The following is a 48,454-nucleotide window of genomic DNA, read 5'->3' as shown; positions in this document are numbered from 1 at the left end:
TTTTATAATTGAGATAGTTTGTGCCGCTTAAATAAAGAGGTTTTGATAACCAAATTAAAGCAGCTCTAAAGAGTTTTGAGTTAAAAGTTAAACTTCAAGTTTTCATTCAGGACAAATGTACTGATTAACTAATTTTCCCCAAAAAATTAGTTAACCCATCATTATAACATATAATTAATTTGCAAGAGTTCTAATCAAAGACCTGCAACTGGACAGGGAAATGCTTCAGTTTTTCAATATTACCGTTATCGCATAGCACCTCAACCTGTAGAAATTGATATTTTCACTTACTTTGAATTGAGACTAAAAAAGATAGTTGCCGCTAAAAAGGAGATGAATTATTTTATTAATAAAAACACCATCAACCGGGCTAAAATTGTTAAAGGAACAGCGACAGACTTAAGTTTTATTGAAAATGAAAGCGTTGATTATATTTATACCGATCCTCCCTACGGAAAGAAAATTACCTACTTAGATTTATCAATAATGTGGAATGCTTGGTTAGATTTAGAAGTGACAGAAAAAGACTATCAATTAGAAGCTATTGAAGGTGGAACAATCCAAAAAAGTAAACAGGAATATAATCAATTAATTGCCCAAAGTATTCGAGAAATGTATCGGGTTTTGAAATTTGAGCGATGGTTATCCTTTGTCTTTGCTCACAAAGATCCTGAGTTTTGGCATTTAATTTTAGATACCGCAGAAAGTTGCGGATTTGAGTATGTGGGAGCAGTGCCACAAAAAAATGGCCAAACTAGCTTTAAAAAGCGGCAAAATCCCTTTACAGTTTTATCAGGACAGTTAATTATTAATTTTCGGAAAGTTCCCACTCCTAAAGCAGTAATGAAAGCTAACTTAGGCATGGATATAACCGAGATTGTCATGCAAACTGTTGAAGGAATTATTGCTAAAAATGATGGGGCAACCCTAGAACAAATTAACGATGAATTGATTATTAAAGGTTTGGAATTAGGGTTTTTAGATTTACTAGCAAAGGAGTATTCAGACTTGACTCCAATTTTGTTAGATAATTTTGATTATGAGGAAAAGACTGAATTATATACCATCAAAAAAGACAGTAAGTTTAAGTCAAAAATCGATGTTAAATTGAGAATTAAATACTATTTGATTAGCTATTTGAGAAGGATGGAAAGAGATAATAAAAGCTCTAGTTTTGATGATATTGTTTTTAATATATTACCTCTGTTAAAAAATGGCACAACTCCCGAAAATCAGACGATTCTAAGCGTCCTCGAAGATATTGCCCAGAGAGTTGGTGATGATAACTGGCGCTTAAAACAAGAAGGACAATTGAGTTTATTTTAAATCCAGTGGCAGCACACTTTGTTCTTTTTGTCAAAAAAACTTTCTCTTTGCAACAAAACTACACAATTAATTGATCAACGGGTTGGCTTAAAAAAGGCTCTTTAACTGCCAGTTGTTGCTGTTGCTGAATAGGTGAGTGTAGATTTAGCAAGGGTTTTCAGGATCAACAGATAGCTAAAACCCTAAAAAGCACAGAACATCCCATCATTTCATACTGCGAAATTATACCATAATCGCTGGAAGTATTGCAAACTCGTAAACAAATGAGAATTTTTTTCAATAAATCCTTAAGAAAAGATAAATATTGCGAAATGTAAATTTTAATATGCTTAACTATTAAAGCTTGTTTGATATAAAAAACTTATAATACTAAATCCGTTGAGTAACGCACAGAAAACGGGTTTCTCCGAGAAACCCGTTTTCTACTCAGGCACTCATGCAAGAGGCAAAAGAGGGAATAAATAATCAGTTTTTAATAACCGGATTTAGTATAAGTAGGGAGGCACAATTATTTGTAGGATGGGTTAGCGGTAGCGTAACATAATCGGGCGTTGGGTTTCATGCTTCAACCCAACCTACTGATCACTGATGACTGATCACTGATGACTGAATGAGGGAAACTTTACCCAGGAGTGACAACTGCTGTTAGAGCGGCAGTAACCGCGTCCATCGGTTGATTACCGTCGATATGGTTAAGAGTCCCTTTTTGACCGTAATAATCTAAAACGGGGGCAGTTTGGTCGATATAAACCTGTAGGCGACGGGCGATCGTTTCTTGAGTATCATCTTGACGACCCCGTTGCATAAGACGCTCAATTAAGACCGTATCTGGTACAGCCAAATTAAGCACAAATGTGTAACTATCGGCCAATTCTTCCAGTAATGCGTCTAAAAAGCTCGCCTGTGCCACCGTGCGGGGAAAACCATCAAGAATCCAACCCTTAGCACTGTCAGGCTGTTTTAAACGTTCCTGAATTAAACCCAATAACAACTCATCGGGGACTAATTCCCCCTTTTCCACATAAGCTTGTGCTTGCTGACCAAGTTCTGTCTTCTCTGTAATTGCTTGACGTAAAATTTCACCAGTAGAAATATGGGGAATCGTCAGAGATTCCGCTAATTTTGCCGCTTGGGTCCCTTTTCCCGATCCGGGCGGTCCCAAAAATATCACACCGATCCGTTTGCTCATGGATTAAATATAGGGTTTTAAGGGTAAAAATAACCAGTAACCGCTAAAAGGTCACTGGCTGACTATCTAACTACTTTTTAATCATGTCCTCATAGCGTTGAGACATGACATAGGTTTGAATTTGTTTCGCCGTATCGATCGCCACCCCCACCAGAATTAACAGGGAAGTTGCCCCCAAACCGCGAAAAGTGGTGACACCGGTGGCGCTTTCTACCAAAGTCGGCACGGTAGCCACCAAACTTAAAAAGAGAGCGCCCAAAACGGTGAGACGATTCAGCACCCCTTCCAGATAATTAGTAGTAGCGGTCCCGGGACGAATCCCCGGAATACTGGTTCCCATTTTTTTCAGGTTTTGGGACATATCCTTGGGATTAACGATCAGGGAAGCGTAGAAGAAACTAAAACCGAGAATTAGTAAGCTATAAAAAGCCACATAACCCCAACTATCGGGACGCAGGGCATTAACCAACTGAACTAAAACCTGACCGACGGGGTTATCCGTAGGTAAAGCTTGCACCAATTGGAAAGGTAAGACCAACACTGCCGAGGCGAAAATAATCGGCATCACGCCCCCTTGATTGAGTCGTAGGGGTAGATAACTGGTTCTTTCCCGATAGAGACGACGACCCACCTGACGACGGGCAGAAACAATCGGAATCCGACGGGTTCCCTCCTGAACAAAAACAATGCCGATAATCATCACCAAGAAAACCAGCAAGAGAATCACCACTTGAGCGATCGCTTGTCGGCCACCCTGTTGAGCAAAAGTAATCGTATCACCGAGGGTTTTCGGTAAAACGGCAACAATGTTGACAAAAATCAGCAAAGATGCTCCATTTCCCAGACCGCGTTCTGTGATCAGTTCCGAAATCCACATCACGAACATAGAACCGGCCACTAAAGCGAGAACCGTAGCGGCGATCGAGGGTAAAGTTCCGGCCACAACGCCGTTAGCCACCAATAAACCGAGAGTAATACCGATACTTTGAATAATTGCCCAACCAAAGGCAACATAACGGGTAATTTGGGCAATTTTTCGCCGTCCTGCCTCTCCTTCATTTTTCTGTAAATCTTCCAAAGAAGGAAGGGCAGCGGTGAGCAGTTGCACGATAATTGAGGCGTTGATATAGGGAAGAATGCCGAGGGCAAAAATCCCCAACGTCGATAATCCTCCCCCGGTGAACAGGTCAAGGATTCCCAAAGCGGCGTTACCTTGAATAATTTCTGCTAATCTTGCCCGATCTAAACCGGGTATCGGTACAAACATCCCAAAACGGAGCAGAATCAGTAAACCCAATGTAATCAACAAGCGACCGCGTAAACCGGCCGCCTGTGCCATTTGCATAAACGTTTCCTGTGCCGTGGGAGCCTTATCACGACTGACGACCATTAACAGTTACCTCTAGTGCAGTTTTTTTATGGGAAAAAGTAATCGAGGGGGAAAACTTTCTCGATTTTTTTAAGATTTCCCCTGTCTTTCTTATGATATAGCAATCCAGTCTTCAGTTATCAGTGATCAGTTATCAGTTATCAGTCATCAGATGTGAGTTTTCAGTTCACTGATTACTGTTTACTGCACACAGCAAAAAACTCGCTGCTGCCCGTTCCCCGCCTGCTTCTTGTAATCTCCTGGGGAAATTTATATCTCTTCCCAAGTACCTTGAGCGGCGGTAATTTTCTCTTTAGCACTATTGCTAAAAGCAGCGGCCTTCACCTTGAGGGGAACGGTAATTTCACCATCACCCAAAACTTTTAAAGGGCCGTCGTTACTGGTGAGAATTTTAGCTTTTAGGAGACTTTCCAGGGTAACTTCCGTATTAGCGGGTAAAGAAGCTAATTTTTTCAGATTAACGATTGTGTATTGACGGGGGTTAACCAAAGGAAAATGCTTTAATTTCGGCACCCGACGATAGAGGGGCATTTGTCCCCCCTCAAAACCAGGGCGAGTCCCTGTCCCAGAGCGAGATTTTTGTCCGCGCATTCCCAGACCGCAACTAGCACCCTGGCCGGCCGAGATACCCCGTCCCACACGACGACGGCGTTTAGTGGACCCCGGTTGGGGGGCGATTTCGTGGAGTTTCATGGTGATTTCTTTATGTGTACAAATGTTCTACGGATACGCCTCGATCCTTGGCCACTTCCGAGAAAGTGCGGAGAGTTTCCAGGGCGTTAACAGCGGCTCTAGCGTTATTGAGCGGGTTATCGCTACCGAGTTGTTTAGCGAGGATATTTTTCACCCCAGCTAATTCCAAAACGGTACGGACAGCACCCCCGGCAATAACCCCAGTCCCCGGAGCAGCTGGACGCATAATCACTTGAGCGCCCCCGGAAGCGCCCCGGGTGAGGTGAGTGATAGAACTAGCCTTAGTTAAGGAGACTTCAATTAGTTGTTTTTTGCCATCGGCCACACCTTTACGGACGGCCCCGATAACGTCTCCTGCTTTGCCGACTCCCACTCCCACCTGGCCGTTTTCATTACCGACCACGACGATAGCCCGGAAGCTGAGTTTTTTACCACCCTTAACCACTTTACTAACCCGGCGGATCTGGATGACCCGCTCTTGCCAAGTGGTTTCTTTTTCTTTTTCGCGGTTGCCTTTGCGACGTTTTGCCATAGTTTTATCAGTGTTGAAAGGATATTTTAGAAGTTTAAGCCGGCTGACCGAGCCGCTTCTGCTAAGGCTTTGACGCGACCGTGATAGAGATTGCCACCGCGATCAAAAACCACTTGTTCGATGCCTCTTTCTAGGGCCCGTTGGGCCACCAGTTTACCCACGGCAGCCGAGGCTTCTTGGGTAGCGGTGGACTCTAATTCCCCGCGCAAGGTGGCCTCTAGGGTAGAAGCGGCCGCGAGGGTATGTTGGGCCACGTCGTCGATAATTTGGGCGTAGATGTGGTTATTAGAACGAAATACGGATAAACGGGGCCGTTCAGCAGTGCCACTAAGTTTGCGACGCACACGCTGGTGACGACGACGGACTGATTCTTTGCGACTAAGTTTCATGGTTTATTTTTTACCTCCTTTACCGCCTTTAGCACCTTTACCGCCAGCTTTACCAACTTTGCGACGGACGACTTCACCAAGATAGCGAATCCCTTTGCCTTTATAAGGTTCGGGGGGACGAACTTCGCGGATTTTAGCGGCAATGTTACCGACCGCTTCTTTGTCGATGCCACTGACGATAACTTGGGTGTTGTTTTCTACGGCGACGGAAACACCATCGGGCATCTCCATTTCCACGGGTTTACTGTAACCAACATTAAGAACTAATTTACTACCCTGCGCCTGGGCGCGGTAGCCCACCCCTTGGATATCGAGGCGTTTTTGAAAGCCAGTAGCGACTCCTTCCACCATGTTGGCTACTAGAGTTCTACAGAGTCCGTGGCGTTCTCTGGCGGTACGGGAATCGTCTTGACGGGTAACGAGGATGGTTTCGCCATCTTTATTGATGGTGACGGCGGTGGGTAGGGTTCTCTGGAGAGTTCCTTTGGGTCCTTTCACCGTCACGGTAGCACCATCGATATCGACGGTGACTTTATTGGGAATAGGAATCGGGCGTTTGCCAATACGAGACATAACAGTTATCAGTTATCAGTGGGTCAGATATCCCGGAAGAGTTATCAGTGGGTCAGCTATCAGGTTTAAACTTGGACAGGCTGACGGCTGATAGCTTATCCTTGTTTACCAGATGTAGCAAAGGACTTCGCCGCCAACGTTTTGTTTACGCGCTTCGCGATCGGTCATAATGCCTTTAGAGGTGGAAACAATGGCGATGCCAATGCCACCGAGGACGCGCGGTAAGTCTTTACTGTTGGAATAAACTCGCAGGCCCGGTTTACTGACTCTGGTGAGGGTAGTAATGATCGGTTGACGGTTTTTGCCTTTATATTTGAGGGAAAGCACTAATTGAGATTTAATCCCCTCACCCACTTCCTCAAAGTCAGCAATAAAGCCTTCGTCCTTGAGAACTTGAGCAATACTGCGCGTCATCCGCGTGGTGGGAATTTGAGTAGTGGTCTGCCGAACCGCGCAAGCGTTACGGATGCGGGTCAGCATATCCGAGATGGTATCGTTAGCAGACATGAATTACCTGTTTTTCTCCTAAATTGGGATCAACATCAGTGGTCAGTTATCAGTTATCAGTTATCAGTTATCAGTTATCAGTAGGTCAGTTATCAGATTTGAGTATTAAGTGAGTAGTATTAAATAGCAGGTTCCTGCTGTCTTTTCACTCAATCACTGTTGACTGTTCACTCTTGACTGTTTACTGTTTGCTGTTCACTGTTCACTTATTTACTGGTCACTGTTTACTTTTCTCTTGATTGATTTATCTAAAGGGCATTCCCATCTCTTTGAGGAGGGCGCGTCCTTCTTCGTCGTTTTTAGCGGTGGTGATGATTGAGATGTCCATCCCACGAATTTGATCGATTTTGTCGTATTCAATTTCGGGGAAGATCAACTGTTCACGAATGCCTAAACTGTAGTTACCACGACCATCAAAACTGTTACCGCTGATACCGCGAAAGTCGCGAATGCGTGGTAGGGCCAGATTAATTAGACGGTCTAAAAAAGCGTACATTCGATCGCCGCGCAATGTCACCATCACACCCACGGGCATTCCTTCGCGAATTTTGAAGCCAGCGATCGCTTTTTTAGCTCTAGTCACTACCGGTTGTTGTCCGGTGATGGTGGACAGTTCCGCCTTGGAAGACTCCAAAGCTTTGGCATTTTGTGAAGCTTCCCCAAGACCGCGGTTAACAGTAATTTTGATAACTTTAGGTACTTGGTGGATATTGGTATAACCAAATTGTTCTTTCAGTTTCGGAACAATGGTTTCTTGATAGGTGGTTTTTAGTTTTTGGCTCATAGTTTTTCTGCTTACTTTTCCTGGGCTTGGTCAGGAACTAGAATTGATGGGAAACTAATCAATAATTTCGCCAGTTTTCTTCAGTATCCGCACTTTCCGACCCTCTTCGGTAAAGGTATAACCCACCCGACTGGCGATTTTTTTCTTCTCGGAATAAAGCATCACTTTGGAACTGTGAATCGGTGCTTCGTAGGTAACAATTTGACCCGATTCCCCTTCCTGTTGGGGTTTAGTATGTTTGGTGCGGATATTAACTCCCTTGACCACCACGGTACTTTCTTGGGGTAGGGAGCGTAAAATTTCGCCCACTTTGCCCTTATCGGAACCAGCGATTACTTGCACAACATCCCCTTTTTTAACGTGCATTTTTTGCCTTTGGGGTGAGGTTTGACTGTTTTTATTACTCATTTTTTTGACCTCCGATTGCCTTGATAATTTTGACTTTGATCAGAGAACTTCTGGGGCTAAGGAAACAATTTTGGTGTAGTTTTTATCGCGCAATTCCCGGGCAACTGGACCAAAAACCCTAGTACCTTTGGGATTACCGTCATTATTAATAATCACGGCGGCGTTATCATCAAAACGGATGCTCATGCCACTATCGCGACGGACGGTTTGACGGGTCCGCACAATCACCGCAGTGACCACATCGGATTTTTTCACGGGCATATTGGGGATAGCGTCCTTAACCACGGCGATAATTTTGTCACCGATGCCACCGTAGGTACAGTTACCTGTTCCCAGCACCCGCAGACACATTAGTTTCCGCGCCCCGCTATTGTCAGCGACATTTAAGTAGGTTTGTTGTTGAATCACGGTTTTTACCTAGGTGAAATTTAATTATCGGTTAATATTTCCGCCACTTCCCAACGTTTGGTTTTACTGAGGGGGCGGGTTTCACGAATACGAACTCGATCGCCTTGTTTGGCTTGATTTTCTGCGTCGTGAGCTTTAAATTTCTGGGTTTTCACGACGATTTTGCCGTATTTAGGGTGAGGAGAGCGGTTTTCAATGGCTACCACTACGGTTTTATCCATTTTATCGCTGACTACTACCCCAACTCTTTCTTTAACTGCCATAGTGGGTTATGCCTCCGGGGTGGACTGGGCTAGTTGGCGCTCCCGTTCTACGGTCAATAATTGGCCAAGACGGTGGCGGGTGTGTTTGAATTCGTGGGTTTTTTCCAAGCGGCGGGTGGCCTGTTGCAAACGCAATTCAAACAGTTTCTTTTTGGCAGCGAGGATAGCAGCGGCGATTTCCTCATCGCTCATCTTCCTCACTTCGGCGATTTTCGGTAGAGCCATTAGACAAAATCCTCCTCGCGAGTGATAAATTTGGTCTTAATTGGTAATTTTTGAGCCGCTAGGCGCATTGCTTCCCGGGCTACCGGTTCGGCTACCCCAGCAATCTCAAACATAATGAACCCCGGTTTAACCACGGCCACCCAGAATTCGGGGGAACCTTTCCCGGAACCCATCCGAGTTTCTGCAGCCCGTTGGGTCACGGGTTTATCGGGAAAAACGCGGATCCAGATTTTGCCACCCCGACGGATATAACGAGTCATTGCCCGTCTGGCCGCTTCGATTTGACGGGAAGTAATCCAACAGGGTTCGGTGGCTTGCAGGGCGAAATCGCCGAAATTAATCGTATTTCCGCCGGTGGCCAGCCCGCGCATCCGTCCGCGCTGTTGTTTGCGGAATTTTGTTCTTTTGGGACTTAACATGAGCTATTTACCACTGATAAATATTAGGGATCAGCCTTCGCTAGAGCGATCTTCAAACTGTTGACGGCGACGCTGTTGACGGCGCGGTGCTTGAGCGGGAACGGCGGCGGCAATTTCTTCTTGGCCGGGGATAATTTCGCCCTTAAAGATCCAAACTTTCACGCCTAGAATCCCGTAGATGGTGCTGGCGGTTTTATAGGAGTAATCAATATCGGCGCGCAGGGTATGCAGGGGAACTCGTCCTTCCCGCACCCATTCGGTGCGAGCGATTTCCGCCCCGTTGAGACGACCGCTAACTTGAATTTTGATCCCTTTGACTTCGGCCCTCTGCGCCCGTTGGATGGCTTGCCGGACAACACGACGGAAGGAAACCCGTCTTTCTAGTTGTTGGGCGATGTATTCGGCGATCAGGTTGGCATCGGCATCAACGCGAGCCACCTCAATGACGTTAATGCGAATTTGACGCTGGCCACCGAGGGCTTTTTGTAAACCTAGGCGCAGCTGTTCGATTCCCGTGCCACCACGACCGACGACGACCCCGGGTCGGGCGGTGTGGATGGAGATATCTACTTGATCGGCCTTACGTTCGATGCGAATATCGGCGATACCAGCATTAGCAAGGTTTTTTTCGACGTACTGACGAATGCGGCGATCTTCTTGCAGTAGTTCGGGGTAACGTTTTGCGTCGGCATACCAGCAAGATTTATGATCTTTGATAACGCCGAGACGAAAACCGAGGGGATGGATTTTTTGTCCCATTGTGTTTTTTTTAGTTAAGGTGATTAGTCTTCGTTGCTAGGAGCGACGGCGACGGTGATATGACAGGTGGGTTTGCGAATTTGGTAGGCGCGCCCTTGAGCCCGGGGTCGAAAACGTTTTAGGGTCGGTCCGCCATCGGCAAAGGCTTGGCTAACTACCAAAGTGGCGGGATCGAGTCCTTCGTTATGTTCGGCGTTGGCAACGGCGGAACGCAGGACTTTGAGGATGGGATCACAGGCCCGGTAGGGCATGAATTCGAGAATAATTAGGGCTTCCCGATAGGAGCGACCGCGGATCTGATCGAGTACCCGTCTGACTTTCAGGGGTGACATCCGAATATAGCGGGCGATCGCTTTGACTTCGTTAGAGGTATCGATGGTCATTTCAGTTATCAGTTATCAGTTATCAGTTATCAGTCATCAGTTATCAGTCATCAGTGATCAGTTATCGGTTATCAGTCTTGGTGGTTTATGATCACGACTATCTAGCTGACGACTGAGGGAGTAGCGGCTGATTTATTTCCGTCCTGCTTTTTTGTCGCTCTTGGCGTGGCCACGGAAGGTGCGGGTGGGAGCGAATTCACCGAGTTTATGACCGACCATCTGCTCGGAAACGTAGACGGGAACGTGCTGTTTGCCGTTGTGAACGGCGATCGTGTGACCGACCATATCGGGAATGATTGTCGAGGCACGGGACCAAGTTTTAATCACTTGTTTACTGCCCTGTGCGTTGAGTTTTTCGATTTTTTCCATCAGGTGGCCGGCGACAAATGGCCCCTTTTTCAGTGAACGACCCATAATTTTCAGTCAAAAGTAAAGTAATAATTTCGGCTCTTCGGTTTGTGTTATGCAATGGACGGGGGTTATAAGGGATGGAACCCTTATATAGAAAGGCATTTAGCGATTTTTGTCAATTGTTTTTGCTCTAGAGCGAACTAATCAATTAAGTCTCTTGCCAGATAAGGATTTACTCGATTTATGCCCCCCTATCGAACCATACCAAGTAACGAAGAGCCATAATTTCTAACCCTGGTTACGACGGCGCACGACGAGATCGCTACTGCGTTTTTTCTTGTTGCGAGTTTTGCGGCCGAGGGCGGGTTTACCCCAGGGAGTCATCGGGCCGGAACGTCCGATCGGAGCGCGACCCTCTCCACCTCCATGCGGGTGATCCACTGGGTTCATGACGCTACCCCGAACATGGGGGCGTTGACCGCGGTGACGGGTACGACCGGCTTTACCGAGACTGATGTTTCTCGCTTCGGCGTTACCGACTTTTCCGATGGTGGCGTAGCATTCACGCCGGATCATGCGTACTTCTTTGGAGGGGAGGCGGATGGTAACGTAATCGCCTTCTTTCGCCACCACTTGGGCGAAACCACCGGCAGCCCGCACCATTTGACCACCGCGACCGGGAACGAGTTCGATGTTATGAACTTCTGTCCCTAGGGGGATGCGACTTAAGGGTAGGGCATTACCCACCTCGAAGGGAGCGTTTTCTCCGGCGATGACGGTATCACCAACGCCTAAACCGGCGGGGGCGATGATGTAGCGTTTTTCCCCGTCTTTGTAGAAAAGCAGGGCAATGCGGGCATTACGGTTAGGATCGTACTCGATCGCCGCTACTGTGGCGGGAATATCCCGTTTATCGCGACGAAAATCGATAATCCGGTAAAGGCGCTTATGGCCGCCGCCCCGGTGACGACTGGTAACGACACCGCGATTATTACGCCCTTGTTTGCTGTGTTTGCGATGAGTTAGGGACTTTTCCGGTTCGGTTTTGGTGATCTCCTTAAAGTCGGAGATGGCCGCCTGCCTTGTCCCGGGGGTTAAAGGTCTAAAAGAACGAATACCCATAGTTTAGTTTTCCGTTATCGGGTTTCTTGGTGGTTATACGTCGGGATAGAGGGCGATCGAGTCGCCAGCTGCTAGGGTCACGATCGCGCGTTTGTATTGGGGTTTGTAACCGAGGAAACGGCCGACGCGTTTTTTCTGACGAGAGGGGCGGCTGGTGTTCACTTTCGTTACTTTTACGTCAAACAACAATTCGATCGCCGCTTGAATTTCCGGCTTAGTCGCTTTCAATGCGACATCGAAGACGTATTTATTTTGTTCTAGGAGCAGGGTGGCTTTCTCGGTGACGATCGGCTTTAGGATCAGATCGGCGAGTTGTCTGGCTTCAGTTTTAAGCACCATAGACCTCCTCAATTTTAGCTAGGGCTGCGGCGGTGGCGATAACTCGATCGGCTAGGATGACATCATAGACGTTGAGACTATCGGCGCGAATAATTTTGAGATTGCAGATATTACGTCCCGATAAATAGACATTTTCGGGAATTTCCGTCAAAATCAGCAGAATTTTTTCCTCTGGACTGGCTCCCCAGCGACCTAAAGCAGCGGTGAGTTCTTTGGTTTTGGGTTGGGAGAACTGTTCGGCGAAGCTTTCCACCACGATAAAGTTATCGGCCTGGCTGATCAAAGCGGTTCTCAGGGCTAATCTTTTCTCTTTGCGATTGACCTTAACCTCAAAATCTCTCGGTTTTGGTCCGAAGATGACACCGCCACCACGCCAGAGGGGAGAACGGATCGAACCGGCTCTGGCCCGACCGGTGCCTTTTTGCCGCCAGGGTTTGCGACCACCGCCGCGCACTTCCGAGCGGGTTTTGGTGGAGGCGTTACCTTGACGGGCCGCCGCTAGATGGCTGACGACGACACGGTGAATTAGGTGTTTGGCGGTTTCGGGTTTAGCGGTTTTCAGTTCCAGGGTGCCTGTTCCCGCTTCTTCCCCTTGCCAATTTTTGACTGTGTAGTTAACCATGGCTTTAATCTTTCCTTGCCCTATTTACCAAATTTCTTGGCGGGGGTGATGTTTAACAGGGTTCCTGGTTTGCCCGGGACGGCTCCTTTGATCAGGATTAGGTTGCGTTCGCTATCGATTTTGACTACGGACAGTTTGCGGATGGTCACTTGGGTTGATCCGTATTGTCCGGCCATTCTCTTACCCGGGAAAACGCGGCCGGGGGTGGTACCGGCACCGGTGGAACCGGGGAGACGGTGGTTTTTGGAACCGTGGGTCATGTTACCGCGTTTGAAGTTATGGCGTTTTTGATAGCCAGAGAAACCTCGTCCGATGGTGGTTCCAGCCACATCGACTAAATCGCCTTCTTGGAAGATAGCGGCGGTAATTTCTTGGCCTAAAGTGTAGGCGGATGCGTCCTCGAGGCGGTATTCGATTAAATGCCGCAGGGGGGAGACACCGGCTTTGGCTAAATGGCCGAGTAGCGGTTTGTTGAGGGCTTTTTCTTTGACGGTTTTGTATCCCACTTGAATGGATTCATAACCGTCGGTTTTTTTCGTTTTGACTTGGGTGACGGGACAGGGACCGGCTTGAACGACGGTGACGGGAATGGCGACTCCCGTTTTGTTGTCGAAGATTTGGGTCATGCCCAGTTTTGTACCGAGGATACCGATAGACACGGATTGTTCTCTTTATCTTTACTAGACGACAATCAAAAATAACGTGGCCGTGGCTATAGGAGCGAGAAAAATCTTTCCCGCTTTATCAGCCTGCCCAACTTGAATGACTTTTTTCGAGTTATTTAAGCTGGCATCCCGTTAAATTCGTAAGTAGGACTAGACAGGGTTGCTGGTTCTGCCTAGATTGTTGCTGGTCTTTGTTTCTTGGGGACTTAAAGGGTTGATCTTCAGTATCCCGGCGAAGACCGATTGACCTATGCGGTTCTGATCGGCAGTGCCTTGGACACCACCTAACACCGATTTTGGCCACGATCAAACATTATATAATATTTGTGACCTTTTAGGCAAGAGGTTTTTTTAGTCACTGGAAATGATAATATCTGATCTGGTCGAATTATTTGTACCAGTCAGCGGTCTTGAGTGGTGATGGGGGCAGACCGAGCCGAGAGATTCAATTATAGTAGTTATCTTAATGGTGAGGTACAAATTTTTCGTTTTAGGGAATTGGTCGTCGCTCGTCGATACCAAATTAGGTTACAATTCTTGATGGGAAACACTGTCAATGGGGGGGGATGACAGCATTGTACTATCATCCCTTGTCTGGAGGTTAAATCGCTTCCAGGTCTTTTTCTCCGGTACGGATGCGGACGATCTGTCCCACGGGGGAGATGAAGATTTTACCGTCTCCGATTTCACCAGTACGCGCCGCAGAAATCAGCTTATCGACGACCATATCGACTTGATTATCTTCGACGACTATCTCGATCTTGAGTTTTTGGAGAAATTCGACGGTGTACTCGGAACCGCGATAACGTTCCGGTTGACCTTTCTGACGACCGAAACCTCTAACTTCAGATACGGTCATGCCGACAATGCCCGCGTTAACTAGGGCGATTTTCACCTCTTCCAGTTTAAAGGGTCGGATAATCGCTTCTACTTTCTTCAAAATATCTATCTCCTCGTTGCGTGACGATACCTTCTTGGTGAATTACCTGTTAATTCTAAACGCAGAATCCCGACAATAGCACTTAAAGTCATAATTTCTTCAATTATTGCCCTTGGCCACAGTCTGCTGCGGTGAAAAATTCCAGGTGGGAATTAGCCCACCCGAAGCCTTAACGAAGGCAGGGGGCAGGAGGCAGGCTTCGGCCGTGATCTCAGCCGAACCGCCGAACGGAGGCCGTTTTTGTAACGGGGATTTATGCCCCGATCCAAAAACTTTTCGCCTTAAGGCGAGGTTTTCGACCCGATTTTTTCGATAAATAAACCAACTAGAGAGATAATCCTAACTGAAGACCGAAAACACCGTGAACTAGCAGTAAAATCAGGGCAATACTGCCGATATAGGCGTGAATAGTCCGGAAGAGTTCTTTTTTCTCGCCAGCGAAGCCTGTGAGGGACAATAATCCATTGAAAGCTAATAAACCGATCGCGATCGAGCCTGTCCAGAAATGGCTGCTTTCGAGGATGGGATGTTTCTGCATGACTAGGGATAAAATACCGCCGGTGTAACCGAGAACGATAAATAAAAACAGCCAAGGGGCGAGTTTGCGGTGATCAGCCCGATTTTTGGCCACTACTTCCCCATCTTGGCTTAAACGGCTTTGCCAACCGGCATAGGCAGTATAACTACCCATAACTAAAACCACAATCCCCATCATGACTGGATGTCCCCAATGAACGATCGGTTCGGGAGTTCCGAGACTGCGAAAGGCAGCGGCGATCGGCTCTAGCGCATCACTTAAACTTTGATTCATGTTTGTTACCTAACTTGACAAAACCCTCTCGCCTAAGATTTTAGCCGATCTCTGGCCTAGAAAAACTGCGGTTAGTCGAAAAAATGTCAAGCCTTCGCTAAATTTCTTAACATTTCCGCTAGAGATGAGCGGAGAAATATAGAATAAAGGCAGGGGAAAGCAAGGATCCCCACGGGGATTAGATCCCAGGAGGGCATTATGACTTATCTGCTCAAAGATCGGCGATCAGCAGGGAGACTATTAGCTAGTTACTTGACAGAATATACCAATAGTGCTGGGGTGCTAGTTTTGGCTTTGCCCCGGGGGGGGGTTCCGATCGCCTTTGAAATTGCCCAAAGGTTACATTTACCCCTAGATCTGTGTTTGGTGCGAAAATTAGGTGTGCCAGAGCGAAAAGAGTTAGCTTTTGGGGCGATCGGTCAGAATGGGGTGCGGGTAATCAATGAAAGTATCGTTGAGGACTTGCACCTATCGGAAGCGATGATGGAACGGGTAGCAAAGGAAGAAATGATCGAATTAGAGCGACGCGATCGCTTGTATCGAGGTGAGCGACCCTTTCCCAGCCTAACGGGAAAAACGATTATTCTAGTAGATGATGGTATCGCTACGGGAGCAACGATTAAAGCGGCGATTCTGACCCTTAAAGCTGGAAATCCCGCTGCTATTATTATTGCTGTTCCTATTGCCCCACTGGAAGTCTGTGAGCAATTAGAAAAATTAGTCGATCAAGTAATTTGCCTACATAAACCCTACGAATTGAGATCGATTTCTCTTTGGTACCAAGATTTTTCCCAAACCAGCGATGAGGAAGTGCAAACACTTTTAGCCACCGTCGATAGTTCTTTAATTCAAGTTTAGAGAGCGTTCGTAAATTAATCTCAAGAAGGTGGACATAATCGAAAATCAGTAATCAGTAATCAGTAGATATACATTGCAGTTATAACTATTTATTAGTACACAAGACAAAAGCAAGCTGTGATTGGGTTATAAATTTTGGCGATGTCTCTGTTTACTGATCACAGCAAAAAGCTGACGGCTTAGATGTGTAATTAATTTTGCTTAAGTACTTAACTGATCACTGATGACTGATCACTGAACGAGTACGGAGGGAGTCGAACCCCCGACACCCAGGACCGGAACCTGGTGCTCTATCCTCTGAGCTACGTACCCACGATAAAATACTATTACATTATACCACTAGCCGGCGCAGTAGAGCAGAAATTTCCTATGACTAGCGATCGCTCTTTAAAACTACTTATCAGTAACGATGACGGCATTTCCGCGCTAGGAGTCCGCATCCTTGCCAACACCCTCGCTACTGCGGGTCATCAAGTGACCGTAGTTTGTCCCGACGGCGAGCGCTCTGCTACTGGTCATGGCTTAACCTTACACCATCCCATCCGGGCCGAACAGGTGGAAGGAATTTTTCACCCCGATGTGATTGCCTGGTCCTGCTCGGGAACTCCGGCCGATTCGGTGAAATTTGCCCTTAGTGCCGTCCTCAAAGAGCGTCCCGATTTAGTTTTAGCTGGCATTAACCACGGGTCTAATCTCGGCACCGATATCCTCTATTCTGGCACGGTTTCTGCGGCCATGGAGGGATTAATCGAAGGTATTCCCAGTATTGCTGTTAGTCTCGCTAGTTTTAAAGCCTGCGATTTCCAGCCGGCCGCCGATTTTGCCCTCACTTTAGTCAGGAAAGTTGCCCTTAATCCTTTTCCTATTCCCACTTTACTCAATGTTAACGTCCCTCCGGTTAGTAGTGCCGAAATCAAGGGAGTGAAAATCACTAGGCAGGGATTGCGACGCTACGAGGAAACCTTCGAGAAAAGACTGGATCCTAGGGGTAAAAGTTATTACTGGTTAATTGGGGAAGTGGTGGAAGATATCGAACAACCGGACTACAGCCATTTACCCCCGCAAGTGCCTACGGATGTGCGCGCTATTGGCGAGAATTTTATCACCATCACGCCCCTACAATACAATTTAACTGATGTGCAGGGTTTTCAACATTTGCACTGGAATTCTTGGTTTGATTGAGGATCAACTCATGATATTCTGATTCAATCATTAGCGTTTGAGAGCCTATGTCCCCTCAATTTAATTTTCAAGAAAACGAACTCGAAGAAGCGGATGTCATAACCCTCTGGGATGAGCAAGGTCGATCGCTAGACTGTTATATTGAGAATGCCTATGAAACCGATGACCTTACCTATATGCTTCTTGTCCCCGTGGATACACCGGTGATGATACTAGCTTGGGATGAGGAATCGGAGGAAGAAGAATCTGATGCCTTCTTAATCGAAGATAGCGAGGAAATCGAGCGGATTTTCGCCGATGCTAAGGCAGTTTTAGCAGAATTAGACCTATTGCTCAAATCCACTGCCCACACCTTGACTGTTAGTGGTGAATTGCCTCCCCTAGAAGAAGATAATGTTCTCAGTTTAGAAATAGATAGCGATGAACCCTCCTCGTCATCAGAGCCGGAAGAATTGCAATTTCTCGCCAGCTTCTTTTCCGAAGACCAAAAATACTCGATTTACAGTCCCCTTGCCCCTTTGTTATTCTTAGCCGCCGGTGATGCGGAAGGGAAAGTTGAATTAGTTTCCCCCGATGATGACGGCATGAGACCGATTCTAGAGGAACTTTTGTTTGATGAACTCGATTAATTACATGATTTTACCAAATCCGCCGACCAAAATTATTGATAAATCTAGTCACAGTATATCTTTCGGGATTTCATCATCATTGCGATTAAAACGGATTTGGTATTTTTTCTTTAAATTACGGCGTTTCTCATAAAGATGAAGTATAACCTAATTTGGTATTAACGACCGGCTCCTGTCTCCCCAAAATCAAAACCTCATACCTCACTATTAAGATAACTGCTATATCACCACAACCACGGGAGAGCCTTAAAGATTAGCTATTTTTCTGGTGATAGTGAGGATGAAAGGTTGGCAAGCAAGACTGATTAAATAGCCCAATCCGGCCACTAAAATAATTGTCGCCCCTGAGGTGAGATTTAAACTATAGGATAACCATAAACCAACTAAAGTAAAGACAATTCCTAAAATAATCGCTAGGATCATCATTCCCTTCATATTTTTAACAAATTGTCCACTGATAGCGGCGGGAATAGTTAATAAAGCAATCACCATAATTAATCCTACCACCTGCATTACTGCCACAATAGTTAAAGCGGTTATTCCCATTAACCCCAAATAAATTATCTCCACCGGAATATTACGAATAATCGCAAAGGTTTCATCAAAAGATATGGCTAACAACTCTTTATAAAAGATACTAACTAAGGTTATAATTAATATATCTATGGCCGCCATTATCCATAGATCATCCCTCGGTACAGTTAAAATACTACCAAAAAGATAACTCATTAAATCAGCTTTATAACCGGGGGTTAAATCAATAAAAATTACCCCAATCGCCATACCAATCGCCCACATCACCCCGATTAAAGTATCGGCTCTCTCCCGGATGCGACGCTGTAAAAAGCCCATACCTAAAGCCGAAAAAAAGGTAAAAAATATCGCCCCCACCAGGGGATTAATCCCAAAAAAATAACCGATTCCTATCCCTCCATAGGCAGCGTGAGCGATTCCCCCACTGATAAAAACCACGCGATTAACTACTACCAAAGTACCCACAATCCCACAGGCAATACTAACTAATATTCCTGCGGTGATCGCATGGCGCATAAAATCAAATTGTAAAGCCTCTAGCATAGGTTGTTTTCAGTAATCAGTAATCAGTTATCAGTTATCAGTAATCAGTAATCAGTTATCAGTTATCAGTAATAAAGACAGTACTGTTAATGTTATTTAATAAGGACTCAGACAGAATTAATTACATATATTTTTCCTTTGCCTCGGCAAAAATAAGGATTAAATGGCATAAAATCTGTCAAGAGACCATTTAATTAATTATTATTCATTCTTAATTCTCCTGACTCCTGACGACCAGCTACTGACTCCTAACCCCACCAACAAACTTTTTGCCGCAAACCCTAATCACTGCCTAGTAATTTAGGATCATACATCCACTGGCATCAATTCCTCGACTAAATCAAAATTAGCCGTTACCGATTGCACATCATCGAGGGATTCTAGGGTGTCGATTAACTTGAATAAAAGACGGGCCTGCTCTCGATCGCTCACTTCTAGGTTATTAGTGGGAATCCAGCGTAATTCTGCTTCTTTGAGCTTAAATCCCGCTTCTTGCAGAACCTTATTCAATCTCTCCAGGTTAGACACCTCAGTAAACACCTCTGCCCCTTGACCTTCCTCCTGACTCTCAAAAAACTCGTAGGATTGGGCTTCTCCCTCTAGGGAAGCTTCTAAAAGCTTATCCTCATCAATAGTTCCCTCAAGGCGAATTACCCCCTTATGGTCAAACATCCAGCCCACACAGCCCGTTTCGCCTAAATTACCGCCATTTTTGCTAAAAGCCGCCCGCAGAGCTGCTGCCGTGCGATTGCGATTATCGGTCAGTGCTTCGATCAGGATCGCCACCCCTCCGGGACCATAACCCTCGTAGCGAATTTCTTCAAAAGCCGAGTCATTTTCAAAAGTTCCCGCCCCTTTAGCGATCGCTCTTTCGATATTTTCATGAGGAATACCGGCTGCTTTCGCTTTTTCGATCGCCGTGCGTAGCTGAAAATTGCCCGCCGGCTCGGCAACCCCGTTACGGGTAGCCACGATAATCGCCCGGGATAACTGGGTGAAAGTTTTGCCTTTTTTTGCGTCAACGCGGGCTTTTTGTCGTTTAATATTTGCCCATTTACTATGACCAGCCATATCTATAACAGTTATCTTAATGGTGAGGTACGCTGTATCATCGAAAATACTGGGTTTAAAACCCCGTCCTTTTAGGACGGCTTGAGATTGAGAATGTTTCGCTAATCAGTGAACTGAAAACTCACATCTGATCGATGATAACTGATCAATGATACGATTAGTCTGTGCTTCACCTTGACGAGAAAGATTGTCATCGATGGCGACAAATTCTCTTCGAGATGATGGTTCTTCGGCAGGTAGTATGCTAGGGACTCTTTGCTTATCCTGAAAACCTTACGCGTCAAGTCCAGTATTTGTGATTGCATAACAAGTACCGAAGAACCGAGATGATTTAGATAAAGGATAAGCATCTTGTGGCCGCCGATATTAATGGGAGTGCGAATATTTCAGTTAAAAGTAAGCACAGACTCAGTTTTGAGGGAGTGTCTAGCGGGTTTTTGGCTACCCCTTTCAGGATTTACATCTCTTAAGAATCCCCGTCCGTTTTAAGTGTCAAAATTAAAATAAATAGGGTCATCTGGCCGAATTCGGTTAAAACCGACTTGAATTATTACTTGGTCTAAGGAGCTTTTCAAATTGACAGACGAGCGCGTTTATTGGTTAGCATGGTCAAGTATTGCTGGAGTCGGGGCAATTTCCCTAAAGCGACTCTATCAGCATTTTGGCAGTGTCGCTGTGGCCTGGAATGCCACCGATTCTGCGATCGCAGAAGTGGCGGGATTCGGCAAAAAGTCAATGGTAGCGGTACGGGAGGGGCGATCGCAAATTGACCCAGAAGCTCTTTTCGCCGAACATATCCAGAAAAACCCCCTTTTTTGGACTCCTAGCGACCCAGAATATCCCCGCTTTCTCTGGGAAATTCCCAGTCCTCCCCCCTTACTTTACTATCAAGGAAAGGTCAATTTAGAGGAAAATCAGGGAAATATCCCCACCGTCGCCATTGTGGGTACTCGTAACCCCACGGATCACGGCCGGCGCTGGGCGCGGCGCTTAAGTACCCTTTTGGCCCAACAGGGATTTACTATTGTTTCTGGTATGGCCGAAGGAATTGATGGCGAGGCACACCAAAGCTGTTTAAAAGCGGGGGGAAGGACGATTGCCGTCTTGGGAACGGGGGTCGATGTGGTTTATCCTAGTCGTCATCGGCAGCTACACGCGGACATCCAAAAGCAGGGTTTAGTCATTAGTGAACATCCTGCGGCAACTCAACCGAATAAAGCCCATTTTCCCAGTCGTAATCGCATTATCGCCGGTTTAAGTCGCGCGACGATTGTTATCGAGGCCCCCGAAAGATCAGGCTCCCTGATTACGGCCAGTTATGCTAACGAATTCGGCGGCGATATCTATGCTTTACCCAATTCTCCCGATATTGCTGCCGCTAGGGGTTGTTTACAGCTGATTCATCAGGGAGCAGAAATTATCGTTTCTGAGGAGAAATTACTACAAATGTTGGGGGCAATTCCCACCACGAACCAATCCGCACCGGTTAATCTCTCCCCTTCACTCCCCCCAGAGACATCCCCGGTCGTTAATGCTGCTCCTCCAGTCAATCTAGAACCTAGACTAGCACAAGTGTATCAGTTATTTGACAGAGATGCCCTGTTGTTTGACATTATTGTTGAAAAAATGCAAATCCCCACCTCAGAAGTGGCGGGGATCTTATTGGAATTAGAATTAATGGGTTTAGTGACTCAGTTACCCGGTATGCGTTACCAGAAAACCTAGTTAACTCCCAGGAGTTTATTTAGGGTATTAGCTAAAGTGGTTTTCGGTACAGCCCCGACCACCATATCAACTTTTTGACCTCCTTTGAAGATCATCAGAGTGGGAATACTGCGAATCCCATACTGACTAGCGATAATGGGGTTTTCGTCGGTGTTGAGTTTCACCACCTTGACTTGCCCTTCGAACTGTGCGGCAATTTCTCCCACAACGGGAGCCACCATTCGACAGGGGCCGCACCAAGGAGCCCAGAAATCCACTAGGACAAGGTCGGCACTATCTAAAACTTCATCTTTAAAGGTGGCATCTGTAACGGCAGTAACCTCTGACATACTTAAGAAATCCTCTAGTAATCACGGTTATCTAGAATACGCAAAAATTCCGTTCTAGAGATTCGTGGTGCGATGTTGACATTCCACTGGTGAAAAGGACGAGAACTAGCTCTAAATCCACTATAGAGGCCTTAACTTGCATCAGAGGTAGCTTCTTGGATTAATTTCACAAGGGGTATTCTTCTATTTTATAACCCTAGAGGCTCTATTTTGACTTTTTTTTGATAAAGTTTTGTAATATTGCCCGAGTCAGGGATGGGTGATCACAGCCGGATAAAATTTTCTTGAAGAAAAACCCGAAAAGTCAGCGATTTTATCTAGACTTAACCTGAGTTTGATTATGATCGCCATAGGCCACCTCCTAATTGAGCTTTTCTATGAAAATTCTGGTCTTAAATGCGGGATCGAGCAGTCAAAAAAGTTGTTTATACGATTTAGATATTCTCCCCTCCCATCCTCCCCAACCAATTTGGGCAGCGGGGATCGATTGGACAGTTAACCCTGATTACGCGGTTTTAACGGTAAAAGCTCAGGGAATTAAACAGGAAATTAATCTTTCTAGTCAGGATCGTCCGGCAGGAATTGCTCGGATGTTAGATACCTTAGTCACTGGCGAAACTAAGGTAGTAGCCAACCTCGCAGACATTAGTATAGTCGGTCATCGAGTTGTCCATGGTGGCACGGAATATTCCCAGGCAACTATGATCACTCCCCAAGTCAAAGAAACGATTAAAAAGCTGATTCCCCTGGCTCCTAGTCATAATCCCGCTCATTTAGAAGGAATTGAAGCGATCGAGCAAGTTTTCGGCGATGTTCCTCAAGTAGCAGTGTTTGACACCGCTTTTCATCGTTCTATCCCTCCCGAATCTTCTCTTTATCCCATTCCCTACCAATGGAGTGAACTGGGAATCCGTCGCTATGGTTTTCATGGCACCAGTCATCAGTACTGCTCCCAACGAGCCGCCGAATTGTTAGGAAAACCCCTGGAATCCTTGAAAATGGTGATCTGTCATCTGGGCAATGGTGCTTCCCTATCGGCAGTCAAGGGGGGTAAAAGTATCGATACTACTATGGGATTTACTCCCCTAGAGGGATTGATGATGGGAACCCGCAGCGGTTCGATCGATCCAGGGATTCTGATTTATCTAGAGCGAGAATATCAATATAATCCCGATAGTTTAAATAGTTTACTCAATAAAGAATCGGGTTTAAAGGGAATTTCGGGTATTTCTGGGGATATGCGGGCAATTACGACGGCGATGGCCGAAGGCAACGAGAGGGCAAAATTAGCATTTGAGATGTATATTCATCGCCTGAAAAGTTTAATCGGATCGATGATCGCTTCTCTAGAGGGGTTAGATGTCTTGGTATTTACGGCAGGAATCGGCGAAAATTCAGCTTTAGTACGGGAAAAAGCCAGTCAAGGCTGGTCTTTTTTGGGTTTAGAGTTAGATTTGGCTAAAAATGCCGCTCGTCCCCGGGATGAGGATATCGCCAGCGACACATCTAAAGTGCGAGTGATGGTAATTGCTACGGCGGAAGATTGGGCGATCGCACGAGAATGCTGGCATTTATCTCCATAGACCTTACCTTTGGCCATTCTCTTTTGGCTGTTCCGCTGCGGGAATCTCCATAATCGGATGGTTGAGAGCAATCATCAAATGGTCTCCCTCTTGGCTAATACTGCTCGGACTGCTCGCTATTTGGGAGAGGGGATCATTGCGTCCCGAGACGAAGTAGGAGCCAACAGCGATCGCCATAGCGGTGAAAATCGCGCCACCATAAACATAGTATTGCCGACGACGCTGACCATCGACTTTTCTGAACACCTGTTCTGCTAATCGGTCGCTGGCCATAGTAGCCGGTACGGGAATTTGCTTTAAATTAGTTTGTAATCCCAAGAGCTGCCGATAGAGTTTTTTAGCAGCAGCATCATGGTCTAACCAATGCTGAACTAGCTTCCTTTCCTCTACCGTTACTTCGTTATCAATATAGGCGCTAATTAAATCGAAACGATCAGCTTCTTCGTTATCCTCATCTAAGAACAAAATATCCTCGGTTGCGGAGTCGGAATCGCTGTCATCGTGACGTAACAAAGACTTGATCCATTGAACGTCTTCGGGTTGATAATTATTCATGGTTGACCTCGACCGGAAGCGATCGGTATGCAATCACTTTTCACCAGCACGGAGCTAGTTAAATTTAACGACTCCTCACTTCGGCCGTTAGTGCCGAATCACCACAATATTCTTTAGCCTTCGGTAAAATAGGGCTGTAAAACGGATTGTAATTTAGCGCGAGCGCGAGCAATGCGAGATTTAACAGTTCCTAAAGAAACTCCCGTGATCTCGGCAATTTCTTCGTAGGCCATACCTTCAATTTCCCGGAGAATAATAGTTGTCCGAAAAGCTTCTGGTAAATCAGCGATCGCCGCCTGTAATTGATCGTAGAATTCGTGGGTGGTGAGATGTTCATCGGGACTGGGGTAATCGGACTCGATATCCCAATCGATTTCGCCATCTTCCACGCGCCGGGGAGCATCGAGGGAAATGGGGTGATTAACCCGCTTGCGTTTCCGCAATTCGTCGTAAAAAAGATTAGTAGCAATGCGACTTAACCAACCGCGGAACTTGAGGGGTTCATGGAGACGGTTAATATTGCGATAGACGCGAATCCAAACCTCTTGAGCCAAATCGGCGCGATCTTGCCAATCGGGAGCCAAATGATAGAGTAATTTATCAACATGAGCCTGATAGCGCCGCAGCAGTTCCGCAAAAGCTGCTCGATCTGGCTGACACCCTTCCTGACAGCGTGCAATTAGATCGTAGTTGGAGAGTTTGTCAGGGGACACGGGGTTTTGAGACTTTTTGGCCTCAAGTGACCAAGATGCTGGAATCGATTGACTCATGGGATTTCCTCAAGGGTATAAGCTCCTCACTCAGAGCTTGAGGACGGGAGAAGTCAGCAAAGGTTCCCGAAAATAAATAATTTTTTTCCCATATTTTTATTCTAACCGATCGAAGCGATCGGATCGGGTTCCCATAGCTGAGTCGATCGCCAAACTCTCCAGATCAAACCCCTTCCGTTGGATTTCTTGTTTTCTTCTGGTTCGTCTGACTCTAGTTGCTGATTTATCGAAGGGTTTGTCGATTCACCTTCCTCTTAGTTAGTTGTAAAATGCCTGTAACTCTAGTCTCTCCTCAACCCTCAACCCCTATCTTCCGTCTAAACTTTTGTATAGGGGTAGTCTGGGAAAGTATGGACAACTCTTAAACTAAGTAATTCGGGACTCAGATCACAATTCAGATCACAATATAGACTATGGCTTACTATTGGTTTAAAGCATTTCACCTGATTGGGGTAGTTGTTTGGTTTGCGGGACTATTTTATTTAGTACGTTTGTTTGTCTATCATGCGGAGGCAGCAACAGAAACGGAACCTGCACAAGCTATTCTGAAAGCACAATACGAGATCATGGAGAAGCGACTCTACAATATCATTACCACACCGGGGATGATTGTCACCGTGGCCATGGCGATCGGTTTAATCTCCACAGAACCAGAAATTTTAAAATCGGGATGGTTACATATTAAATTATCCTTTGTTGCTCTGTTATTGCTCTATCATTTCTACTGTGGTCGCATCATGAAAAAGCTAGAAAAAGGGGAATGTAATTGGACGGGACAACAATTCCGGGCGTTAAATGAAGCACCAACCCTGTTATTAGTAGTTATTGTCCTTTTGGCCGTATTTAAGAATCAATTACCCCTCGATTTGACCACTTGGTTAATTGTAGCTTTAGTGGTATTAATGGCGGTGACAATCCAACTTTATGCTAAAAAACGTCGCCAAGATCAGGAAAAACTTCGGCAAAATACTCCCCAAAAAGAGGAAGTAGCGACCAGGTAAATTATCTCAATCATTGCCTAGGTTTCTAGGATAACAGTTAAGAGTGGTTTGACAGCTATGGGATGGTCTTTTTAGTCCATCCCCATTGTAGAGGGATTAACCTTTAGCTTTTAAGTTTTTGGCTTTTTGCTATTTTTGATCTTATACCAAAAATATTTGTAATAGTGTGATGAACTACCAAGCTATAGATTGTTTATCCCACTTCCCACTTCCCACTTCCCACAATCCTATACCTTTTAAACAAGATTTAGTATTATAAACCTCTTGCGAACAGGAAACGCTATAAATAAAAACAATCTCCTGAATCCCGACTACTAACCCTAACAACAATTTTTTATTTTTACAAGATGTCCTATGAATAGTTGCTGGATAGATTGGGAAAAAATAACTAGGGATTTTCTGAGTTCCCGCAAAATCAAGCAAGTTGCTGAATTGCGAGGATTCTATCGAGTTAATCCCTCTGGTATTCCTAGAATTCCCCCCGATTTAGAGTTGAGAGACTACCAAAATACAGCGATTATCAGTTGGTTTCGTAATCGGGGACGGGGAACTTTAAAAATGGCCACTGGCAGCGGTAAAACTATTACTGCTTTAGCTATTGCCATGGAACTTTACCAAGCGATAGAACTGCAAGTATTATTAGTGATTTGCCCCTATCGTCACCTAGTCAATCAATGGCAACGAGAAGCGGAAAAATTTAATCTTAAACCGATTTTAGCCTACGAAAGTGTCCATACATGGCAAAGTCAACTATCCACAGAGTTATATAATGTGCAAGCGGGTAATCAAAAATTTGTCACTATTTTAACTACTAACTCAACTTTTATTAGCGAGGGTTTTCAATCACAAATAAAATTTTTCCCCGATAAAACTTTAATCGTTGGTGATGAAGCCCATAATTTAGGTTCCCCCCGATTAGAAGAATTATTACCCCGTTCTTTAGGTCTAAGATTGGCTTTATCTGCTACTCCTGAAAGATATTTTGATGAGGAAGGAACCGACGCTATTCTTGATTATTTTGGACAAATTCTACAGCCAGAATTTACCCTAGCTGATGCTATTAGTAAAGGTGCTTTAGTCAATTATTTTTATTATCCAGTCTTGGTTGAATTAACCGATAATGAGGCTTTATTATACGCAAAATTGACCCAGAAAATTGGCTGGACTTTGCAGAAAAATAGTAATTTAAATGGCAATGAAAATCTCACCGCTTTGTTAATGCAAAGGTCACGATTAATTGGTTCGGCAAGTAATAAATTACAGGCTTTACAACAACTGATGCAAGAGCGTTTAGATACGGATCATACTTTATTTTATTGTGGGGATGGTTATCTGGAAAATTATACTGCTAATTATCGTCGTCAAGTAGCGGCAGTTACTCATTTATTGGGCAATCAATTAGGTTATCGAGTTGCTACCTACACCGCAGAAACTTCCCTAGAAGAACGAGAAAAAATTCGCCAACAATTTGAAGAGGGTTATCTGCAAGGATTAGTGGCAATTAGATGTTTAGATGAAGGAGTAGATCTGCCATCAATTCAAAACGCAGTCATTCTGGCTAGTAGTGGTAATCCTCGCCAATTTATTCAGCGTCGCGGGCGAATATTGCGCCCCCATCCCGATAAAAAACAGGCGACTTTATTTGATATGATCGTTATGCCCCCCACCTTAGATCGAGAAACTTGGGAAGTAGAAAGGAATTTATTACGCAAGGAATTAAAACGCTTTCTAGAGTTTGCTCAATTAGCTATTAATGCTCAAGAAGCTGAGACTAAATTAGGGGAGATTCAAGATAGATATTGTCTTTTGTCTAATTAAAACTTGAAAAGTTAAATCTTGGCAGCTTTTATGCTAGAATAGAGGTTAGTTAAGAATTGATCGCCGAAAAAAATTAACCCAACCGAATAGCGATCGATAAAGTTGTATAATTTTCTTTCCTCTACTTCTAAACTTCTATGCCTCCCCGTCAACAACCCCGCCGCATTGCTCGAGAACTTGCCCTTTTGAGTTTAAGTCAGATTAAAGGCAATCCTGAAAACCTAGAACAGCAAACTTTAAACGATTTAATTTTAGTCGCAGTTAGAACCTTAACCCTGGAAATTCAAGAAACCTTAGAAACCGCCGCTGCTGAAATTAGTCGTGGTAATGAACGGATTCTCGCTAGTGATACTAAGGCAACAAATCTAAAAAGCGCCCAAACCATGGTAAAAGAAGCGATTTCTCTTACCCATAATGCCATTAATCGTTTAGGAACCGTGATAGATTTTCCCGAAATTGTCCAGTTATCTAGTCAGTACGAAGTGCGAGAATATGCCCTAGAATTAATCGGTACAGTCTATCGTCGTCGTGCGGAAATTGAACAGGAATTAACCGGTGCTTTAGTGGATTGGCAACTACATCGGTTACCAAGAATCGATCGGGATATCCTGCAAATTGCCGTGGCAGAAATGCTCTATCTCGATATACCTCAAAAAGTAGCAATTAATGAGGCGATCGAATTAGCTAAACGTTATTCTGATGATGAAGGTTATCGTTTTATTAATGGTGTTCTCCGACGGGTAACGAATAAGCTAAACGAAGCAGAAAAAGCCGTATCTACCCAGACTTAAACTGGGAGTAAATTAATACTACAATGACCACATTTTATAGGGAAATTTCTGTAAATTGATATTGTAGTATCGCTCATCTCCCGTGACTTCTTCGCCGATCCAATCAGGAATAGTAATGACTTGATCCTCTTGTTCTAACTCAATTTCAGCCATAATCAAACCTTGATTATCTCCCAAAAATTCATCAACTTCCCAAGTTAAATTATCCAGAGAAATGCGATGACGAATTTTTTCAATTAAAGGTTTTTTACAGAGGTTTTCTAACATGATCTCCGCATCTTCTAGGGGAATTGCATACTCGAATTCCTGGCGACTAATGCCCTCAGTCTTGCCTTTAATGGTTAAATAACCCCGCTCTCCAACTACACGAACTCGCACGGTTGTCAATCCATCTTGGGTAGGAATATATCCCTGACGATACAACTTGCCCGCATCCAGCGATCGCCAGTGATCCCCTTTAACCAGAAACTTCCGTTCAATTTCAACAGTCATAAGTTTTTGATTAAGCCGTAGCCACGGCAGCAGCTTGGGTTCCTAGTTGAATTAACTCGATCTTGTAGCCATTAGGATCTTCCACAAAAGCAATCACGGTAGAACCGTGTTTCATCGGGCCCGGTTCCCGGGTGACATTGCCACCAAGAGCCTTAATTTTCTTACAGGTGCTATAGATATCATCCACGCCTAGGGCAATATGACCGTAAGCATTACCGACTTCATAGCGATCGACTCCCCAATTATAGGTCAGTTCGATGACAGCATGATTAGCCTCATCGCCATAACCGACGAAAGCGAGGGTAAATTGACCATTGGGATAGTCTTTCTGGCGCAATAACTTCATTCCTAGCACATCGCAGTAAAATTGTAGAGATTCCTGTAAGTTATTGACCCGGAGCATGGTGTGTAAGAGACGCATGATTATTTTTAGATGACATCGATCGAAAAATTACTCATCCTTGATTGTAACCAGTCCTTGGGCCTTCTTATCTCCTTGAGGCTCAACCATTATACTAATACAAGTGTACAAAAACTCACCCGTAAAATCACCTACTCCCCCAAGCGGTTAATAGCTGTGAACAGAATCACCTAGTTTAGTCAAATCTCTGGGACTGCAATATAATGTTAAATGTCTAGGGAAGTATAGAAAATAGGAATTGGCACGGGTTAAAACTATGCGTTTTTATTTAGAGTACATCAATCACTTAGGTCGTTTACAGAAAAAATCCGCTCTGTTGGTTCGACAAGCTCACCAACCATTTCGACACGCGGGTTTCACGATTACAGAAGTTTTACTGGCAGGTGTAATGATGCTGATTGCCGTCTTGGTGTCGGGAATTGGCGTGATTAACCTGCTCAGAAGCAATTATCGAGCTAATGCCGATAGTGAAATCCGAAATAATCTTAATCGTACTCTAGAGTTTGTTTCAGAGGACGTGAGACGGGCAAAAATTATCGCTCAGACTGAATCTTCGATCCTGACGGATCAAGTACCCCAAGCGCGAGCATCAGGAGCGCGAGCAGTTCTTGCTTTTAGAATTCCTGATCCTAGTAACCCAATTCAGATCCTCCCCGATCAGATCGTTTACTATACCACGGGCCCTGAAAATGGCTTGACCGGTCCGCGAGTCTTGTGGCGCTTCGGTCCGGAGTTGGACGCTAATGGCAACTACATCACCCCCGACCAGATTGATACTTGGAGAAGCTCCCCCGTCACCGATATGTTAGCAGCACCAGCACCGGCTCCTGGTGGTATCTGTTCTGATCCTGGTAATTTTAGACTAATCGCCGTCAATCCTAACCCTGTTGTGGACGGTTTTTATGCCTGTGTTCGCGATGGTGGTGGTCAAGTGATTTTGAATGCCAACGCTCAGGTAGAGATGACTACTCTGACTGCTGGAAAAAGGGATAAAGTTGACTACGCTGTCAGTACCAGAGTTTCCACCAGAGCTACCTGTGAAATATTTTGCCTCTTTTCTCCTATCGCTCCTCCTAATGGTTTTGATCTGCCACCTGGGTCGGCAGTTGTTCGAATAACAACTATACCTGTCCTTAACGTGCCAGCAGATGTTCAAGCTGAACTTCTTGCAGGAGACAATTGTTCCCCCTGTACTGTTGCTATACGTCCCCCCAGAGGGCAGCCAGGAAGCCCTTTGGGTATACCTAAGACTGTTTCGGCAAATCCTGGAGATCAAGTTATAATCACTGTCAATAACCTGATTAATGACCGCATTCCGGCCGATCCAATCGAGAATAAAATAGAGGCATATACCTCTGCTAACCCCGATTCACCCAGGCCCCTTAATAAGGACCAAGCTTTATTGGTGTTTACGACTCCGTCAAGCTCCCATCAGGTTTTATTAACTATTAAACCTCGCTAAACTTATGGCAATAAGCTGAAACCTTGATGTTGTCCTCCTTAGTTAACCCTATTCCTTCTCGGAAATCATGGCCAAATCTCCTTAACTGGATCCTGGTCTAAAAAATCTAACTTAAACAGCGAATTGCCTCCAATAAACCCCTCGCTTTGTTGAGGGTTTCTTCATACTCTTTCTCCGGCTCAGAATCGGCTACTAACCCTGCTCCCGCCTGCACAGAAACCAGATAATTTTGATTACCTTGGGGACGAACAATCATAGTGCGAATTGTGATCGCACTATTTAACTGTCCCTCGAAATCGTAGTAACCATAAACCCCTGAATAGGGACCGCGACGACAGGGTTCTAATTCATGGATAATTTCCATGGCGCGAATTTTCGGGGCCCCACTGACGGTTCCCGCAGGAAAACAAGCTTTTAATAAATCCCAAGCACTTTTATTGGTTGCTAAATCCCCGACCAGATTACTAACAATGTGCATAACGTGGGAATAACGTTCAATGATCATTAATTCATCCACTTTGACCGTACCTCGATCGCACACCCGACCTAGATCATTTCTGCCCAAATCTACTAACATAATATGCTCGGCAATTTCTTTGGGATCTTGCAATAAATCCGTTGCTAAAGCTTGATCTTCACTCAAGTTTTGTCCCCGGCGACGGGTGCCAGCAATTGGTCTGACCGTAGCCTTTATTTTACCTAATTCGTCCCGTTCTGCCTTAACCATCACTTCAGGACTAGAGCCAATAATTTGCCAATCCTTAAAGTTATAAAAAGCCATGTAGGGAGAAGGATTAATCAGACGCAGGGAACGATATAAATCGAAGGGATGACCCTGATAATTGGCATTTAAACGCTGGGAAATAACCACCTGAAAAATATCCCCCGCTTTGATGTAATCCTTGGCTTTTAGGACATTTTGACAGAATTTTTCCTGAGTTGTATTGCTTTCATAGACTAATTCTTTTCCCTGACCAACTGGTAATAATTCCAGGGTTTTGGCATTAGTTGGTAGGGGTAATTGTAACTTCAGAACTAATTGTGTCACTCGATCGCAGGCCGCTTGATAAGCGGCCGCTAAATCGGGATTATTACCCCGGCTATCGGCATAAGCGATCGCCCAAATTTTCCGTTTAACTTGATCGAAAATAATCAGATTATCCACCTGCATCCAAATACCATCTGGTAGATCGGCATCGGTAGCGGGATAAATAGGCACTCGCGGTTCGATCCAATTAATTAATTCATAACCCCAAAAACCAAATAAACCCCCTATTCCGGCGGGTAATTGCGGCAATTTAACCGGCACAATCGGGGCTAAACATTGGGTTAAAATCTCGAAAGGATCCCCCGAAAAAATCTCTTGAGAACCATCGCGAAAAGTTTGGGTGGTGGTGTTTCCCCGCGCTTCCAATACCCAGACGGGATCGCCGCCTAAAAAGCTGTAGCGTCCCAAGGTTTCGCCCCCTTCCACCGACTCTAATAAAAAATTGTAGGCTTGATCGGCACAAACTTTATACCAGGCCGAAACGGGTGTTTCTAGGTCAGCGATCCATTCTTGATAGACAGGAATAAAGTTACCTTGGCTGGCGAGTTGACGAAAGCGATCAAAGTCGGGGAAGATCATATTTTGATGGTTCAGGAAACGGAAGGAATTATGAATTATGAATTATGAATTATGAATTATGAAGGAGTGGGGATCAGGGGAGATAAGTAGGTAGGTGTTAAAAGTTGTCAGACACCCCCCTTATCAAGGGGGGATTAAGGGGGGATCGGCACCCCCCTTATCAAGGGGGGCAGGGGGGATCGGCACCCCCCTTATCAAGGGGGGCAGGGGGGATCGAAGTTAAAATCCATGTTTAATTTAATTATAACCAGCTACTTAGGAGAGTAAATAAAAGCAATCTCCTGAATACTGACCCCTGAATACTGACCCCTAACCCCACGAAAACTTTTTCAGCAAACCCTAACTAGCAATTGATTGCGATTGCGATCAGAGAAATCGAGAGTCAGAAGTTAAATCTTAGGGCCAAATGGCTTCTAAATCTAACTCCCCACTCTCGATTTTAGGGATTATTTATGCTTCGTAGGGAGTGACACCAGAGAACTTAATTGTCGCCGGTTCCGGGTTTTTGCCGATATTGCGGTCTTTTTTGCCGAAAAATTCACGACCAGCGTTAACTTTTTCGGGGAAGACACCATCAGCAGGGTGGAGATACTGCACTTCACCACTGGGGTAAATCCGATAGATTTTGTAATCTTCGATTTTGGGCTTAAATTTCGTCCGGAATTGGGTACCAAGAGCGAGCGCGTGTTCTTTGCGGGCTAAATAGAGGAGATTTTCGCCTTCGTTCATGATAGCGGCGCCACCGGTGGGCATTTCAAAGACTTGTTCTTTGCTGCTTGTCCAGGTGATGGCGTACTTTTCTTCTAGATCGGCTTTGGCGAGTAAACCGCCTGTGCTGCCACCGAACTTAGGAGCTTTTCCAGAAAGTTCTGTCATAGGGTTTTGTTCTCTCTACAAAAATAAAGAAAAGGGGTTTTAGGGAATCCTATCACTGACACCCCCCCTCTCTAGTAGTCTTGTCAAGAACTGTAACATTATTTTGTACTAGACTATAGAACTAAGCTGCTGGCCGATCGCCAACTGGTCTAGGAATCAGCCACCACTTTAATCGATCGCCCGTCGGGAAATTTGCCAACTTAAAAAAATTACCGGAATTAATCCCACTAGGACAATGGCCAGGGCCGGGGCCGCCGCTTCCACCAAACGTTCATCGCTGGCGTATTGATAAACGCGCACCGCTAGGGTATCAAAATTAAAAGGTCTTAGGACCAAAGTGGCTGGTAATTCCTTCATCACATCGACAAAAACTAACATAGCCGCCGTCAATAATCCCCCCGACAAAAGAGGAATATGCACTTTAATTAAAGTGGCACCAGTGCCATAGCCAAGGCTGCGGGAAGCATCATCTAAACTAGGTTTAATTTTACTTAAACTCGATTCTAACGTGGAAAAAGCTACGGCTAAAAACCGGACAATATAGGCAAAAATCACACAGAAAATCGTGCCGCTCAGAATTAAATTGATATTTAATACTTGATTGAAAAAGTTATCTAATTTGCCGATAGGAATTAAAACCCCCACCGCGATAACAATGCCGGGGATAGCGTAACCAGCCGCCGCAATCCGCACAGAACCCTTAAGAGTTTTATTCGGATTAAGTCTTTCCCCGTAGGCGAGAATTAAAGCTAAAACTACCGCAATAATTGCGCTTAAACTAGCCAGAAAAAAACTGTTTCCTGATAGACTAAAAAAGTCATTATTAAAAGTTTCTTGGGCATGATTAAAGGCTAGATAAGCTAGATAAAAAGCAGGGGCAATAAACCCCAGAAATACCGGCATAAAACAGGAGATAATTGCCAAAAAACTCCGAATAAATCCCAGTTTGTACTTAGTCGGTGACTGGAAACGATTAGTCATTTCATAGTAACGAGCTTGACGACGGGAGGATTGTTCAAGGAAAACTAAAACGAGGATAAATACCATTAAAACTGTGGATAACTGCCCCGCTGCTATGCGATTTCCCATACCAAACCAAGTATTATAAATTCCCGTGGTAAAAGCATTAATGCCGAAATACTGCACCGTGCCAAAATCGTTCAGAGTTTCCATTAAAGCTAGGGCCAATCCCGCCATAATTGCCGGTCTTGCTAGGGGTAAAGCGACGGTAAAAAAACTGCGCCAAGGATTACATCCCAAGGAGCGACTTGCCTCCACTGTGCAGACAGATTGTTCTAAAAAACCGACCCTTGCTAACAGATAAACGTAGGGATAAAGCACCAGTATTAACATCAGAATCCCCCCCCAAAGAGAACGGATATTAGGAAACCAATAATCTTCGACACTATTCCAACCGAAAACGCTTCTTAAGAAGGTCTGCACCGGACCAAAATAGTCCATCATATTGGTATAAGTATAGGCCAAGAGATAGGCGGGAGCGGCAAGGGGTAGTAGTAATAACCATTGAAATTGTTGACGACCGGGAAATTGACACATCGTTGTTAACCAAGCGGTCCCGACACCGATGATTAAAACGCCGCTGCCCACCCCGCACATTAACCAAAAAGAATTAACTAGATAATCCCAGAGAACAGTTTCGATCAGATGTTGCCAAACTTGACTGGAATTAGTTAATAAACTACTGGTCACCGATAAAATCGGCAGGGAAACAAGCAGGGCAATTAGTAAAACCGCAATTGTCCATCCCTGTCTAAAAAAAGAGCGATATTCTTTCAGAAAAAACATTTTTAATAAGTAGTCGTGCAAAATTAATTTCCTAGTCGAGACTCCGAGACAGGAGACAGGAGACGGGAGACGGGAGACGGGAGACGGGAGACAGCTATTAGGGATCGGATTTGAGTTTTCAGTTCACTGTTTACTCACAGCAGAAGTCTGACGGAGTAGTGGCTTAGATGTGTAATTAATTGTGCTTAGATACTTAAGATTGTTAAAGCAATTTTTAGAGAACTAGGAGATGATCTACAGCACCGTCGATCGAGTAAAATTAGTTAATCAATAGGCCTAGGTCATTGGCTCCTAAAAATTAGGATTTCTGTAACAGATTGCGGTAGTCAAACACGCGAATGAGCGTCCCTTTTTTGGGTAAATCGGCGGCACGAATCCGTAATTTATTGTCCTCGATTAAACGGATATTTTTATCCTTGACTAACTTGAGAAACTCATCTACAGAGACCAATTCACAGGCATTTTTATCGGCGGCACTGGTAAAGTATTGCGTCGGGACAGCAATTCGCGGCTGTAAAACTTCGAGCGCCTGTTTTGCTTCTTGGGGATTATAATTTTTTGGACCACCTCCCACGGGAATAAAAGCTAAATCCGGCGAACCTAAGAGAATTCTTTGTTCTAATTCGAGCGGGGCCGCTGCCCCCCCTAAATGGACAATACTAATCCCCGCTTGGGTCCAACGCCAGGCCACATTCATGCCGAAACGTTGCCCCCCCATGCGATCGTGGGCGATACTAATGCCCTGTAATTTTAATTTACCCAGATCATAGGCCCCCGGCTCAAACAAAATTTTCGGATTACCGGGTAAACCCTCGGCGGCCCCTTCATCCCACAGTTGACTACTAATTAAAACGATATCTGCTTCTACTTTTGGCAAAGGAAAACCCGCCGTACAACCAATGGCCCGGAAGGGATTAACTAGGACTCTTTGTCCTCCTCCGGTGAATAAAAAGCAACTATGACCCAACCATTGGACTAGGAGGGAATTATCGGGTTTTTGGGGGGAAGTGGGGTTAGGGGGTTTCGGTTTAGTTTCCGCTAAAACTGAGCTTACTGCCACGGTTAAGAAACTTGCCCCCGCCGATAAGATAAAATCTCGCCTTTTCATAAATATAGATGCAGAATTAATCAAGTTAAGGTTAATTTCAGGGGTTGGGGATTAGTAAACACTAGAGGGATCGGAGAAAGTTTCTTAAAAGTTCCTTGCCGGCAGTGGTTAAAATACTTTCGGGATGAAATTGTACCCCTTGAATCTGGGGGTAATCCCGATGACGGACTCCCATGACCGTGCCATCTTCTACCCAGGCCGTGATCTCTAAATTATCCGGCATGGTGGAGCGCTCGATCACTAAACTATGGTAACGGGTGGCAGTAAAAGGATTTTCTAAGCCTTGAAATACCCCTTCACTGTTGTGATAGATGGGGGAAGTTTTGCCGTGCATTAAGACCGGGGCCGAGACCACATCCCCCCCGAATACCTGACCGATACTTTGATGACCGAGACAGACCCCCAAAATTGGCAAACGGGGGCCAAATTTAGCGATTAATTCCAGAGATATGCCCGCATCGACCGGACGACCGGGACCCGGGGAAATGACAATCCCATCCGGCCGCATTTGTTCGATCGTGGCCAAGTCGATTTTATCATTACGATAGACCTCGATCGGCAAGGCGATCGGGAACTCGGAGGCTAATTCTCCCAAATACTGGACTAAATTGTAGGTAAAACTATCATAGTTATCGATGACGATTATCAAGAGTCTCTCTCCTTTCTCTAGCCTCGCTCGGTATTTTTATTCTACATCTCTGCTGTCTCGATCGAGATAGCCGGGGTGTAGGGGGTAGGCTATTTTTGAGCAGTCAGCTAGAATCTGCCCGGAATTGCTAATTACAGCCTAAACTATCTCTGGTGGCCACTCCCGTGACTGGATTAATGCCATCGGCCCGTTCACACATTAACTTGACCTGATAGTTATCAATCACCGCGTTAGTGAAGTCGGCCCCGGTAATAATTGTGTCATAAAAACGGCTGCGAGTAGCGATCGCATCGGTAAAAATAGTATTAGTTAAATCGGCAAAATCGAGGGTAACTCTATCTACCAAAGAGGCGGTTAAATCGGCCCCTTTTAAGTTAGCTTTTAAGAGGACAGCCTCGGTGAGAATGCTATAGGATAAATCGGCCCCTTCTAGGTTAACTCCCCGCATTGCGGCAGCGGCGAAAACTCCTCCGCGCAAATCCTGATGGGAAAAATCCCGATCTTGCAGCTGGGCAAAACTATAGTTAATCGTTTTATCTTGGGCCAAAGCCACCGGACGGGCCGCAAAAAGTAGCCAAAGAATCGCCAGCAAAATAATTAAAACCAGACTGAAAAAATTTTTCAACATTGTTACTGTTGAGCGTTGAGAAACTGGGCCACATCATCACCCACCCGAATAGTTAGGTCTGAGTCTAAAGCACCAGTGGAGGATGATTCTACTTTACCGATTCCCAATTGATTTTTCAAGAGGTTAGCGGACTGAATATCACCTTTTTGAGCAATAATTGCCGTGGTTTCTAGCTTTTGGGAGGAGTCATCGCTAATATAAACATTTGTGTAGCCCTGTTTGGCCAGATAATTGCGAGTACGACGGGCTAAACCTTTGGTATGGGTGGCATTTTGAATGGCAATCCGCAGACTATAAATGGAGGTTTCTCCCCGCGAATAGTTATCGGTAAAATTATTAGCCACAATGGTTCTAATTTCGCGACGGTTCAAAATCCAATAACTGCGACCATCGTATTCCTCGAGGTTATTAAACCGGCCGGGGAGTAGGATCATTCTTAAGTCATCCTGTTTAATTTCCCGGCCAAAATTAGCGATAGCCAGCATTTCCTCGACGCTTAAATTCGTATCGATATATTGTTGTAAAACCTGTACTGCTTTCGGGAGACTGGGGAGAATTGTCGGACTAAAAATCTTTTGTTGTAGTGCTTTTAATAAAATTTGTTGTCTTTGTACGCGACCGATATCGCCGTATTGCTGGTTACGAAAACGGGCAAACTGTTCTGCTTGGTCGCCGTTGAGATTTTGCCAACCCTCTTGTAAATCAATTTCTAATTTTTGGGTGACATCTTTATGATACATTCGTTCGGGTACATAAACCTCTACACCCCCGACTAAATCGACTAATTCCTTAAAGGCATCGGTAGTCACCCGCACATAGCGATCTACGGTGACATCCCCTAAAGTATTACTGACCACTTCCGCCGCTAGAGTCGGTCCACCGTGAACGTTAGCATCGTTGATTTTAGTGAAACCGTGGCCGGGGATTCTGACGCGGCTATCGCGAGGGATAGACAGCATTCTCACGGTTTTATCGCTAGGATCGAAGCGCACTAGGAGCATGGTATCGCTGCGACCTTTAAATACATCGTCGCCGTTTTTGGCATCTAAAACTCGATCGATCCCCATAACTAAAATATTAACAGGACGAGAAAGCTGCTGATTGATTAAGCTATTCCAAGCTTGAGCCTCAAGGATGTCTGTTTGGGTGGGAAAAGTCGTTTTTTGGAAGATGGCCCCAATTGGCGCTGGTAAGGGACTAATTAAAGCGACGGCAGCCCCAACAGTGGCGGAAACTAGGGCGGTAAAACTGAGGGTTATTCCCCAAAATAAGCCCTTTTGCAGGGGAGATGCTTTTTTTAAACCGGACATGACCGAACTGACCACCGTGACGGTATTTTCTGAGTTTTGGCTGTATTCCTGCTTTTCAAACCGCCCCGAAACATTGGCCATGGACTAACCTCAACATCTGATTAAAAGCTTACTTTAGGAGGTGACTGCTGATCCATAGAATCTATCTCTAGCGCAAAAGTTCCAGATATTGGTCACTCCCCCCTCGCCGGCTATTGTAACATATTGTTAAGGAACTGGCTATCCTAGACCTGTTGTAAAAATTAAAAATTGTTGTTAGGGTTAGGGATCAGTAGCCAGTAGCCAGTAGTCAGGAGAGTTAAGAATGAATAATGAGCAATTAAATGGTCTATTTAGAGATTTTATGCCATTTAATCCTTATTTTTGCGGTTTTTGAACCCTGAAAAGTTAATTAGGCAAGAGGAATTTGAGGGATTCAGTTCGGTTATAAATTATCTCTGTGGCCAAGAATTAAGAGAGGTGGAAACTTGAAGATGACAGAACTAAGGTTATTCTCCTTGTTTTTATCCCTTAGCTTTTGGCTAGTTGGGCATTTGTTTCTGTCAATAAATTCTGATCTATTTTTTATGAAAATCATCTCTATTCCCCCATCATCGACCCAAGAATATCTCTGTATAAGAGACTTAAATCTCTACAATTCTCCCAGTTGTCAAGAGTTAGCTACCCAAGCACAACAGGGAAGACAATTAAAATTTATTTCCCTAGAAATTACCGAAAAAGGGCTACAAATTCAGCTAAGGGAAGATAATTATTTAGCTTGGTTATGCGGAGAAGATTTAGATGCAATTGCGGTGGCCACCACAGCTTATCAAAAAATTCCTCTAACTCGTTCAGACATAGAAAAACATATTCCTGAGATTATCACTTTTACTCAGGAAGCAAGGAACCGTACCAATCATTATCTCTGGGGTGGAACCCTTGCACCTAATTACGATTGTTCAGGATTAATCCAGGCTGCTTTTGCCACTTTTGGTATTTGGTTGCCGAGGGATTCCTATCAACAGGAGGCTTTTTGTCAAAAAATAAACCGAGAGGAATTACTCCCAGGAGATTTAATTTTTTTTGGTGATAAAAGAGTTAATCATGTGGCTTTATATCTAGGGAATAATCAATATATCCACAGTTCAGGAAAAGAAACAGGTAACAATGGTATCGCTATAAATCTACTTACTGATGATAGGGATAGCGTTAGTCGTCATTATTATCAAAAATTATGGAGTTTCGGTCGAGTTATGCACAATTAATCAGTTATCAGTTATGGGTTTACTGTTCACTGTTCACTCCTTACTCTCCCCCATAGGTAATCATGTCAGAAAACATCTCCCTAAGCGGTCTGTCAATTCGTCGTCACATAGGAGTATTGATGTTAACTATAGCAGTTATCATCATCGGTCTTTTTTTTCTAAATCGTTTACAAGTAGATTTGCTTCCTTCTATCACTTATCCTCGCATTAGTTTAAGGATGAATGTCCCGGGAGTTTCCCCGGAAGTTATTCTCGAAGAAGTAACTAAACCCCTAGAAGAAGGAATGAGTGCCACCGAGGGAGTAGTGCAAGTTTATTCAGAAACTCGCGAGGGAAGGATGCGAGTAGATTTATTTTTTCAACCGGGGGGAGATTTAAATGTCGCTTTAAATGAAGCTACCGAAAGTTTTAATCGTGTCCGACAAAATTTACCCGATATTATTGAGGAACCGCGCTTAAACAAATTTGAACCCTCTCGTTTACCCGTCTATGAATTCGCTCTCGTTTCTGATACCCTACCCCTAAAAGATTTAAGATTATTTGCCGATGAAGAATTAGGGAGAGAATTAGGATTTGTGGAAGGAGTGGCAGTGGTGGACGTGATTGGGGGAGTTAGAGAAGAAATTCAAGTTAATATTGACCTGCAGCGATTACAATCTTTAGGAGTGGGATTAAATCAGGTTTTAGACACCCTAAAAAGACGCAATCAGGACATCTCTGGGGGCCGACTAGAGGGAGAAACTGGGGAACCTTTAACCCGTGCGGTGGGGAAATTTAAAAACGTAGCCGATATCCAAGATTTAGCGCTGACCGATAGTAATAATCCCGAAGAAAAAATCTATCTGCGGGATGTGGCCAGAGTTATCGATGGGACAGAAGAACAAAGAATTTTTGTCACCCTAAATGGAAAAAATGCCGTGAGGGTTAGCGTCCAAAAACAACCGAATGCGAACACGATTGCTGTGGTAGAAGGGGTCAAAAAACGCATTACAGAATTAAAAAAATCCGGGTTAATGACCGGGGGAATACAAGTCGTCCCCACTACCGATGAGTCTGTATTTATCCAAAACGCGGTTAATAACGTGGTTTCTTCGGGATTAGCGGGGACAATTTTAGCAGGATTGACTGTATTCGTCTTTCTCGGTTCCCTGCGACAGACTTTTATCATTACCCTAGCGATTCCTCTTTCTACCCTCGTCGCAATCATCTGTATGAAGTTATTCGGGTTATCGATAAATGTGTTTAGTTTGGGAGGATTGGCCCTAGGGGTGGGTATCGTGGTGGATAATTCCATTGTCATGCTGGAAAATATTGCCCTCAAAGTTAATCAAAACCAAAATAAGCGAGATTTTTTAGAAATTGCCCGGAATAGCAGCCAAGAGGTAGAATCTGCTTTATTGGCCTCCACTGCGACTAATCTCGTCTCTATCCTGCCATTTTTACTACTGGGTGGTTTTATTTCCCTGCTGTTTAACGAGATTATCCTCACTATCAGTTTTGCTGTGGCTGCTTCTCTGTTGTGTGCGTTAACTGTTGTTCCCATGTTGGCCAGTCGTTTGTTAAATATGCGGGTTTCTAGTGGTATCCATCGGTTTTGGCTCTTAAAAGTCTTTAGTCAACGTCTAGAAGGTTTAACCATTCTCTACGGTCGTTTTTTAGCTAAAATCATCCACTACAGAATACCTGTTATCCTGCTGGCCTTTTTAATTTTAGGGGGAAGTAGTTTCTATCTCTGGCAATATATCCCCCAGGAAGTCTTTAGTCGTATTCAAACCGGACAGGTGAACCTTTTTGCTCAATTTCCCCCGGGTACCAATTTAAACACTAACCGTCAGGTGATGCGGGAAGTAGAAAAGATTTTATTATCACAACCAGAAACTGAGTATGTTTTTACTACCAGTGGCGGTTCTCTTTTTGGCACAACTACCAATGAAAATATTTTGCGCGCTTCTAGTACGATTAATCTCAAAAAAGGCACTAATACAGAAGCATATATCGAACGCATGAGCAAAGCACTAGAGCAATTAAACCTCGTTAACGTGCGTTTGCGTCTCACTCCCGGTCAAGTGCGCGGTATTATTCTTAATAACTCTCCCTCCGTCGGTGCCGATGTGGATGTGATGTTACAGGGACCCGATGGGAAAACTTTAGAGCAAGCTGGTGAAGAAATCCTCAGTATTCTCGATGAAAAAGTCCCTAGTGCGCGTTTTCGTGCCGATGCTGACCCCAGACAACCGGAAATCCAGATTAAACCCGATTGGACCCGCTTAAATAGTTTGGGATTGAGTACCCTGGAAGTGGGACAAACGCTACGGACCGCTATTCAAGGATCAATCCCCACCCAACTGCAACGGGGAGAAAGATTAATCGATATCCGGGTGCAATTGGACCCCAACTCGCGGCAAAAAATTAGTGACATATCACAAATACCTATTTTTGTCAATAGACAAGAAGACTTAAAATTAGCAGATATAGCCCGGATTGAAGCGGGAAAAACCCCCGGAGTCATCCAGAGAATCAATCAGCGTCAAGTTTTTATTATTATCGGCAGTTTGGTCGAGGGTGCGAAATTAAGTGACGCACTCGCAGGGGTACAATCGCTTTTAAACGCCACTCCCTTACCCGATGGTATCAGCATTTTACCCAGTGCTGCCGCCACGTCTAATCAAGAAATTCAGGGTTCTTTGGGTTTATTAGCGGGTTTATCAGTATTTTTAGTCTTTGTGGTCATGGCCGTGCAGTATAACTCGCTCATAGACCCTTTGGTGATTATGTTAACCGTTCCTTTGGCCCTAGCGGGGGGAATTTTCGGACTATATTTGACCAAAACCCCGATTAATGCCATTGTCATCGTCGGGGTGGTTTTATTGGTGGGCATTGTGGTTAATAACGGGATTATTATGGTGGAATTGGCGAATCAATTGCGGCAAGAATTCGGTTTTACTCGACTACAAGCTATTTTAAAGGCCGCTCCCCAACGTTTACGACCGATTTTAATGACTACCGTGACCACGGTTTTAGGTTTATTTCCCCTCGCTTTAGGATTAGGAGAGGGGGGAGAATTCCTGCAACCTTTAGGAATTGTCGTTTTTTCGGGTTTGTCTTTAGCAACTCTGTTAACTCTGTTTATTATTCCCTGTTTTTACGTTTTATTCTCTAGAAAATAATCTTCTTGGACAGTGGGGTGTGGGATGTGGGGTGTGGGGTGTGGGGTGTGGGGTGTAGGGTGTGGGGAAGTGGGGAGAATAAATAAAAAAAGTCTCCTATCTCCTGACTCCTATCTCCTATCTCCGGACTCCTGACTCGGAGAATACTGTCTCCTAACCCAATGTTGGCTAAAGATAAGCAAAAATTATTGACTGACTCCAAAAACTTGAGAATATTTAAATTAACATTTCGCAATATTTATAAATTCTTAAGAATTAATTGAGAAAGATTTTTATTTAACAACGATGTTACAATGGTTACAGCGATTTGATAGAATTTCATAGTGGGTTATTATGTGCTTTTTTGGGCAGCAATGGCTCAAACCCTTGCCACACCTACAAGGTGATCCTAATTAAGACGGGTAAATCAGTCAATTTCACCCATAACGATGATCTTTTTTTTGTGTAGTTTTATTGCAAAAAAAAAGTTTTTTTGACAAAAAGCACAAAGTATGAATTATGAAGTGGGGAAGTGGGGAAGTGGGGAGAATAAATAAAATAATCTCCTATCTCCTGACGACCGACGACCGACTCCTATCTCCTGTCTCCTGTCTCCTGAATACTGACTTCTAACCCGACAAAAAACCTATTCAGCAGACCCTAAGTTAAATAAGCGATAGTTACCCCCGAACCCCCCTCATTTTGGGGTGCTAATTGAAAGCGTTTTACCTGGGGATGACGGGATAGGAAATCGTGAACACCTTGACGCAATTTCCCCGTACCTTTACCGTGAATAATCCATAATATACCCGATGAGGTGGCTCTGATGATCGCCTGTTCGATATCCGTTTCTGACTCTGCCACCCTGGAACCGCGAATATCGACGGTATTATTAGAAGTACGAATTAAAGGAGTCTCCTGGGGTTTTGCGGGAGTTTGTGGCAAATTTTTGGCAGGTTTTGGCGCAGTTTCCACTTTTTGACCATCCAAAGACTCAATCTGGTCTAAGGGTAGGGTCATCTTCATCATCCCGAAACGCAGGGAAATCTCCTCTGATTCCGGTGAAATTGCTAAAACTTCGGCAGTTTGTCCCAAATTGGGCAAGCGTACCCTTTCCCCCACTTGCGGACGATAATTAACCTTAGTTTTTTCCGTTTTTGGTAATAACCTTTCTGCGATCGCAGTTAACTCCTCTGTGGCTTTTTGGGCATCTTTACCGGTTTTTGTTCCCGCTTGCAATCGGCGAATAACGTCATTAATCTCTGCTTTTGCCGATAGTAAAGCCTTTTGTATCTCCTGCTCCTGATAACGCTTTAATTCTCGCTCTCTCTCCTGTAGAGAATTGGCCCGCGTGGAAACTTCTGTATAAAATTTCTCCGTTTGTTGCAGTAATTGACTAGCTTCCTTAGCTTTTGACTCCTGTTCTCGTCTTTGCGCTTCCAAACCAGCAATTACTTGATTTATCTCCTCCGATAACCCCCCCAGATGATTTCTCGCTTCGGCCACAATTTCGGGACTTAATCCCAAACGCTGGGCAATAGTTAAAGCATTAGAACGCCCCGGAATGCCCCATAATAGTCGATAAGTGGGGGAAAGAGTGCGATCATCAAACTCTACCGAGGCATTTTCAAAGCGAGAATCTCGATACTTCAACGCTTTTAATTCCCCGTAGTGAGTGGTAGCCACCGTCAGTAAACTATGATCGGCGAGGTATTGTAAAATAGCGATCGCTAAAGGACTTCCCTCGGCCGGATCCGTACCTGCTCCCACCTCATCGAGTAAAACCAAGGAACGAGAATTTAAAGCCGCTAAAATGCGAACAATCCGGCGAATATGACCCGAAAAAGTCGATAAACTCTGTTGCAAAGACTGTTCATCCCCGATATCGGCCAAAACCTGATCGAACCAAGGTATCTCCACCGGTTCCCGCGCTGGAATAAACAAGCCCGCTTTCGCCATTAAAGCCGCTAATCCGAGGGTTTTTAAAGTAACGGTTTTTCCGCCAGTATTTGGTCCAGTGATGGCAACAACGCGAATTTCTGGGCTAATCTGCACATTTATTGGTACGACCTCCCCCCCCTGTTCGTGGTGTTTTTGCCACCAGAGCAAAGGATGACGCAAATTCCGCAAAGTAATCGTTTCCGAACCATCGATAAAGTGGGGGGGATTACCCTCTAACCATAAACTGTAACGGGCCCTGGCGGTGGCCAGATCGAGCCTAGTAGCGATCGCTAGTAAATATTCTAAGTCCTCAAAGGCTTCGGCGATCAGATTACTTAACTGCCGCAGGATTTTTTCTTCTTCGATTTGTTCCTGACGACGATATTGCCGCAGTTGATTGCCTTGGTCAACGATAGAGTGAGGTTCAATGTAAAAAGTCGCCCCTGTGCTGGAAGTATCGTGAATTATGCCCGGTATTTGCTCTTTTTGCGCTGCTTTGACGGGAATCACCCAGCGGTCGCTTCTTTGGGTAATGACCGCTTCTTGGATGGCACCGCCCTGTTTTTGCATGATATCCTGCAATTTTCGGTAAATTCGCTCTTTAATCACCTTCATTTGTCCCCGAATTTCGCGTAATTGGGGACTAGCGCGATCAGATATCCGGCCATCTTCATCGATACAACGGTGTATTTCCTGTTCTATCTCTGGATAGGTGCGAATTTCCGCTACTAACTCTTTTAAAACCGGTATATCTTCCTGTTCGTCAATTAAACGCCGTAAACGTCGCACTCCGGCCAAAGTCGTGGCAATATTTAAAAGTTCCTGTCCCGATAATAAACCCCCCAGATGCGCCCTTTCTAGGGCATCGCCGATGTCGCTAATCCCATCAAAGGAAAGACGGCTATCTAATTTTTGTTCTAAGCTATAAACTTCTTTGGTTTGGCAGAGTAGGTTTAAACTTTCCTCTTTGCTTTCCGGTAAAGGCAATTGACGAATCGCGATCGCACCGAGTTTAGTCGCTGCAAAAGTAGCTAGGTGTTGACATAGCCGCGGCCATTCCAATAATTCTAGGGTTTCGTCTTGAATCAATTTTGTAGTTTTTTATAATACGCTTTGTATTTCTAGTCTAACCGGATTTGGCTTGATTTTGCAGGAGTCATTTCAGTCAACAGTCATCAGTAATCAGGGAAAAGACAGCACTGTTACCCGCACCTAATACCTGTCACTTAACAATCCCACCAAGCTGTTGACTATCTAAATTACTCGTTAAGACTGCACTGGAGTGCTGGAGTTGGGAGCAGGGAGAGGAAGTTCGAGCATTTGTACTAAAATTTCCAATACGCAGTTTAAATTCAGTACAGCTTATAATATTAGGTCGAGTTGCACTGATAACTGATCACTGATAACTGATAACTGATCACTGATAACTGATCACTGATAACTGATAACTGTATCTAAATTCCTTTCTGGAGAGAGAATTGCACCTGTTTAAATTCTTGTTTTAAACGTTGTTTGAGTTTGTCGGGGATGGGACGGGAACCGTAGGCGGTATAATAACCAGCTAGAGAGTTTAAGGCTGTTTGCATAGTAGTGAAAGAACGCAAACCCCCGGATTTTTTATCTCGTCGGTAGAGGGAGATGTAATCGTTGATTTGTTCCTTTGCTTGCGACTCAACTGCCGCTTTATTCGGGTCATCTTTGACTAAATCAAGGGCTGTGGTTAAAGTTTCAATCACCGTCAGGGTATCTTTTCCATAATTACCCGTTAACCCCGAACTACTAGAACAACCCATCAATCCGATGACCAGGACGAGAACCAAAGCTAATAAGCGAGAAATGTAAGGTTTTAGAGACATATTTTCAACACCATAAGTTAATCCCAAGTCACCTTATCCTATCAGGAAACCGTGACCAGTTCTTCATGAGAGTCAACCTGCTGCAAAAATCAAAAATCTTTCCTTTTGTCGGGGGTCAACTGGGGGTAAATAGCCAAAATATAGGCTTTTTTGGCGGCAAAAGCACCATTTTTGCCTAAAAGTTGCCATGCCATCAACCCGGAGTGAGTTGATTCTGGACTAATTCGGGCTGCGATAAGGCACTGGTGGCGGTTTCCCGAAGGTAGATAAGCTAAGACGCATTTAAAGCGCTTATTCTTAAGATTAGCCGAATCTCCCCCAATCCCTTTACTGTTGCCTCTTGCAAGAGTGCCTCTTGCCTCGTCTCAACAAGCAATTTAAATGCGCGGGCAGCTTATCCGCCATATCATCATTAGCTATGGCTGTCAATACCTCTTTAGATAGGGTTTGCGGCAAAAAGTTTATTGGTGGGGTTAGGAGTCGGTTGGGGAAGTCCGAATAACAAAATGACCTCGCTCCCCTGGAAAGGGTTACACTGATATTCAGCCAACCCTAAATAAGCCAGAGTGGAGAAAAGGCTGAAACATATACTCGTCGGTGCTTGGGATTTTTGGCAAGCAGCGGCAACCCAGCAGCCTTTTGTCCCATTTCTGAGAGAGAAGTTAATACTTTGTAATAATTATTAGCGGGGCGAGTATTGCTGATCCCGTCTGCTTGGAGAAATTGCGATAAAATTAACGATCATAACGATCAATAAAAAAAATTTATGGTTGTAACTGTTAATAATTCCCTGACAATAAGGGAATTTCTGCAATTACCAGAAACTCAACCCTCTAGGGAATTTATTGATGGTCAAATTATTCCCAAACCCATGCCCCAAGCTAAACATAGCACTATTCAAGGTGATTTGGTTCCAGCTATTAACGCCAGTCTAAAACCCCAACGAATTGCCCGTGCCTATCCTCAATTGCGTTGTACTTTTGGCAGTCGTTCTCTAGTTCCTGATGTTTCAGTTTTTCTCTGGGAAAATATTCCTCGCGATGCCGAGGGAAAAGTATTAAATACTTTTGCGATCGCTCCTGACTGGTTGATTGAAATTCTCTCTCCTGACCAAAATCAGACTAAAGTTGTTAAAAATATCCTTTATTGTCTAGATCACGGCACTCAAATGGGTTGGTTAATCGATCCTGAAGAAGAAATTATCTTTGTTTATTTTAGTGATCGAACTATCGCTATTTTTGAATCAGAAAATAGACCTCTTGCATAATTTTTTTATGGTATAATGGAGGGTTTTGCTTTTTTCTCAATTCTTAGATTGAAGTGGAAAAAAGAATAAAATGTGATCTTAGGTCAGGAAATCATCTATAATTTTGCTATGTTTATTAGCAAAATTATGGATTA

At 44.6% G+C, this 48,454-nt stretch carries 52 protein-coding genes and 1 tRNA gene; 13 read left to right on the top strand and 40 right to left on the bottom strand.

The window, feature by feature from the left end; genetic code table 11:
- Window positions 1-333: 333 nt before the first annotated feature.
- On the top strand, window positions 334-1,326 hold the full coding sequence (locus tag H6F92_RS04395) for a hypothetical protein (protein ID WP_242030002.1): 993 nt from the start codon (window positions 334-336) through the stop codon (window positions 1,324-1,326).
- Between the two features lie 622 nt (window positions 1,327-1,948).
- Here the strand turns inward: H6F92_RS04395 and H6F92_RS04390 are convergent.
- The 22 genes from H6F92_RS04390 to H6F92_RS04285 form a co-directional block, all read right to left on the bottom strand.
- Window positions 1,949-2,515, bottom strand: a complete 567-nt coding sequence (locus H6F92_RS04390) for an adenylate kinase (RefSeq protein ID WP_002787870.1) — start codon at window positions 2,513-2,515, stop codon at window positions 1,949-1,951.
- A gap of 70 nt (window positions 2,516-2,585) precedes the next feature.
- Window positions 2,586-3,905 carry a preprotein translocase subunit SecY gene (secY, locus tag H6F92_RS04385; RefSeq protein WP_190356917.1) on the bottom strand — a complete coding sequence of 440 codons (1,320 nt, stop codon included), beginning with the start codon at window positions 3,903-3,905 and terminating at the stop codon, window positions 2,586-2,588.
- A gap of 249 nt (window positions 3,906-4,154) precedes the next feature.
- Complete coding sequence (gene rplO, locus H6F92_RS04380) at window positions 4,155-4,598, bottom strand: 50S ribosomal protein L15 (protein WP_079206322.1); 444 nt, start codon at window positions 4,596-4,598, stop codon at window positions 4,155-4,157.
- Window positions 4,599-4,608: 10 nt separating this feature from the next.
- Entirely contained in the window at window positions 4,609-5,130 is a 522-nt protein-coding gene (gene rpsE, locus H6F92_RS04375) for a 30S ribosomal protein S5 (protein WP_002746611.1), read from the bottom strand.
- A gap of 26 nt (window positions 5,131-5,156) precedes the next feature.
- Window positions 5,157-5,519: a 50S ribosomal protein L18 gene (gene rplR, locus H6F92_RS04370; protein WP_002771058.1), complete on the bottom strand. Its 363-nt coding sequence runs from the start codon at window positions 5,517-5,519 to the stop codon at window positions 5,157-5,159.
- A gap of 3 nt (window positions 5,520-5,522) precedes the next feature.
- Window positions 5,523-6,092: a 50S ribosomal protein L6 gene (gene rplF / locus H6F92_RS04365; RefSeq protein ID WP_002771057.1), complete on the bottom strand. Its 570-nt coding sequence runs from the start codon at window positions 6,090-6,092 to the stop codon at window positions 5,523-5,525.
- Window positions 6,093-6,197: 105 nt separating this feature from the next.
- On the bottom strand, window positions 6,198-6,599 hold the full coding sequence (rpsH, locus tag H6F92_RS04360; protein WP_002734721.1) for a 30S ribosomal protein S8: 402 nt from the start codon (window positions 6,597-6,599) through the stop codon (window positions 6,198-6,200).
- Between the two features lie 244 nt (window positions 6,600-6,843).
- Window positions 6,844-7,383, bottom strand: coding sequence for a 50S ribosomal protein L5 (rplE, locus tag H6F92_RS04355; RefSeq protein WP_002787866.1), 540 nt, complete (start codon window positions 7,381-7,383; stop codon window positions 6,844-6,846).
- 54 nt (window positions 7,384-7,437) lie between these two features.
- Window positions 7,438-7,791: a 50S ribosomal protein L24 gene (gene rplX / locus H6F92_RS04350; protein WP_190356916.1), complete on the bottom strand. Its 354-nt coding sequence runs from the start codon at window positions 7,789-7,791 to the stop codon at window positions 7,438-7,440.
- A gap of 39 nt (window positions 7,792-7,830) precedes the next feature.
- The gene (rplN, locus tag H6F92_RS04345) at window positions 7,831-8,199 is read right to left on the bottom strand and encodes a 50S ribosomal protein L14 (RefSeq protein ID WP_002732358.1); all 369 of its coding nucleotides are present in this window, start codon (window positions 8,197-8,199) and stop codon (window positions 7,831-7,833) included.
- A gap of 20 nt (window positions 8,200-8,219) precedes the next feature.
- Complete coding sequence (rpsQ, locus tag H6F92_RS04340) at window positions 8,220-8,462, bottom strand: 30S ribosomal protein S17 (RefSeq protein ID WP_002796423.1); 243 nt, start codon at window positions 8,460-8,462, stop codon at window positions 8,220-8,222.
- Window positions 8,463-8,468: 6 nt separating this feature from the next.
- Window positions 8,469-8,687 (bottom strand): 50S ribosomal protein L29, encoded by a 219-nt coding sequence (rpmC, locus tag H6F92_RS04335; protein WP_012267966.1) that lies wholly within the window; start codon window positions 8,685-8,687, stop codon window positions 8,469-8,471.
- Complete coding sequence (rplP, locus tag H6F92_RS04330) at window positions 8,687-9,106, bottom strand: 50S ribosomal protein L16 (protein ID WP_002734310.1); 420 nt, start codon at window positions 9,104-9,106, stop codon at window positions 8,687-8,689. Before rplP ends, rpmC begins: the two co-directional genes overlap by 1 nt.
- Window positions 9,107-9,136: 30 nt before the next feature.
- Window positions 9,137-9,865 (bottom strand): 30S ribosomal protein S3, encoded by a 729-nt coding sequence (gene rpsC / locus H6F92_RS04325; RefSeq protein WP_002796425.1) that lies wholly within the window; start codon window positions 9,863-9,865, stop codon window positions 9,137-9,139.
- Window positions 9,866-9,888: 23 nt separating this feature from the next.
- Window positions 9,889-10,248 carry a 50S ribosomal protein L22 gene (gene rplV / locus H6F92_RS04320; RefSeq protein ID WP_147070995.1) on the bottom strand — a complete coding sequence of 120 codons (360 nt, stop codon included), beginning with the start codon at window positions 10,246-10,248 and terminating at the stop codon, window positions 9,889-9,891.
- A 132-nt stretch (window positions 10,249-10,380) separates the two neighbouring features.
- Window positions 10,381-10,662 carry a 30S ribosomal protein S19 gene (gene rpsS, locus H6F92_RS04315; RefSeq protein ID WP_002753908.1) on the bottom strand — a complete coding sequence of 94 codons (282 nt, stop codon included), beginning with the start codon at window positions 10,660-10,662 and terminating at the stop codon, window positions 10,381-10,383.
- Window positions 10,663-10,887: 225 nt separating this feature from the next.
- Window positions 10,888-11,721, bottom strand: coding sequence for a 50S ribosomal protein L2 (gene rplB / locus H6F92_RS04310; protein WP_190356915.1), 834 nt, complete (start codon window positions 11,719-11,721; stop codon window positions 10,888-10,890).
- 33 nt (window positions 11,722-11,754) lie between these two features.
- A complete protein-coding gene (locus tag H6F92_RS04305; protein ID WP_002771034.1) occupies window positions 11,755-12,060 on the bottom strand; it encodes a 50S ribosomal protein L23 in 306 nt (101 codons plus the stop codon).
- Window positions 12,050-12,682 (bottom strand): 50S ribosomal protein L4, encoded by a 633-nt coding sequence (rplD, locus tag H6F92_RS04300; RefSeq protein WP_190356914.1) that lies wholly within the window; start codon window positions 12,680-12,682, stop codon window positions 12,050-12,052. Before rplD ends, H6F92_RS04305 begins: the two co-directional genes overlap by 11 nt.
- 20 nt (window positions 12,683-12,702) lie before the next feature.
- Window positions 12,703-13,341 carry a 50S ribosomal protein L3 gene (gene rplC / locus H6F92_RS04295; RefSeq protein WP_002746597.1) on the bottom strand — a complete coding sequence of 213 codons (639 nt, stop codon included), beginning with the start codon at window positions 13,339-13,341 and terminating at the stop codon, window positions 12,703-12,705.
- Between the two features lie 607 nt (window positions 13,342-13,948).
- Complete coding sequence (locus H6F92_RS04290) at window positions 13,949-14,287, bottom strand: P-II family nitrogen regulator (protein ID WP_190356913.1); 339 nt, start codon at window positions 14,285-14,287, stop codon at window positions 13,949-13,951.
- A 325-nt stretch (window positions 14,288-14,612) separates the two neighbouring features.
- Window positions 14,613-15,098, bottom strand: a complete 486-nt coding sequence (locus H6F92_RS04285) for a DUF4079 domain-containing protein (RefSeq protein ID WP_190356912.1) — start codon at window positions 15,096-15,098, stop codon at window positions 14,613-14,615.
- Window positions 15,099-15,296: 198 nt separating this feature from the next.
- Between H6F92_RS04285 and H6F92_RS04280 the strand changes: the two genes are divergently transcribed.
- Window positions 15,297-15,956 (top strand): phosphoribosyltransferase, encoded by a 660-nt coding sequence (locus H6F92_RS04280; RefSeq protein WP_190356911.1) that lies wholly within the window; start codon window positions 15,297-15,299, stop codon window positions 15,954-15,956.
- Window positions 15,957-16,195: 239 nt separating this feature from the next.
- Here the strand turns inward: H6F92_RS04280 and H6F92_RS04275 are convergent.
- Window positions 16,196-16,268 (bottom strand) — tRNA-Arg (locus H6F92_RS04275).
- Window positions 16,269-16,325: 57 nt separating this feature from the next.
- On the opposite strand from H6F92_RS04275, the gene surE reads away from it, so the two are divergent.
- Together surE and H6F92_RS04265 are read left to right on the top strand one after the other, a co-directional pair.
- On the top strand, window positions 16,326-17,138 hold the full coding sequence (gene surE / locus H6F92_RS04270) for a 5'/3'-nucleotidase SurE (RefSeq protein WP_190356910.1): 813 nt from the start codon (window positions 16,326-16,328) through the stop codon (window positions 17,136-17,138).
- A gap of 47 nt (window positions 17,139-17,185) precedes the next feature.
- Complete coding sequence (locus tag H6F92_RS04265; protein ID WP_190356909.1) at window positions 17,186-17,767, top strand: DUF3727 domain-containing protein; 582 nt, start codon at window positions 17,186-17,188, stop codon at window positions 17,765-17,767.
- A 246-nt stretch (window positions 17,768-18,013) separates the two neighbouring features.
- On the opposite strand, the gene H6F92_RS04260 is transcribed toward H6F92_RS04265, so the two are convergent.
- Window positions 18,014-18,844, bottom strand: coding sequence for a metal ABC transporter permease (locus H6F92_RS04260; RefSeq protein ID WP_190356908.1), 831 nt, complete (start codon window positions 18,842-18,844; stop codon window positions 18,014-18,016).
- A 306-nt stretch (window positions 18,845-19,150) separates the two neighbouring features.
- The gene (locus H6F92_RS04255) at window positions 19,151-19,915 is read right to left on the bottom strand and encodes a YebC/PmpR family DNA-binding transcriptional regulator (RefSeq protein WP_190356907.1); all 765 of its coding nucleotides are present in this window, start codon (window positions 19,913-19,915) and stop codon (window positions 19,151-19,153) included.
- Window positions 19,916-20,491: 576 nt separating this feature from the next.
- Between H6F92_RS04255 and dprA the strand changes: the two genes are divergently transcribed.
- Window positions 20,492-21,640, top strand: coding sequence for a DNA-processing protein DprA (dprA, locus tag H6F92_RS04250; RefSeq protein ID WP_190356906.1), 1,149 nt, complete (start codon window positions 20,492-20,494; stop codon window positions 21,638-21,640).
- Here dprA and trxA read toward each other — a convergent pair.
- On the bottom strand, window positions 21,637-21,969 hold the full coding sequence (gene trxA / locus H6F92_RS04245; RefSeq protein WP_190356905.1) for a thioredoxin: 333 nt from the start codon (window positions 21,967-21,969) through the stop codon (window positions 21,637-21,639). The two genes, dprA and trxA, sit on opposite strands and share 4 nt — an antisense overlap.
- A 377-nt stretch (window positions 21,970-22,346) precedes the next feature.
- Between trxA and H6F92_RS04240 the strand changes: the two genes are divergently transcribed.
- Window positions 22,347-23,552, top strand: coding sequence for an acetate kinase (locus tag H6F92_RS04240; protein WP_190356904.1), 1,206 nt, complete (start codon window positions 22,347-22,349; stop codon window positions 23,550-23,552).
- Between the two features lie 3 nt (window positions 23,553-23,555).
- Here the strand turns inward: H6F92_RS04240 and H6F92_RS04235 are convergent, their stop codons facing one another.
- Together H6F92_RS04235 and H6F92_RS04230 are read right to left on the bottom strand one after the other, a co-directional pair.
- On the bottom strand, window positions 23,556-24,107 hold the full coding sequence (locus H6F92_RS04235) for an anti-sigma factor family protein (RefSeq protein ID WP_190356903.1): 552 nt from the start codon (window positions 24,105-24,107) through the stop codon (window positions 23,556-23,558).
- Window positions 24,108-24,220: 113 nt separating this feature from the next.
- Window positions 24,221-24,877, bottom strand: a complete 657-nt coding sequence (locus tag H6F92_RS04230; protein WP_002750403.1) for a sigma-70 family RNA polymerase sigma factor — start codon at window positions 24,875-24,877, stop codon at window positions 24,221-24,223.
- A 413-nt stretch (window positions 24,878-25,290) separates the two neighbouring features.
- Here H6F92_RS04230 and hemJ point away from each other — a divergent pair, with 413 nt between their 5' ends.
- The 3 genes from hemJ (at window position 25,291) to nusB (ending at window position 28,487) form a co-directional block, all read left to right on the top strand.
- The gene (hemJ, locus tag H6F92_RS04225; protein ID WP_002756136.1) at window positions 25,291-25,878 is read left to right on the top strand and encodes a protoporphyrinogen oxidase HemJ; all 588 of its coding nucleotides are present in this window, start codon (window positions 25,291-25,293) and stop codon (window positions 25,876-25,878) included.
- A 354-nt stretch (window positions 25,879-26,232) separates the two neighbouring features.
- Complete coding sequence (locus H6F92_RS04220) at window positions 26,233-27,696, top strand: DNA phosphorothioation system restriction enzyme (protein ID WP_190356902.1); 1,464 nt, start codon at window positions 26,233-26,235, stop codon at window positions 27,694-27,696.
- Between the two features lie 137 nt (window positions 27,697-27,833).
- Window positions 27,834-28,487 carry a transcription antitermination factor NusB gene (gene nusB, locus H6F92_RS04215; RefSeq protein WP_190356901.1) on the top strand — a complete coding sequence of 218 codons (654 nt, stop codon included), beginning with the start codon at window positions 27,834-27,836 and terminating at the stop codon, window positions 28,485-28,487.
- 18 nt (window positions 28,488-28,505) lie between these two features.
- Here the strand turns inward: nusB and H6F92_RS04210 are convergent, their stop codons facing one another.
- Window positions 28,506-28,979 carry a CYTH domain-containing protein gene (locus H6F92_RS04210; RefSeq protein ID WP_190356900.1) on the bottom strand — a complete coding sequence of 158 codons (474 nt, stop codon included), beginning with the start codon at window positions 28,977-28,979 and terminating at the stop codon, window positions 28,506-28,508.
- Window positions 28,980-28,989: 10 nt separating this feature from the next.
- Entirely contained in the window at window positions 28,990-29,400 is a 411-nt protein-coding gene (gene gloA / locus H6F92_RS04205; RefSeq protein WP_190356899.1) for a lactoylglutathione lyase, read from the bottom strand.
- Window positions 29,401-29,656: 256 nt separating this feature from the next.
- Here gloA and H6F92_RS04200 point away from each other — a divergent pair, with 256 nt between their 5' ends.
- Complete coding sequence (locus H6F92_RS04200) at window positions 29,657-30,862, top strand: PulJ/GspJ family protein (RefSeq protein ID WP_190356898.1); 1,206 nt, start codon at window positions 29,657-29,659, stop codon at window positions 30,860-30,862.
- A gap of 106 nt (window positions 30,863-30,968) precedes the next feature.
- Here H6F92_RS04200 and trpE read toward each other — a convergent pair whose 3' ends face one another.
- From trpE to H6F92_RS04165, 7 genes are all read right to left on the bottom strand, one after another.
- Entirely contained in the window at window positions 30,969-32,489 is a 1,521-nt protein-coding gene (gene trpE / locus H6F92_RS04195) for an anthranilate synthase component I (RefSeq protein WP_190356897.1), read from the bottom strand.
- A 450-nt stretch (window positions 32,490-32,939) separates the two neighbouring features.
- Window positions 32,940-33,365, bottom strand: coding sequence for a photosystem I reaction center subunit II PsaD (gene psaD / locus H6F92_RS04190; RefSeq protein ID WP_002740397.1), 426 nt, complete (start codon window positions 33,363-33,365; stop codon window positions 32,940-32,942).
- Between the two features lie 168 nt (window positions 33,366-33,533).
- A complete protein-coding gene (locus tag H6F92_RS04185) occupies window positions 33,534-35,171 on the bottom strand; it encodes an ABC transporter permease (RefSeq protein WP_190356896.1) in 1,638 nt (545 codons plus the stop codon).
- 298 nt (window positions 35,172-35,469) lie between these two features.
- Window positions 35,470-36,279 carry an MBL fold metallo-hydrolase gene (locus tag H6F92_RS04180; protein WP_190356895.1) on the bottom strand — a complete coding sequence of 270 codons (810 nt, stop codon included), beginning with the start codon at window positions 36,277-36,279 and terminating at the stop codon, window positions 35,470-35,472.
- Between the two features lie 61 nt (window positions 36,280-36,340).
- Window positions 36,341-36,928, bottom strand: a complete 588-nt coding sequence (locus H6F92_RS04175; protein ID WP_190356894.1) for an anthranilate synthase component II — start codon at window positions 36,926-36,928, stop codon at window positions 36,341-36,343.
- A 127-nt stretch (window positions 36,929-37,055) separates the two neighbouring features.
- Window positions 37,056-37,556: a pentapeptide repeat-containing protein gene (locus H6F92_RS04170; protein ID WP_002768627.1), complete on the bottom strand. Its 501-nt coding sequence runs from the start codon at window positions 37,554-37,556 to the stop codon at window positions 37,056-37,058.
- A gap of 2 nt (window positions 37,557-37,558) precedes the next feature.
- Window positions 37,559-38,947: an LCP family protein gene (locus H6F92_RS04165; protein ID WP_190356893.1), complete on the bottom strand. Its 1,389-nt coding sequence runs from the start codon at window positions 38,945-38,947 to the stop codon at window positions 37,559-37,561.
- Between the two features lie 485 nt (window positions 38,948-39,432).
- Here H6F92_RS04165 and H6F92_RS04160 point away from each other — a divergent pair, with 485 nt between their 5' ends.
- Together H6F92_RS04160 and H6F92_RS04155 are read left to right on the top strand one after the other, a co-directional pair.
- Window positions 39,433-40,110: a C40 family peptidase gene (locus H6F92_RS04160; RefSeq protein ID WP_002796767.1), complete on the top strand. Its 678-nt coding sequence runs from the start codon at window positions 39,433-39,435 to the stop codon at window positions 40,108-40,110.
- Between the two features lie 62 nt (window positions 40,111-40,172).
- Entirely contained in the window at window positions 40,173-43,277 is a 3,105-nt protein-coding gene (locus tag H6F92_RS04155) for an efflux RND transporter permease subunit (protein ID WP_190356892.1), read from the top strand.
- Here H6F92_RS04155 and H6F92_RS26970 read toward each other — a convergent pair.
- From H6F92_RS26970 to psb27, 3 genes are all read right to left on the bottom strand, one after another.
- On the bottom strand, window positions 43,267-43,512 hold the full coding sequence (locus H6F92_RS26970) for a hypothetical protein (RefSeq protein ID WP_265795608.1): 246 nt from the start codon (window positions 43,510-43,512) through the stop codon (window positions 43,267-43,269). The genes H6F92_RS04155 and H6F92_RS26970 overlap by 11 nt on opposite strands.
- Before the next feature lie 404 nt (window positions 43,513-43,916).
- Complete coding sequence (locus tag H6F92_RS04150) at window positions 43,917-46,286, bottom strand: endonuclease MutS2 (protein ID WP_190356891.1); 2,370 nt, start codon at window positions 46,284-46,286, stop codon at window positions 43,917-43,919.
- A gap of 365 nt (window positions 46,287-46,651) precedes the next feature.
- Window positions 46,652-47,053 carry a photosystem II protein Psb27 gene (gene psb27 / locus H6F92_RS04145; RefSeq protein WP_002783154.1) on the bottom strand — a complete coding sequence of 134 codons (402 nt, stop codon included), beginning with the start codon at window positions 47,051-47,053 and terminating at the stop codon, window positions 46,652-46,654.
- 766 nt (window positions 47,054-47,819) lie between these two features.
- On the opposite strand from psb27, the gene H6F92_RS04140 reads away from it, so the two are divergent.
- Window positions 47,820-48,320, top strand: a complete 501-nt coding sequence (locus tag H6F92_RS04140) for a Uma2 family endonuclease (protein WP_190356890.1) — start codon at window positions 47,820-47,822, stop codon at window positions 48,318-48,320.
- The last annotated feature ends 134 nt before the right edge of the window (window positions 48,321-48,454 follow it).

The sequence above is a fragment of the Microcystis wesenbergii FACHB-1317 genome (assembly GCF_014696875.1).
GTDB lineage: Bacteria > Cyanobacteriota > Cyanobacteriia > Cyanobacteriales > Microcystaceae > Microcystis > Microcystis wesenbergii_A.
The sequence above is the reverse complement of the archived record's forward strand: the minus strand, read 5'-3'. Positions and strand labels throughout refer to the sequence as shown.

Excerpts from the sequence above, each read along its gene's own strand:
- H6F92_RS04390 (WP_002787870.1), bottom strand. The coding sequence starts at position 2,515 with ATGAGCAAACGGATCGGTGTGATATTTTTGGGACCGCCCGGATCGGGA.
- rplO (WP_079206322.1), bottom strand. The coding sequence starts at position 4,598 with ATGAAACTCCACGAAATCGCCCCCCAACCGGGGTCCACTAAACGCCGT.
- trxA (WP_190356905.1), bottom strand. The coding sequence starts at position 21,969 with ATGTCAGAGGTTACTGCCGTTACAGATGCCACCTTTAAAGATGAAGTT.
- H6F92_RS04230 (WP_002750403.1), bottom strand. The coding sequence starts at position 24,877 with ATGAGTCAATCGATTCCAGCATCTTGGTCACTTGAGGCCAAAAAGTCT.
- nusB (WP_190356901.1), top strand. The coding sequence starts at position 27,834 with ATGCCTCCCCGTCAACAACCCCGCCGCATTGCTCGAGAACTTGCCCTT.
- H6F92_RS04165 (WP_190356893.1), bottom strand. The coding sequence starts at position 38,947 with ATGGCCAATGTTTCGGGGCGGTTTGAAAAGCAGGAATACAGCCAAAAC.
- H6F92_RS04285 (WP_190356912.1), bottom strand. The coding sequence starts at position 15,098 with ATGAATCAAAGTTTAAGTGATGCGCTAGAGCCGATCGCCGCTGCCTTT.
- H6F92_RS04140 (WP_190356890.1), top strand. The coding sequence starts at position 47,820 with ATGGTTGTAACTGTTAATAATTCCCTGACAATAAGGGAATTTCTGCAA.
- rpsH (WP_002734721.1), bottom strand. The coding sequence starts at position 6,599 with ATGTCTGCTAACGATACCATCTCGGATATGCTGACCCGCATCCGTAAC.
- surE (WP_190356910.1), top strand. The coding sequence starts at position 16,326 with ATGACTAGCGATCGCTCTTTAAAACTACTTATCAGTAACGATGACGGC.
- H6F92_RS04240 (WP_190356904.1), top strand. The coding sequence starts at position 22,347 with ATGAAAATTCTGGTCTTAAATGCGGGATCGAGCAGTCAAAAAAGTTGT.
- H6F92_RS04160 (WP_002796767.1), top strand. The coding sequence starts at position 39,433 with ATGAAAATCATCTCTATTCCCCCATCATCGACCCAAGAATATCTCTGT.
- rpmC (WP_012267966.1), bottom strand. The coding sequence starts at position 8,687 with ATGGCTCTACCGAAAATCGCCGAAGTGAGGAAGATGAGCGATGAGGAA.
- H6F92_RS04280 (WP_190356911.1), top strand. The coding sequence starts at position 15,297 with ATGACTTATCTGCTCAAAGATCGGCGATCAGCAGGGAGACTATTAGCT.
- H6F92_RS04255 (WP_190356907.1), bottom strand. The coding sequence starts at position 19,915 with ATGGCTGGTCATAGTAAATGGGCAAATATTAAACGACAAAAAGCCCGC.
- H6F92_RS04180 (WP_190356895.1), bottom strand. The coding sequence starts at position 36,279 with ATGAAAAGGCGAGATTTTATCTTATCGGCGGGGGCAAGTTTCTTAACC.
- H6F92_RS04220 (WP_190356902.1), top strand. The coding sequence starts at position 26,233 with ATGAATAGTTGCTGGATAGATTGGGAAAAAATAACTAGGGATTTTCTG.
- H6F92_RS04395 (WP_242030002.1), top strand. The coding sequence starts at position 334 with ATGAATTATTTTATTAATAAAAACACCATCAACCGGGCTAAAATTGTT.
- H6F92_RS04170 (WP_002768627.1), bottom strand. The coding sequence starts at position 37,556 with ATGTTGAAAAATTTTTTCAGTCTGGTTTTAATTATTTTGCTGGCGATT.
- gloA (WP_190356899.1), bottom strand. The coding sequence starts at position 29,400 with ATGCGTCTCTTACACACCATGCTCCGGGTCAATAACTTACAGGAATCT.
- secY (WP_190356917.1), bottom strand. The coding sequence starts at position 3,905 with ATGGTCGTCAGTCGTGATAAGGCTCCCACGGCACAGGAAACGTTTATG.
- H6F92_RS04185 (WP_190356896.1), bottom strand. The coding sequence starts at position 35,171 with ATGTTTTTTCTGAAAGAATATCGCTCTTTTTTTAGACAGGGATGGACA.
- rplV (WP_147070995.1), bottom strand. The coding sequence starts at position 10,248 with ATGACCATCGATACCTCTAACGAAGTCAAAGCGATCGCCCGCTATATT.
- H6F92_RS04265 (WP_190356909.1), top strand. The coding sequence starts at position 17,186 with ATGTCCCCTCAATTTAATTTTCAAGAAAACGAACTCGAAGAAGCGGAT.
- H6F92_RS04200 (WP_190356898.1), top strand. The coding sequence starts at position 29,657 with ATGCGTTTTTATTTAGAGTACATCAATCACTTAGGTCGTTTACAGAAA.
- rplX (WP_190356916.1), bottom strand. The coding sequence starts at position 7,791 with ATGAGTAATAAAAACAGTCAAACCTCACCCCAAAGGCAAAAAATGCAC.
- rplP (WP_002734310.1), bottom strand. The coding sequence starts at position 9,106 with ATGTTAAGTCCCAAAAGAACAAAATTCCGCAAACAACAGCGCGGACGG.
- H6F92_RS04235 (WP_190356903.1), bottom strand. The coding sequence starts at position 24,107 with ATGAATAATTATCAACCCGAAGACGTTCAATGGATCAAGTCTTTGTTA.
- psaD (WP_002740397.1), bottom strand. The coding sequence starts at position 33,365 with ATGACAGAACTTTCTGGAAAAGCTCCTAAGTTCGGTGGCAGCACAGGC.
- H6F92_RS04155 (WP_190356892.1), top strand. The coding sequence starts at position 40,173 with ATGTCAGAAAACATCTCCCTAAGCGGTCTGTCAATTCGTCGTCACATA.
- H6F92_RS04260 (WP_190356908.1), bottom strand. The coding sequence starts at position 18,844 with ATGCTAGAGGCTTTACAATTTGATTTTATGCGCCATGCGATCACCGCA.
- rpsQ (WP_002796423.1), bottom strand. The coding sequence starts at position 8,462 with ATGGCAGTTAAAGAAAGAGTTGGGGTAGTAGTCAGCGATAAAATGGAT.
- rplE (WP_002787866.1), bottom strand. The coding sequence starts at position 7,383 with ATGAGCCAAAAACTAAAAACCACCTATCAAGAAACCATTGTTCCGAAA.
- rpsC (WP_002796425.1), bottom strand. The coding sequence starts at position 9,865 with ATGGGACAAAAAATCCATCCCCTCGGTTTTCGTCTCGGCGTTATCAAA.
- rplB (WP_190356915.1), bottom strand. The coding sequence starts at position 11,721 with ATGGGTATTCGTTCTTTTAGACCTTTAACCCCCGGGACAAGGCAGGCG.
- rplF (WP_002771057.1), bottom strand. The coding sequence starts at position 6,092 with ATGTCTCGTATTGGCAAACGCCCGATTCCTATTCCCAATAAAGTCACC.
- H6F92_RS04210 (WP_190356900.1), bottom strand. The coding sequence starts at position 28,979 with ATGACTGTTGAAATTGAACGGAAGTTTCTGGTTAAAGGGGATCACTGG.
- rplR (WP_002771058.1), bottom strand. The coding sequence starts at position 5,519 with ATGAAACTTAGTCGCAAAGAATCAGTCCGTCGTCGTCACCAGCGTGTG.
- rpsE (WP_002746611.1), bottom strand. The coding sequence starts at position 5,130 with ATGGCAAAACGTCGCAAAGGCAACCGCGAAAAAGAAAAAGAAACCACT.
- rplD (WP_190356914.1), bottom strand. The coding sequence starts at position 12,682 with ATGGTTAACTACACAGTCAAAAATTGGCAAGGGGAAGAAGCGGGAACA.
- psb27 (WP_002783154.1), bottom strand. The coding sequence starts at position 47,053 with ATGTCTCTAAAACCTTACATTTCTCGCTTATTAGCTTTGGTTCTCGTC.
- rpsS (WP_002753908.1), bottom strand. The coding sequence starts at position 10,662 with ATGGGTCGTTCACTGAAAAAGGGGCCATTTGTCGCCGGCCACCTGATG.
- H6F92_RS04305 (WP_002771034.1), bottom strand. The coding sequence starts at position 12,060 with ATGGTGCTTAAAACTGAAGCCAGACAACTCGCCGATCTGATCCTAAAG.
- trpE (WP_190356897.1), bottom strand. The coding sequence starts at position 32,489 with ATGATCTTCCCCGACTTTGATCGCTTTCGTCAACTCGCCAGCCAAGGT.
- hemJ (WP_002756136.1), top strand. The coding sequence starts at position 25,291 with ATGGCTTACTATTGGTTTAAAGCATTTCACCTGATTGGGGTAGTTGTT.